Source organism: Enterococcus sp. SMC-9 (assembly GCF_021011285.1).
Classification (GTDB): Bacteria; Bacillota; Bacilli; order Lactobacillales; family Enterococcaceae; genus Enterococcus_C; species Enterococcus_C montenegrensis.
Window position 1 is genome coordinate 288,358 of sequence record NZ_JAILYE010000005.1, and the last position, 57,671, is coordinate 346,028.

The window sequence follows — 57,671 nt, forward strand, 5'->3', positions numbered from 1 at the left end:
GGTTTTAGACAAATATGGCAAGATTTTGCCAGTTGGGCCGAAGAAAATCAACGTAAAGCACTTTTAACAGTCTTAGGTCTGTTGATTGGTGTCACACTTTTTTCTGCAACTATGGTGGTGGCTGTCGCCCACATTCGACAATCTGAATATGTAGAATTAATTCATCCTACTATTAAAAGTAATAAAATCAAGTCCTTTGACTACGGAAGTGAAGACCAGGAAATAAAGTCGGCTAACGCAATTTCTGTTATGTTTGCACCACCATATGGGCAAGAATTAAACCACGTGTTGAATACGTTAAATGGTGAAAAGAAAGAAGAGTTAAACCGGACTTTTTATTATTATCCTTTAGTGTATGACACACAAAATCTAGCTCAAAAATACAAAGTTAACCCTAGTAAAGTAACCTTTATCTTCTTTGAAAAAGGGGTGGAAAAAAACCGCTTTGAAGTAAGTGAGCTGACAAATTACGACGAAGAATTTATTCCAGAATTAAATCGACTGCCGATGTGGAATATTAAAGACTTGGATGATTGATTTTACTAAATTTTCTGAAAAATTAAAATTAGTATTGACGCTTGAAAAATTCTACGGTATTCTTAACTACAACAAAAACAAAACGAGGTGAGCCATCATGAAACTATTTACTACAACCAAAGGAAATTTATTTGCATGGCAATTTTGGCGTAGATAGTTGTATTGATGGATTTTTCCATAGATACAACTTTTTAGAGAACTCTAAAACTTGTATCTATGCTGGTAATATTGAGATGATTCCGCATAGAGACAATCTCTATGCGGATTTTGTTTACAAAAGCAATTTCCGCGGGTAGAGGAAATTGCTTTTTTTCATCTCAAAACATATCTTAGGAGGAAATAATGATGAAAAACAAAGGGTTAATGTACACAGTGATTGCATTGGGAATTATCTTAGTTGGATTTTTAGGTTTTCAATTACTTCATAATTCAAAGGATAACAAAGAACAAACAGTAAATGATAAAGAAAAAGTCCTTACTGTCGGTGTTTTACAATTTGTGAGCCATCCAGCTTTAGATCAAATCTATGAGGGCGTGAAAGAAGGTTTGAAAGAAGCCGGCTATGAGGAAGGTAAAAATTTGAAAATTAATTTTCAAAATGGCCAAGCTGATCAAAGTAAATTAGATACCATGAGCAAACAGCTAGTTAGTGATCAAGCAGATGTTTTAATTGGGATTGCAACACCTGCCGCACAAGCTTTAGCAAACGCTACAACAACCATTCCTATCGTATTAGGCGCGGTTACTGATCCTAAAGGGGCTGGTTTAGTGGAAAGTAACGAAAAACCAGGGGGAAATATTACCGGCGTTTCTGATCAGCCGCCAGTTGCCTCAATTATTGAATTAGCCCATAAGCTTTTACCAGCAGGCAAAAAAGTAGGTCTTTTGTACTCTTCTTCTGAAATGAATTCAAAATTTCAAACAGGTCAAGCAGAAACGGCTGCTAAAAAACTTGGCTTAACTGTCGAACGTAAAGCTGTAACTTCAACAAATGAAGTCGCACAAGCTGTACAAGTATTGTCACAGTCTGTTGATTTTATCTTTATTCCTAATGACAATACCGTCGCCAACGCCATGGAGACAGTGACGCAAGAAGCTGATAAAAACAATATTCCCGTTTTTCCGTCAGTAGATACGATGGTAGAACAAGGTGGATTAGCGACAATCGGAATTAATCAAAAAGAGTTAGGTGTTAAAACAGGGGAAATGGCGGCGGCAATTCTAGCGGGCAAATCAAAACCACAAGATACAGCCGTGTACACCTTCACTAAAGGTGATACTATTATTAATGAAGATCAATTGGCAAAATTTAATCTGACTTTACCTGCAGATTTAAAAGATACTGCAAAACTAGTACAAACAGCTAAAGGAGATAACTAATAAAATGATCGTTTCAACAATTGGGCAAGGACTGTTATGGTCCTTGCTGGGAATTGGGATTTATTTAACTTATCGTATTTTAAATTTTCCTGATATGACAACAGAGGGAACGTTCCCTTTAGGTGGCGCTGTGTGCGTGACTGCAATTACCAGTGGAATTCATCCTATCTTGGCAACGTTTTTAGGTGTTTTAGCTGGGATGGCAGCTGGCTTTGTTACCGGAATTTTATTTACCAAAGGGAAAATACCGGTGATTTTAGCTGGGATTTTAGTTATGGCAGGGTTGAATTCAGTTATTTTATTTGTCATGCAAAGTCCCAACAAAGGGTTAAGTAATTTTCCTAGGATTCAAACTTTTTTTACTAATTTAAACCTACCTAATTATTTTGACATCGTCATTTTAGGCTTGCTTGCAGTTATTATTACAATAATTTTAGTCCTTTTTTTCATTAATACTGACTTAGGCCAAGCCTATATTGCTACTGGCGATAATGAAGTAATGGCCCGTTCATTAGGAATTAAAACCGATCGCATGAAGATTTTAGGGTTAACAATTTCTAATGGCGTAATTGCATTATCCGGAGCACTTATTTCGCAAAATGACGGGTATGCTGATGTTTCAAAGGGGACTGGGGTAATCGTTATCGGTCTGGCTTCAATTATAATTGGAGAAGTGTTATTTGGTGAATTAGCCTTTGCTGAACGGTTGATTGCAGTGGTAGTGGGCAGTATTATTTATCAAGCAATTATCACCTTAATTATTTACCTAGGCTTTGATACAACGTATTTGAAAATTTTCTCTTCTACAATCTTAGCGATTTGTTTAATGATTCCAACCCTGAAAGAAAAATTGAATTTAAAAACTGGATTGGAAAAGGAGGCATAGCCTGTGAGCGTATTAACGATAAAAAATGCTGTTAAAAAAATTAAAAATGGTGTTGCTGACGAGCGGACGATTTTAAATCATGTCAGTTTAACTTTAAATCCTGGTGATTTTGTCACAATCGTTGGTGGCAATGGGGCAGGAAAAAGTACGTTATTTAATACGGTTACTGGAACACTGCCTTTAACGAGTGGCCAAGTTTTTTTAGATGGTGAAAATGTTACTAATTTTGGTGAAGAAAAACGAGCAAAATATTTGGGACGGGTCTTTCAAGATCCTAAAATGGGCACAGCCCCGCGGATGACAGTGGCAGAAAATTTACTTTTAGCCGAGCGCAGAGGACAAAAACGGCGCCTGCGTCCCAGAAATTTAAACGAACGCAAAGAAGATTTCAAACTACTTTGCGCCAAGGTAGGTAATGGCTTAGAAGAACAGCTTGATACGCCTACGGGCCATTTATCTGGTGGACAAAGACAGGCTTTAAGCTTGTTGATGGCCACCATTGAAAGACCTGAACTTTTATTATTAGATGAACATACCGCAGCACTTGATCCGAAAACATCAAAAAATATTATGGCACTGACGAATGATTTGGTGACAGAAAATCATTTAACGTGTATGATGATTACCCATCAAATGGAAGATGCTTTAAAATATGGGAATCGCTTGTTACTTTTGAAAAAAGGAGAAATAGCAAAAGATTTAAATCAAGCAGAAAAAGGGCAACTTACATTGACTGATTTACTGCTCTTTTTCGAAGAAGATTTGTAAAAACTGATGAAAGAAACAATAGTTCTTACAAAAACTAGTTGACAGACCTAAAAAATCAATCTATACTTAACACCATCTTAATCAGTTCGGAGGACTTTTTTATGTTACAAAAAAGCAAACCACAACTGAATAATTATTACTTTAGCTATTTTAGATAGTTTGTATTCATGAAAACATGGATACAAACCAAAGCAGTTTGTATCTATGATGGCTAGGGGATTTTGGAATGACTTTAAAGCCACGTAGATCAAGAATCTATAGTGGCTATTTTTATACCATCGAAAAATGTATTTTTCGTGTCAGGTGTTCACTGTAGATTGTTGTATCTTAGGTGGGCACTTTTTTTGTACCCATAGGCTTTAAAAATTTAAGGAGTGAAAAAAATGGAAATAACTGGTTATACCCGTTTGGCAGGTCTTATTGCTAAACCAGCAAAGCATAGCATTTCACCATTAATGCACAACACCGCTTTTAAAGCCAATAATATTGATGCAGTTTATTTGTCTTTTGAGGTTGAAAAGCCACAATTACCCGCTGTAATCAAAAGTATTACGGCACTGAATATGATTGGTGCAAATGTTTCAATGCCCTATAAAATGGCCGTCATTCCTTATTTGGATGAATTAAGTGAGGCAGCCAAATTAATTGGTGCAGTTAATACAATTGTTCCTTCAGGTAATGGGCTAGTAGGACACAATACCGATGGAAATGGTTTTATGCGTAGCCTAGCAGATATCAATGTGGACATTATCAAAAAAGAAATGACCATTATTGGTGCAGGTGGGGCAGCGACAGCCATTTGTGTACAAGCTGCCTTAGATGGGGTCAAAAAAATTAATGTTTTTAATCGCCAGGATGATTTTTTTGCGACAAGTCAGGCAAAGCTAGAGACAATAGCGCAAAAAACACAATGTACGATTACTTTACGTGATTTGGCAGATACAAAAGCAGTAAATACTGCGATTTACCACAGTCATTTATTAGTAAATGCTACTGCTGTCGGCATGAAACCAAATGAAGATCAGACTGCACTTTCTGATTTTAGTGCCTTTCACGAAAATTTAGCCGTCTATGACGTCATTTATAACCCAAGGGAAACAAAATTATTACAAATTGCAAAAGAAAAAGGCTTAAAAACAGCTAATGGCTTAGGTATGTTACTGTATCAAGGTGCCTATGCATTTGAATTATGGACCGGTAAAAAAATGCCGTTAGAAATTGTTAAACCACTAGTAGAAAACAGTTAAAAGGAGCAGATAAAATGATTGTAATTATGAAGCAAGGTGCCACGAAAGAACAAGTAGAATTAGTTGTTAAAAGAATTAAAAAAGAAGGACTTGATGTAAATATCGATCAAGGAACTGAACATATTGTAATTGGCTTAAAAGGCGATGTTAGAGGGATGCAAGATGTGCCTTTTAATACTTACGAAGGTGTCGAAAAGACACTAAAAATTTCCAACACCTACAAATTAACCTCTCGGGAATTCCACCCAGGAGATACTGTTGTTGATGTAGATGGTGTTAAAATTGGTGATGGAAGTTTTGTGACAATGGCTGGACCTTGTTCCATTGAAGGCTTAGAGCAAATTCGAGAATGTGCCAAAATTGCGAAAGCTGGCGGTGCACAAATTTTACGAGGCGGCGCTTTTAAACCCCGAACTTCACCTTATGCTTTTCAAGGTTTAGAAGAAGAAGGGCTAAAATATATTCGCCAAGCGGCTGATGAATTTGACATGAAAGTTATCACCGAAGTCATGGATGAAGGCCATATTGAGATGGTGGCTGAATACAGCGACATTTTACAAATTGGCGCGCGTAATATGCAAAACTACAAATTATTGCAAGCTGTCGGTAAAACTGGCAAACCAATCGGCTTAAAACGCGGTATCGCAGGAACAATTGATGAATGGTTAAATGCGGCAGAATACATTGCGGTTCAAGATAAATCTCCTGTAATTTTTATTGAGCGCGGAATTCGCACTTACGAAACTGCCACCCGGAACACTTTTGACTTGTCTGCTGTTCCTTTGATTAAAAAACTAAGCCACTTTCCAATTATTGTTGATCCAAGCCATGGTACTGGCGTTTGGGATTTGGTTACACCAATGGCTAGAGCAGGTGTGGCAGCAGGAGCTGATGGCATGATCGTTGAAATTCATCCTGATCCAAAGAACGCTTGGTCTGATGGACAACAATCATTAAATGAAGAAAACTACATGAAGATGATGCAAGAAGTTGCTATTTTAAATGCTGCGATGGAAAAAATTAAAGAAATCGAGGGCTAGTTATGTGGGTTGATTTAAAGGAACATTCCTATGAAATCATAATAAAGCGTGGTGCATTGGAACAGTTGGGAACTTGGGTTGCTTCTTTATGGACACCACAAAAAATAGCAATTATTACCGATAGTAATGTCGCGCCTTTATATAGCCAAACGGTTATGAAGCAATTAACTCGTGTAGGTTTTTCACCCTATTTAGCCGTAGTTCCGGCCGGAGAAGCAAGTAAATCTTTAACGCAAGCTGCACAATTATACGACTTTTTAGCTGAAGCAGGATTTACCCGTAGTGATGGGATTGTGGCTTTAGGCGGTGGTGTAATTGGTGATTTAGCCGGTTTTGTTGCTTCGACATATATGCGGGGCATTCATTTTTTGCAGATTCCCACGACCTTATTAGCGCAAGTTGATTCAAGTATCGGTGGTAAAACAGGCGTCAATACGCAAAAAGCAAAAAATTTAGTTGGAACTTTTAGTCAGCCAGCAGGGGTTTTAATCGATCCAGCTGTTTTAAAGACTCTCGAAATACGCCGTGTGCGTGAGGGAATTGCAGAAATTATTAAATCGGCAGCGATTGCTGATTTAATTTTATGGGAGAAATTAAAAGCGTTAAAAGATGAAGCAGATTTATTAAATCAGGCAGAAGTTATTATCACGTCAGCACTTGAAGTAAAACGTCAAGTGGTGCAAGAAGATGAATTTGATAACGGAATGCGACTCATTTTAAATTTTGGGCATACAATCGGCCACGCAATAGAAAATACTGCCGGTTATGGCGTTATTAGCCATGGTGAAGGCGTTGCTTTAGGTATGGTGAAAATTAACAGTGTTGCTGAGGCAAAAGGGTTATCTCCAGTGGGAAGTACCGCACAACTAAAAGAGATGATTACAAAATTTCATTTACCTACCCGTCTACCAACTTGGGATGAACAAGCGTTGTATAGTGCAATTACACATGACAAAAAGGCCCGTGGAACTAATTTAAAATTAATTTTACTAAAAGAAATTGGGGAAGCAAAAATTGTTGAGGTTCCCTTAACTGAAATGAAAGATTACTTAAAGGAGGCGTTATGATGCGCTATTTAACAGCAGGAGAATCTCATGGACCCGAATTGACTGCCATTATTGAAGGTATACCAGCAGGAATGCCACTTTTAGCAGCAGATATTGATGTGGAATTAGCACGGCGTCAAGGTGGCTATGGTCGTGGTGGTCGCATGAAAATCGAAAAAGATCAGGTTCGCATTACTTCTGGTGTGCGCCATGGTAAAACATTAGGCTCACCAATTACTTTAGTCGTAAAAAATCGTGACTGGAAAAATTGGCAAACTGTTATGGCTGCAGAAGAAGTAGCTAAAAAAGATCAAAAACTCCGTCAAGTCACACACCCACGGCCGGGTCATGCTGATTTAGTTGGTGGCATGAAGTACCATCACGATGATTTGCGTAATGTTTTAGAACGTTCTTCAGCTAGAGAAACAACAATGCGGGTGGCTGTTGGAGCCGTGGCAAAAAAACTATTAAAAGAATTAGCAATTGAGGTGGCCGGCCATGTTACAGTTCTAGGTGGTATTAAAGCGAGCATTCCTGAAGAAATTAGCATTGCAGAAGTAAAGAAGCGCTCTGAGGAATCTGATGTTCGCGTAGTGGATGCAGCTGTTGAAGAAAAAATGAAACAGTTAATTGATCAGACGAAAAAAAATGGTGATACAATTGGTGGTGTTGTTGAGGTTTTAGTGGGAAATGTTCCCGCTGGTCTTGGTAGCTATGTCCAATGGGATACCAAATTAGATGCCAAACTGGCCCAAGCGATTGTCGGAATCAATGCTTTCAAAGGTGTAGAATTTGGTGTTGGTTTTGAATCAGCGAATTTACCAGGTTCTAAAGTAATGGATGAAATTATTTGGTCACAAGAAACTGGTTACCGCCGGACAACCAATCACTTAGGTGGCTTTGAAGGAGGAATGACCAACGGTGAAACGATCATCGTAAAAGGTGTGATGAAGCCCATTCCGACTTTGTATAAACCTTTAATGAGCGTTGACATCCAGACAAAAGAACCCTACAAAGCGAGTGTGGAGCGTTCAGACAGTACAGCTGTTCCTGCTGCAAGTGTCGTTTGTGAAAATGTGGTTGCGACTGTCTTAGCAAATGAAATTTTAGACAAATTTTCCAGCGATTCTTTTGAAGAATTGAAAACAGCTGTGGCCCAGTATCGCCAATACCTTAAAAACTTTTAGGAGGTCTTTTAGATGGAGCAAAAAGTTTTTATCGTAGGCTTGGGACTAATTGGCTCATCTCTTGCTTTAGCCATAAAAAAAGAACATTTAAACGTAAAAATTATTGGGTTTGACTGGCATGAAAAAACAGGCGCAATTGCCCTTAAAAAAGATATTGTTTCCGCTTTAGCAATTGACTTTGCAGCAGGTGCCAAAGAAGCTGATATTATTATCTTAGCAGTACCAGTTTTTAAAACCATTGACTATTTAGAAGAATTAGCCCAATTGCAGCTAAAAAAAGATGTAATCGTAACCGATGTCGCCAGTACAAAAGGTCAAATAATGGCAGCTGCTACAAATTTACCATTTACTTTTATTGGCGGACACCCCATGGCCGGTTCACATAAGTCTGGCGTAACAGCAGCGGACGTCAATTTATTTGAAAATGCCTACTATATTTTTACAAATCAAAACGCACCGCAAAGTAAACTGCGCTTATTAGAAGAACTATTACGGGGAACTCGGGCAAAATTTGTAGAACTAGCGCCAAAAGAACATGACCAAATTACAGCTATGCTAAGTCATTTGCCACACATCATTGCAGCAGGGTTAGTCACGCAAGGGGACATCTTTAATCAAGAACATCCTCGCGCCAAACAATTAGCCGCCGGGGGCTTTCGGGATATCACGCGAATTGCATCTTCTGATCCGATAATGTGGACAGAAATACTGTTAAGTAATAAGACTGCGATTTTACAGCAGTTGGAAAGTTGGACCGAAGAAATGAAAAAAGTTCAAAATTGGCTAGTAACTGAGGATGAGGGTGCAATTTTTACTTTTTTTAATCAGGCTAAAGATAACAGAGACCGCCTGCCAGTTCATAAAAATGGTGCGATTCCTGCCTTTTACGATTTGTTTGTCGATGTTCCGGATGCGCCCGGCGTAATTGCAGAGGTAACGGGTCTATTGGGGCATAATCAAATCAATTTAATTAATCTGAAAATTCAGGAAACTAGAGAAGATATTCACGGTATTTTGCAAATCAGTTTTCGCAATGAACAGGATTTAATGCGTGCGAAAGCCTGTATTTTGCAAAATACCAATTATCCCGCGCGAATTAAATAAGCAACTAAAAGGAGGGCATTATGGATTTATTACAAGCACAAAAAGGTTTGCAAGGAAGCATTACGGTACCGTCTGATAAGTCAATTTCTCATCGTAGTATTATGTTTGGGGCTCTCGCGACGGGCCAAACGACCATTAAAAATTTTTTGCGGGCCCAAGATTGTTTAAGTACGCTAAAGGCTTTTAAAAAATTGGGCGTTCCAATCTTCGATGATGGAAAGACAATTACGGTGACAGGCGTTGGATTCAATGGTCTAAAGGCTTGTGATAAAGCAATTGATGTGGGTAACTCTGGCACTACTATTCGTCTAATGATGGGAATTTTAGCTGGTCAAGATTTCTCTACCACTTTGTTTGGTGATGCTTCTTTAAATAGACGGCCAATGGAACGGGTAATGGCTCCTTTGCGCCAGATGGGAGCAACACTATTGGGGGATAATGGCAGTGAGTTTCCGCCAATTACAATTAATGGAACAAACAACTTACAGCCCATTCACTACCAAATGCCAGTTGCAAGCGCCCAAGTAAAATCGGCTATTCTTTTTGCAGCCCTGCAAGCTAAGGGAACTTCCACCATTGTTGAAAAGGAAATTTCCCGTAATCATACCGAAGAGATGATCCGTCAATTCGGCGGTAAAATCACCGCAAATAAAAAAGAAATAACCGTAAGTGGACCGCAAACTTTGACTGGACAAAATGTGGTTATTCCAGGAGATATTTCTTCGGCTGCCTTTTTCTTGGTTGCTGGAGCGATTACATCCGGGAGTCAATTGATACTAAAAAATGTTGGAATGAATCCAACGCGGACCGGAATTGTGGATGTTTTGACACAAATGGGCGCCCGCTTAGAAATAGAAAATTATGACGAGAAAAATCAAGCAGCGGATTTAAAAATGACAACATCGACATTGACTGCCACGATTATCGCCGGTGAAATCATTCCTCGTTTAATTGATGAACTGCCCGTGATTGCCCTGCTGGCAACACAAGCTCACGGTCAAACAATTATTAAAGATGCCCAAGAACTTAAGGTGAAAGAAACGAATCGAATTGATGCTACAGCAGAAGAATTACAGAAGATGGGGGCAGATATTACTCCGACAGCAGATGGCTTAATAATCAATGGCCCCACACCATTAAAAGGCGCTCATGTATCCAGTCGCGGCGATCACCGCATTGGGATGATGTTACAAATTGCCGCTTTAATTGCCACCGGCAAAACACAATTGGATCAACCTGAGGCGATTAATATTTCTTACCCTGAATTTTTTGACGATGTTAAAAATATAGTAGGTGAAAAAAATGAATAGTATCTTACTAATTGGCTTTATGGGCGCAGGTAAATCAACTATAGGCAGCTTATTAGCCCAAAAGTTAAATTGGCCAATGATTGATTTAGATGATTTAATTACTGAAAAAATACAAATGCCGATTAATGACTATTTTGACCAATTTGGTGAAGCTGCTTTTCGTCAAGTTGAATCAAATGTTTTAAAAGACAATCTAAGAACTAAAGCAATTATTGCCACTGGAGGCGGTATTGTGGTCAGTGCGTTAAACCGCAGTCTTTTAAAAGCACAGCCAAAGGTTATTTATTTAAAAACTGAACCACAAACGCTAGTGACACGGATTAAAAATGACACGAAAAATATTCGTCCCCTTGCAACAGAAAAAAGTGAGAGAGAGATTATTTCTTTATTAAATGGGCGTCTTACTCATTATGAAGACAGCGCCGCGATTGCCGTTGAAACCACAGAGCGATCGCCTGAAGAGATAGTTGAAGAAATTATGGAAAGGCTGGCAATGGCATGAAAATAGGTTATTTGGGTCCCGAGAGCTCATTTTCTCATCAAGCGGCACGAAAGCAATTTGCAAAAGAAAACTTAATTGCCTATGCTTCTATTCCAGCCTGTTTACAAGCAGCCCTTAAAGAAGAAATAGACTTTGCAATTGTTCCAATCGAGAATTCTTTAGAAGGAACGGTTCATGCTTCGATTGATACGTTATCTCAAAATCCTAGATTACAGGTCTTATCCGAAGTAATTTTACCAATCAAACAACAGCTATTAGCCTTAACAAAAGGGGATTTCAAAAAGATTTATTCTCATCCGCAAGCTTTAGCACAATCACAAAAATTTCTAGCGACTAATTATCCAGCGGCAGAATTAATTCCAACAGCTTCCACGACTGCTGCTTGCGATTACGTTGTCACGCATAGTGGTGAAGCAGTCGCTGCAATTGCCTCTTATGAAGCAGCAACGTTTTATGATTTGAAGGTTATTAGTTCTGATATTCAAGACAACGATTTCAATCAAACCCGTTTTTGGCTTGTGGGTACCAATCAGACCTTTAATTTTGGTACAGCAGAAAAAATGTCCTTAATTTTAACCTTACCAGCAAATCATGCGGGTGCACTGCATCAGATGTTAGCGGCATTTGGCTGGCGCCAAATTGATTTAAGTAAAATTGAATCGCGACCACTTAAAACGAGTCTAGGAGAATATTTTTTTGTAGTCGACCTGTTACTCAATTGCCCGCAGCAATTAATTGAAAATGCGTTGGAGGAAATTGAACTTCTAGGCGGTGTAGTTACTTGTTTGGGGACATATCCTGTCAAATTTGCTCACAACTAACATAATTGAAAGAAATGCTATGAAATGCTTAAGTTTTTTCATAGCATCTTTTTTTGTGACCCAGTTAGGGTAAACTTGTAGAGAAATGATTTACTTTTGGAGGTAGCCTACATGAGTCGCATGGATCGCTATAAAGAAATACACGAAGAAACCAATAAAAAAGAAAGTTTATTTGCTCGTAAACAAATAAAAGATGGTGATAGTGTCAAAAAAACAGACTATCAGCAAAATGATGCTCACCAAGAAGAGCCGCCAATGGCTGAAGCTGATCGTAAAAATAGAAGTAAAAAGTCATTGCCAAGCTTTGGTATTAAAAAAAATAAGAAAAAACCAAATCAAAATTATACGGGGATAAATACAGGCAATAATGGCAACAACAGCTACAATGAAACTGGAAATAAAAAAGAACCTCGTCAGGTTAAGCCCAAAAAAATAAAGAAATCAAAGAAAAAACATCCCGTAATCCGCTTTATCATTGGGCTTTTGCTTTTTTTACTCGTTTATAGTGGGGGCGCTTTTGCAATGGGAAAAATGTCCGCCTCTTCTGATAAAGAAATTCCCAAACAAGAAACAGAAGCATTTAATGGTTTTACCTCAGCTGATGGGGCCAATAATATTTTGCTGTTAGGTAGTGATAGCCGTAAAGGGGAGACTGCGCGGGCGGACACTATTATGGTGTTACAACTAGATGGACCAAGTAAAAAACCCAAATTGATTTCATTTATGCGGGATACATTAGTTGATATTCCAGGTGTTGGACAAAATAAAATTAATGCTTCTTATGCTTATGGGGGAGCTGATTTGGTTCGTCAAACATTAGCGCAAAATTTTGGATTGGAATGTAAATATTATGCTGTTGTTGATTTTAAATCATTTGAAAAAGTCATTGATACTCTATTTCCAGGTGGCGTAGCCATTAATGCTGAAAAAAATATGAGTACAAACTTAGAAGTGCCAATTCAAAAAGGACAACAAAACATGGATGGTTTACACCTTTTGCAATATGCACGTTTCCGGATGGACGAAGAAGGTGACTTTGGTCGGGTAAGACGCCAGCAACAAGTAATGAATGCTATTTTTAGTCAGATGAAAAATCCTTTGGCCATTGCTAAATTACCTTATGCCGCTGGTAAAGTTTTAGGTTACACTGGAACAGATTTAAAGACTAGTTTTCTTGTAAAAAATAGCTTTAGTATCCTAAAAGGAGCTAGTGGGATTGATCGTTTGACTGTGCCAGCCAAAGATACGTGGGAATACGGGAATACTGCTGAAGCTGGTAGTGTCTTAGTGGTGGATAAGGAAGCTAATAAGACAGCAATAAATAACTTTTTAGCAAAATAACTTGCCATTTTTTAAGTAAAATTTTAAGTCAAAGAGAATTGGGCAGCACAAACCAATCCTTTTTGACTTTTTCTTTTCTCAGTTTGGTTTCTTTTAAAGGGAATCTGGCAGAAACTATTTTCCTAAATCGTAGTTTATGCTATATTTGTAGAAGTAGTGAAATTTTCTTGAAACGAGGATTATAAATGAAATTAGCAGTAGTAACAGATAGTTCTGCATTTCTACCTGAAACCATCAAAAATCATCCAGATTTATATATTATTCCGGTACCTGTTATTATTGACGGCCAAATTTACAACGAAGGCATTGATATTCATGCTGACGAGTATTATGACATGTTAAATAGCAGTAAAGAATTTCCCACAACGTCACAACCTGCGTTAGGGGAAGTAATCGAGCTTTATGAAAATTTAGTAACAAAAGGTTATGATACGATTTTAAGTATTCATTTATCTGGTGGTATTTCTGGATTTGTAGCAACTCTAAATACAATTAAAGATGAAATTAAAGGTGCCAAAGTTATTCCTTATGATTCTAAGATTACGAGTATGCCTATGGGGCATATGGTTGAAAGTGCTTTACAATTAAAAGATGCTGGTAATTCTTTGACTGAAATTATCAGCCACTTGGATATCATTCGTGACAATACCTATGCTTATTTAATCGTTGATGATTTAAATAATCTTGTTCGTGGCGGTCGTTTAACCAATGGTGCTGCTTTAATTGGCGGTTTACTAAAAATAAAACCAATTTTAACGTTTAATGACGGGAAGATTGAGTTGTTCGAAAAAATTCGTTCTAGTAAAAAAGCCTTTAATCGGGCAGAAGAAGTGATTGGTCAGCGAGATCAAGAGATTAATCGTCCTGTTAAGTTATATGTCATTCACGCGAATAATTTGACTGTTGCCCAAGAAGAGAAACAAAAATTAGCTGAAAAATATCCCAATGCAGATATTGAAATCGGATATTTTGGTCCGGTTATTGGAACACATTTAGGTGAAAAAGCGATTGGAATTGCAATTTCAGCTTTATAAAAAAATTACAAGATAAAGAAGTTAGAACAAAAGGAGAAATGACTTTTGTTTTAACTTCTTTTTTTATAAGAGCAAAACACGTTAAAGTTCAGTTACTATTTTCATCAGCTGTCAGTCATTATAAATTTTAAATTGAACGCAATGCAATTGCTTTGGTTTTATTAGAAGCAGGGAGACTTATTATAATAAGTCAAAATAATTGGCAATTTATCCATCCTTTTTTATAATTTAGTAGAGTAGTATGTTAGTAAATTACTAAATGAAAACTTGCAATTTTTTTGCACACAATAATGAGGAGTGGTTACAATGGAAATTCCAACAAATTTGAAGCATAAACCTGTTTTAGTGGTAGAAAATTATGATAATGCCGATGGTAAGCAAGCGTTTGAATCGGACGCAAAAGGGCTTTCTTTGGGCTTAGCGCAATGGAATGATCGGGGGAAAGTAGATATTTCCGGGAAGGTTTGGCGCCATACAGGCGAAAAATGGTCTCGTCAATCTGAAGAGTTACCCATTAATCGTATTTTGGATTTAGCAATTTTAGTCGCACAAGCTAGTATCTATTTTCAAGATGCTTATCGCTACCCGAAATTTTATGATCCAGAAAATCCGGTTGTCGACATTGTCGGTGTACAAGGAAATCGTATGACCGTTGAAGTGGATACCAATAACCCCATGATTGACGAAGATATTAAATTGTTTCATGATACATGGCAAAAAGATGGGGAAATTTTAGGCGAGCGTTTCCGGATTTTAAAACGTTTATTAGAAGAAGCCGGATATTAAAATAAAGCAGGTGAAACTATGACAATGCCTTATGCAGTTACCAATAAGCGCGTTTTTAGTCGTTTAGAAAAACAAATGATTTGGCAAAAACCAACAAGTCATCAAACCAGTGAAATTGAATTACGCATTGCCAGCGAGATCAAAAATAACTGGGACGATACTGAAATGAAGATTATGAATGTCTTGTTAGAAGGAGATGCGGGTTCAGGAAAAACTCAACTTGCCAAGGCTTTATCCTATGATTTACAACTCCCTTATACCAAAGTAACTTGTTTTGCGGATATGGATAAGTCAGACGTTTTTGGGGCCTTACTTCCTGTCGTAGCAACAGATGACAAAACAGATGGAGAATTGCTTGAAGCGATTTATCAAACAGATAGTCTAGATGCCGTTCTAAAATTAATTGCGCAGCATTATAGTATTGATTTAGCTGCTGCAAAAATGCGTCTGGCTGCGCTTGTTAGTCGTGTGGATGCAAATGAACAAGAAGTTGTCCATTACAAATTTTATCCATCTGAAATTGTTCGGGCTGTGGAAAAGGGCTACCTATTGGAAATACAAGAACCCACAGTGATCCGGGATGCTTCTGTTTTAGTAGCCTTAAATTCAGCTTTAGAGCCAAATGGTATGCTAAATTTACCTACAGGGATTATAAAACGTCATTTGGATTGTGTTATTGTCATTACAACCAATCGCAATTATCAAGGCAATCGGCCCTTAAATGAATCCTTGCGGGATCGGATGCAACATGCAGAACGCATGGATTTACCTGAACTTGCAGTTATGGTAGAGCGGGCTGTAGCAAAAACTGGAGTCACTAATTTACCCCTACTAACAAAAATGGCTGAAATTATTCGCTTATTAGATGAAACGGCGAAAACCAATGCGATTAAAGGTGTAGCAGGGATGCGCTCATATTTTTATTGGGTGAATACTTTTAAACAAGGACAAGACGTTTTTAAAAGTCTTTATCCTAAAGTTATCTACAAACTAACAACTGAACCAAATGAAATTACATTATTGGAACAAGCGTTAGACGACAGTAGACTTCTAGTATCACTGCGCCAAGTACTTGTACCAGATGCCAGTGATGCCCTAAAAGAGATAAGAGGTCGTAAAATTTCTGCACAAGAAGCTGATATGCGCAACATCACCGAAGAAGCCCCTAGTGAAGCCGTTTTACAAAGCTATGAAGTAAAAGATGCAACAGATGCAACGGATGCCAAAAATAATGAAGCAGAATTAGAAGAATCTTCAAACAAGACAACAGAAAAACCTTCACCAGAACAGCCGCAAACAAAAGGCGAGCGAGAAGCCCATGATGGTGCAAGTGAAACAGGTAAAGAAAATACCGAAGGAATCTCAAAAGAGCAAAATGTTGATATTGAAACTTACGAGAAGGCTGAAAAAGAGTTGCGTAAAGAGTTAAACAAAAAAGCGCGTTCTGCTATGAAAGGGACAATCCACGAAAAAGAGGGACTAATTATCCAACGTCCCAAATTTACCAAAGAAGATGTCGCTAAAGCTCAAGATTTAACGCAAGAAGTGATGCCTGTCGTTACCCGTTTAACCAAGAAGATAACTGATATTTTAGAAAACGACCAAAGTGAAGTTTACGGAAAAGGGAAATATAGTGGCACGCGTTTTGATGCGAGTCGGGTGGCTTATGGTGATTATCGTACTTTTGATAAAAAAAATCCGCCCCATGAAGAACCATCATTAGCATTGGCACTACGTATTGATGAATCAGGTTCAATGTTAAAAGATGAACGGATCAAAAACGCCCGCTTGGCAGCTTTAGCTGTAGCTAGTTTTGCTGAAAAAGTGAATATCCCATTAATGATTTATGGGGATACAGCAGATTTATCCTCCCGTGAAAAAACTTCTATTTATTCTTATAAGGAGTTTTCTGATGACTATTTGTATCTTGGCGCAAAACTTGTGACGATGAAGCCCCGGCAAAACAATCGTGATGGTGTTTCTTTGCGACTATTAAGTCAAAAACTCGCAGAAGAAAATGCAACTACGAAGTTATTAATCAATATTTCTGACGGTCAACCAAAAGCTTTGCCTGATTATACAGGGACAAAAGCCAAAGAAGATATACAAGCAGTGATGACTGAATTTGAACGCCAAGGGATTATTTATTTGGCTGCAGCCATCGGAGATGATAAAGAAGCGATAAAAACAATTTACGGTAGTGAGCGCTTCTTAGATATTAGTGACCTAGAAACTTTTCCAGAAGATTTAATTCAATTGATTTCACGTTACTTATAACCATAAAATTATTATGTTAACCATTTTTCCTCTTAGTCAAAATAAAAACTTTTAAGTCTCACTTTTATGAGAAAAATGAGAAAGTTTTTGTTTGAAAGAGCTACTTTTATCCGTTAAAGTTAATAATAGACTCACTGGTCGCCCCTGCGATCGGTGTCTATTTTTTGCCATTATATAATTTGATTTACAAGAAAGGACGGAGGATATGATAAAAAAATTATTGGCCAATGTTGGTCAGTATAAAAAAGATAGTCTGTTAACACCGTTGTTTGTTGCCGGCGAAGTCGCGCTTGATGTCATCATGCCGTTAATTATGGCGATGATGATTGACCAAGGGGTAGAAAAGAGCAATAGTAGTGTTATTTTTAAATTAGGTGCTGTTTTGTTTTTATGCGCTTTAATTGCGTTAATTTTCGGCGCTTTGGGTGGTCGAACAGCTGCGATTGCTTCTGCTGGCTTCGCCCGTAATTTACGGCATAATTTGTTTAACCGGATTCAAGATTTTTCATTCTCAAATATTGATCGCTTTTCCACCTCAAGTTTGATTACGCGTCTAACAACGGATGTCACGAATGTGCAAAATGCGTATCAAATGATTATTCGCATCCTAGTGCGTAGTCCTTTAATTTTGATTTTTTCACTAATTATGGTCAGCCTCATTAATCCACAATTGATGCTTATTTATTTGGTAGTCTTACCGTTTCTAGCAATCGGCTTGGCAATTGTGATTCATTTTGCTCATCCTTTGTTTATGAAGGTTTTTCGTATTTATGACAAATTGAATAATGTTGTGCAAGAAAATTTGCAAGGCATTCGCGTGGTAAAATCTTATGTGCGAGAAGAACAACAAGAAAAAGTCTTCGATGAAGTTTCTACTGACGTCTATAAAAACTTTACCAGAGCACAACGAATCGTAGCTTTTAACAATCCGCTATTACAAATTTCAGTATATACGTGTATGCTTTTACTTTCTTGGTTTGGCGCAGAATTAATCGTTGATAAGGGAAGTTTAACGACCGGTGAGCTCGTTAGTATGTTTAACTACACCATGCAGATTTTAATGAGCTTGATGATGATGTCGATGGCTTTTGTCCAAATTTTAATTGCGCGTTCTTCTGCTGAACGTATTACTGAAGTCTTATCAGAAGAAAGTGATTTAAAAAACGAAACAACACCCTTGTTTACAGTAGCTGATGGCTCAATTACATTTGAAGATGTCTGCTTTAGTTATGCTGATGATATGGATAAATTAGCTTTAGAACATATCAACCTTTCCATAAAAACAGGGGAAGTAATTGGGCTTATTGGTGGGACAGGTAGTTCTAAATCTACATTAGTTCAATTAATCCCCCGCCTTTATGACGTTACTTATGGGGCAGTTAAAGTTGCTGGTGTCGATGTAAGAAAATATGATCTAGCTACTTTACGGGATCAAGTAAGTATGGTTTTACAAAACAATGTGTTATTTACAGGTACCATTAAAGATAATTTGCGCTGGGGCAATGAAACGGCTACAGATGAAGAATTAGTTGCAGCTTGTAAAATCGCTCAAGCAGATAGTTTCATTAACGAATTTCCCGATAAATATGACACGATGATCTCCCAAGGGGGCAATAACGTTTCTGGTGGTCAAAAGCAACGCTTAACCATTGCCCGGGCCCTACTTAAAAAACCTAAAATTCTCATTTTAGATGATTCCACAAGTGCCGTAGATACGAAGACCGATCGCGCAATCAGAGAAGGTCTAGCAAGTGCCATCCCTGGCATGACAACCATTATCATTTCCCAACGAATCAGCTCCATCCAAGATGCTGACCGCATTGTGGTTTTAGATGATGGAAAAGTCAACGGGGTTGGTACCCATGAACAGCTACTAGCAAATAATCAAATTTATCAAGAAGTTTATCAATCCCAACAGAAAGGATTTGGTGAAAGTGGAAATGAGTAAACCAACCGTGAAACGGTCAACCGGATCTAATCTGAAACGGTTGTTAACTTTAATGTTTAGCCAGTATAAAATTCAACTGGTTTTCGTTTTGATTATGATTTTACTTAGTGCCTATGCAAACGTTAAGGGCTCTTTGTTCTTACAAGTTGTTATTGACCGATATATTACGCCACTGATTGGGCAGTCTGATCCTAATTTTTCTGGACTGCTTCAAGCCATCATGCAAATGGCACTCATTTACCTGATCGGGGTAGTCGCTTCTTTAACGTATAACTTTATGATGGTCAAAATCAGTGAAGGAACGCAAAAGAAAATCCGCGATCAAATGTTTACCCATTTGGAAAGTTTGCCTATTCGTTATTTTGATGCAAATTCTGACGGCGACATTATGAGTCATTTTACAAATGATACAGATACCTTGCGCCAAATGATCTCTCAAAGTATCCCAAACTTAATGATGGCCTTTGTTACTTTTGTTTCAGTCTTTATCGCGATGTTTACAATAAGTTTGCCATTAACAGGGTTTGTTTTAATTTCTGTCTTTTTGATGTTAAATGTCATTCGCTTTATCTCGAAAAAAAGCGGCCGCTTTTTTGGCGCACAACAAAAAGACTTGGGCCAAGTTAATGGTTATATTGAAGAAATGATGCATGGTCAAAAAGTTGTTAAAATTTTCAATCACGAAAAGAAAGTAATGGAAGAATTTGACACGTTAAATGATCAACTTCAAGAAAGTGCAACTAAGGCGAATATTAATGCCAACACATTAATGCCAATTATGATGAATTTGTTAAATGTACAATACGTTTTAGTTGCGATTATTGGCGGCTTATTTGCTATTAATGGGATTTCAGGATTAACTGTCGGCATGATTGCCTCTTTCTTACAATTGAGTCGTTCTTTAAATGGTCCGATTAGCCAAATCTCACAACAAATCAATTTTGTAATTATGGCCTTAGCTGGTGCTGGTCGAATTTTTAATTTATTAGATGAAAAATCTGAACAAGATGACGGTTACGTTACGCTAGTAAATGCCAAGAAAATTGATGGTCAATTAGTAGAAACTGAAGAAAGAACGGGTCTATGGGCGTGGAAACACCCCCACAGCGATGGAAGTATCACCTACACACAATTAACAGGGGACGTTGTTTTTGAAGATGTTGATTTTGGCTACGTAGATAATAATATCGTTCTCCATGATATCAACCTATATGCTAAACCAGGGGAAAAGGTAGCCTTTGTAGGTGCTACCGGTGCTGGTAAAACCACGATTACGAATCTAATCAATCGTTTTTATGATATTCAAGATGGTAAAATTCGTTACGACGGAATTAACATTAAAAAAATTAAAAAAGATTCTTTACGTCGTTCATTAGGGATTGTATTGCAGGATACTCATTTATTCACCGGCACAATTCGTGAAAATATTCGTTTCGGTAAACTAGATGCCAGTGATACAGATGTCTTAGCTGCAGCCAAATTAGCCAATGCGGATAGCTTCATTAATCATTTGCCTGACAAATATGATACTGTAATTACTGGTGATGGCGAAGGATTATCGCAAGGACAGCGTCAATTACTTGCGATTGCTCGCGCTGCAATTGCTGATCCACCCGTCATGATTTTAGATGAAGCAACTTCTAGTATTGATACGAGAACAGAGAGTATTGTGCAGTCGGGAATGGATAAATTGATGCATGGAAGAACGGTCTTTGTTATTGCACACCGTCTTTCTACCATTCAAAATGCTGATGTAATCATGGTGTTAGACCACGGACGTATTATTGAACGTGGGAGTCACGAAGATTTATTAGCACAAAAAGGTATGTATTACCAACTTTATACCGGAAAAGTTGAATTGGATTAAGCTGAAAGGTTCTTCAAGCCTTCAGCTATAAGAACAAAAAAACGGGACAGACCATTATTAGCTGGCTGTCCTGTTTTTTTATGAAAATTTAGCAAAATTAAAAATTAACGTTTTTATTCGTAGACAGCCCGAGGACCACCAATATATTTTGGTCGGGTTCTTAGCGCAGTGACATGTGCTGCTCCAAGTGTATTAGAGCTAGGACGTACGGGAACTTGAACATGTTTGACATGCATCCCAATAGACGTGTCCCCAATATCAATACCTGCTTGCGCCACGATATGTTCTACTTCAACTGGATCAGTAAATTGATCAAAAGCTGCTACTGAACATGCACCCCCGGCATGTAATGACGGCTTAACCGAAACAATTTCAAAATGATTCGCTTTTGCTACCTTGCGTTCAACCACAAGTGCCCGATTTAAATGTTCACAGCCTTGGACTGCCAAATGGATATTTAAAGGATCTAATATTTCTTTTAGTGTACGAATAACCCATTGGCCAACTTCAGCACTAGAATTTTTACCAATTACACCACCGATAATTTCGCTAGTAGAACAGCCTAAGACAAAAATATCATCCGCTTGTAAATTAGCAGTGGCTAAGACACTTTCAACCATCGCAGTTAATTGTTTTTTTAACTCATTTTCAGTAATTTGGCTCATTTTTTTCACCTCTGATTTTATTATCACCAAAAATAAAAACATTGCAAGTAACTCTTATTAGTATCAGAAAAATCAAACAACATGGTAAAATAAAGAGTAAGGAGGGGATTACGATGGAAGAAACGGTTTTTTTCAATCTTGGGAATGCCATTGCATCCAACTTTGATACCAAAGAACTAGCCCGTACCGCCCAAATTGATCAATCAAAAGATTTGAAACGGCGGGGACTCGTTATTGCTACAGATCTTGATTCCGGGGAACATTTTCTTTTTTATGCCGATGATGTAAAAGAGGCAGATCCTACTACAAAAGAATTTAAACTTCACGATAAACTGTAGTTTTTATCTCAGTCTTTGACAAGCTTCTAGCTTCATGTTAGGCTTTACGTAGTACCATCTGGATATAAACAAAAGCGGCGGATGAATTTTATCTGGCGCTTTTTATTATGAGAAATGAGGATTCAACCATGTTACGCTTAGAAAATATTACCCAACAATTTGGCGATAAAGTTTTATATGAAGACGTATCTGTCCAAGTTAATCGCGGCGAACACGTCGGATTAATCGGCCGCAACGGAGCAGGAAAAAGCACCTTAATCAAAATTATCACCGGTGAGATTTTGCCTGATGACGGGCACGTTAATTTTCCTAAAAATTTACGTTTAGGTTATTTAGATCAATATGTTGGTGTAGATGAACACTTAAGTATTCGAAAATTTATGCAGACCGCTTTTAAGGAAGAATTTGAAAAAGAAGCGAAAATAGCAAAACTTTATGAAGACTATAGCGAAAGTTTTGATGACCGCTTATTAGAGCAGGCTGGTCGCTTGCAAAACGAGTTGGATCAAGGTTCTTTTTATCAAATGGATACCTTAATTGATGATTTAGCTACGGGACTGGGAATTAACGTATTGGGAATGGATAGTCTTTTAAAAAATTTGAGTGGCGGACAGCGTTCAAAAATTATTTTGGCCAAAATGCTGTTAGAAAAACCAGACTTGTTAATTTTGGATGAACCGACAAACCATTTAGATGATAATCATATTCAATGGTTGACACAATTTTTACAGGACTTTGATGGCACTTTTGTCGTAGTATCCCATGACCAAGTCTTTTTAGATGCGATTACCACTCATATTATTGATATTGAATTTGGCAAATTAACCAAATACACTGGAAATCTTAATCGATCATTGAAGCTAAAGGAACTCCAACAAGAAACCTATATGCGCCAATATGAAGCCCAACAAGATCACATCAAAAAAACAGAAGCCTATATTCGCAAATACAAAGCCGGTTCTCGTTCTACAATGGCCAAAAGCCGGGAAAAACAGTTAGCAAAAATTGATCGTCTCACGCCGCCAACAGATGCACCAAAACCTCATGTAACCTTTACCTATGCCCCAATTGTAACAACTTTGGCTCTAGAGACAACGGAACTTGTTATCGGCTATGAAAAACCATTGTTAGCACCAATTGATTTGACGATTCGAGCCGGGGAGAAGATCGCTTTGCGGGGATTCAACGGGATCGGTAAATCAACCCTAATTAAAACACTGTTAGGGCTTATTCCAGCCCTCAGTGGCGAATTTCACTTTCCGCAGCATACAAAGATTAATTATTTTGAGCAAGAATTAGCTTGGGAAAATCCACTAGCAACACCTTTACAGTATTTAAGTGACAAATATCCAACAATTAACAACAAAGAATTGCGACGTTACTTATCTCGTGCAGGCTTAACCAGCCAACATGTCCAAGAATCATTAAAATACTTAAGCGGTGGCGAACAAACAAAAGTTAAACTATCCGAAATGATGCTGCCAAAAAGCAACTTCTTATTTCTTGATGAACCTACCAATCACATTGATCAGGCTTCAAAAGAAAATCTCCAAGAAGCTTTAATTGCTTTTCCTGGTACGATTGTCGTCGTTTCCCATGAAGCAGAGTTTTATGAAGATTTTGTCGATCGCATAATCGAATTAGAAGGTTAAATTAAAAGCCTAAACAGGGTTAGTTCCGCTGTTTAGGCTTTTAACTTTCAAAAAAGTGGTCTTTTAGAAAAGCCACAAATTTTTTAGTGGTGTAAACACCTTGTTGCTATTTCATTTTTCCCGCGATTTTAAAACTTTGCGCTAGCATCGTGATTTTCTTCACTGCCTATCGCGATTGTGCTACAGTTAAATAAAAGGGATTTAGGCGAAAAAGGAGAAAAATTTTGCAGCTAAAATCAGAAACATCGCCCATTACAATTAAGAACATAACAAAAACAGAGTTAAAGGAGCTATGGGCGTTAAGCTACGGGCCTAAAGCAGATTTAACCTGGAAAAATTTTGATGGTCCTTATTTTAAAGACCCCATTCTTACCTGGGAAGAATATCAAAAGGGATTTGGCAAACGGCTTATAACAGATGAAAATGCCGGCGTCATTTTTTTATGGAACTGAAATGCTGGGTGTGGTAACGGCCTATTTTGAAGACGGCTCGTTAAAAAGATGGCTGGAATTTGGGATTGCGATTTATCAACCTAAAAACTAGAATAAAGGCGTTGGACAGGTAGCTGTCACTTTATGGATTAACTATTTATTTGCTCTTTATCCTAAAATTGAACGGATAGGGTATACCACCTGGTCAGGAAATGGTGCCATGATAGCATTAGGTGAAAAGCTGGGGCTGAAAAAAGAAGCGCAAATTCGAAAAGTGCGCTATTGGCAAGGTCAATATTGGGATTCTATTAAATATGGAATTTTAAGAACAGAACTTCAGTCATTGGAAAGGGTTTAAGGTTATGAGTAAACTAATTATTTTACGGGGGAATTCTGGCAGTGGCAAAAGTACAGTCGCCAAAGCATTACAACACAGCTTTCCGCAAGGAACTGTCATGAATATTGGACAAGATGAAGTAAGGCGAGATATGTTAAACATCAAAGATGATACTTCTAATTTGGCTGTTTTAGCAATTGAAACCCTCGCAATTTTTGGATGCCAACATTATCCTATCGTAATTATCGAAGGAATTTTAAGTCGAAAGAAATATGGTCACATGCTTGATAAACTGCAGGAACTTTTCGATCAGACACATTGTTATTATTTTGACCTTTCGTTTGAAACAACTGTTTCACGCCACCAACAACGAATACAAAGATTTTCTTTTTCCGAGATCAACATGGCTAACTGGTGGTTAGACAAAGATTATTTGAAATTTGAAAATGAAAAAATGATTGGTCCAGAAATGTCGCAAATTGAAATTGTTAAGCTGTTACGTGCCGATGTTTGGGAAAATTAATAAAAATTTTTTTAGGGAGCTTTAAAACCGTCAGTTCCTCTGGTTTATAATTTCGTAAGCACCGTCATTTAAATTACTCAGTTAAAATTCATCGTAAAGTCGTAGAGTATAGTTTGAAAATTAGCACTTAGCAGAGTGCTATAATTTGAGGTTGTCTTTTAGGAAGTGTGGTAAACTGGCTTTGAAGGCGATAGGAGGTGCCATAAAAATGACGGAAGATTTTTCTTTGCATTATGCCAAAAAGAACAAGAAAATCTTAATTTCTTCTATTACTGAGGGGAAAGATATAGAAGAGGAAAAGACTGCCATTTTTATGGCGGGAAGTCCTGGAGCTGGAAAAACTGAGGTAGCACAAACTTTGATGGCGTTAAATAATAATCTATGTATAATTGATGCAGATAAGTTTCGGGCTTTATTTCCTGGTTATATTGGAAATAATTCTGATGAGTTTCAAAGAGGTGCGGCTCTTTTGGTAGATGCGGCTCTCGATCTAGTTCTAAAAAAGGGGTATAGTTTTATTCTTGATGGTACTTTTGCGACTGCTAAGGTAAATCAAAACATTGAACGAGCGCTCAAAAAGAATTATAATGTTCTTGTCTATTATGTTTATCAAGATCCGTTTATCGCTTGGGATTTTACCAAAAAACGAGAAGTGGTTGAAGGCCGATTTGTTCCGAAAGAACGTTTTATCAATGCTTTTTTCCAGTCACGGAAGAACTTGCTACACGTGAAAGAAGAATTTCAAGAACGAGTTACAATCAATGTCTTGGTGAAGGATTTTCAAAATACGATTTCTGATTTTCTAATGGATATTGATAATATTACGTTGACATTACCGATTAATTACACAAAACACGGATTGGAGGAGGAGTTACTTGACTGAAAAAGAAAAAGTTGAAAAAATTATGGCAAAGTACGATCGTAACTTTTCTAAATTACAAAAGAATGCTTCTGCAAAAGAATTGAAAACAGTCTTTAAATTTGTAGCAGATGAATCCAACCGTAAGCAGCGTGAATTGATTGGCTTGGACAAAGAAAAATGAATACCTAATTAGGATAGTTAAAAAGCCAAGAAAAAATGTTCTTGGCTTTTTTTTACCTCAAGGATCTTGATTCAATACATGCTTTGTCAATAGATATGTTATGCATAAAAAGCTACTTTATTCCCAATAGCTGTTTAATTAAAAGTATGCTCTAAACAACTTTAAAGAATAAAATGGAGATGCCGACTTTAGAAGATAAGATTTAAAATACAAACACTATAAATTAAAGACCAATCTTTTTAATTCATGGCTATGACCAATTAAACGCATCTATAGTCTGATATGGTATTCTAAAAGAAAACCTTATCATTTAAAAGGAGACTTTCAATGCTAAAAAAAATTGCTAGTAATATTGGATACACACAACTTGTATACGATCGTTTCAACAAAAAACTAAAAACAAATTATACCTCGAGCCAAATTGAGGAACTTGTACAAATTATTTTGCTAGCAGCAGACACCGAAATTACCCATTTAGGGAAAAATTACTATGTCTGGCAACCAGCAAGAAAAATTCAATTAACGATTAATGCCAACAATTATCGCTTAATTACTGCCGATTCCGCTAAAAAAATTCCAGCACAAAAAAAGGCAGCCGAAAAATCACAATGGTATCAAAGAGGCGCTAAAGCAGTGCATCTCGTCTATTTGAATCGTGAGGCAAAGGAACTACCAAAACTCTTATCTGGCGAAAAAACGATGATTATTCGTGGTGCTGCTGGCAGAAAATCGCCTTTAGGGGGTAGAGCAAGAGCGGGGGAGGATATTTATTTTGTCGAAACTAACAGCAATCTAGTGGTAAATTATCGTGCTGTGATTAAAGCTGTGATTGAGTCTGAGCAGATGACTCCAGAAGAATCCGCTTCTTTTGTAGAAAAGTACGCCAATCAACTTCAACTCTCAACAAAACAAGAACAACGCTGGACTGGGAAAAAATATCTAGCGGTTTATGAAATTGCAAATTTAGAAAAAATCGATTCTTTTTACTATAAACGCAAAAAAAATATGGATGACTGGATTATTACGGAAGATATCGCTACGATTTCAGAATGAAAATTTACTAATAGCAAAATAACTTTCTTTGAGTGATCAAAAAGTTGTTTTGCTATTTTGTTATTTTTGCAAACGATTTTAGCAAAATTTTGTCTTTTAAATGAAAGTAGTATTAATTGTTGGTGAAACTGTGCTAAATTCATTATTTTAGTAGTTGAGAATTCCTTTAAAAATAACTATGATATAGAAGTTGCAATTTATTATTTAAAGGAGTTTTTTCATGAGTCAAAATCAAAAACAACTGCGGTGGTTCACCGTTGGCTTAATTGCCTTTAATATGGTTTGGGGTTTAGGAAATGTTGTAAATAACTATGCCCAACAAGGAATCTCTGTTGTTACTTCATGGATTCTTATCTTAGCACTTTATTTTATTCCATATGCTTTAATTGTCGGTCAGTTGGGCTCGACTTTTAAAAACAGCAAAGGCGGCGTTAGCTCATGGGTTGAAAATACCTCAACAAAACGCTTAGCTTATTATGCGGCCTGGACATATTGGGTCGTGCATATTCCGTATCTTGCGCAAAAACCGCAAGCAATCTTAATTGCGTTAGGTTGGGCTGTCCAAGGTAATGGAGATATGGTATCAAGCATGTCAATGACAACCATTGCACTTTTAAGTTTAGTTATTTTCTTGCTGTTTTTATATTTATCGACAAAGGGATTAACAACATTAAAAGTTATTGGCGGTTTGGCTGGTACGGCAATGTTTGTGATGTCAATTCTGTTTATCTTGCTAGCAGTAGGTGCGCCGGCTGTAAGTAAAGGTATGGAATTTGCGACCCCTGACATGGGAAATATTAAAACATACATTCCAAAATTTGACTTTTCTTATTTTACAACCATCTCCATGTTAGTTTTTGCCGTAGGGGGAGCTGAAAAAATCTCGCCTTATGTTAACCAAACTAGAAACCCTGCCAAAGAATTCCCGCGTGGTATGTTCTTATTAGCTGGTATGGTAGGGGTTTCTGCAATTTTAGGTTCTGTGGCTATGGGTATGTTGTTTGCTAGCAATAATATCCCAGCGGATTTAATGCGTAACGGGGCTTACAGCGCATTCCAACAACTAGGTAATTATTACGGTGTTGGCAACTTATTAATGATCATTTACGCATTAACCAATACAATTGGCCAAATTTCAGCGTTAGCTTTTTCAATTGATGCGCCATTACAAATCTTATTGGCGGACGCAGATCCAATGTTTGTGCCAAATTGGTTAAGAAAACGTTCAGCCAAAGGTACTTTAGTTAATGGTTACTTATTAACTGGTATTTTAGTTAGCGTCATTATCTTATTGCCAATTTTAGGAATCGGCAATACAGATGAGCTAGTGAAATGGATGACTAACCTTAACTCTGTCGTAATGCCAATGCGTTATTTATGGGTATTCTTTGCTTATATGATGTTAAATAAAGCTTGGAAGAAGTATCAATCCGAATATAAATTCTTAAAAAATCCAAAACTTGGCTTTATCGCGGGTACCTGGTGTTTTGCCTTCACAGCTTTTGCTTGTGTCTTAGGAATGGTTCCAAAATTGGATTACGCAACAAATCCAAAAGCTTGGTGGTTCCAGTTAATGACAAATGTCTTAACACCGATCGTTTTAATTTTATTGGGCATGATTTTACCAGCAATTGCCCGTAGAGATAAAAATAAAACAGCACTGCCTGAATTAAAAGAAGTTTAAAAACAAAACCTGCTGACTATTTAGATAGTTAGCAGGTTTTTTAGTCTACAAATCGATTATAGTGTATTCAAAGCCAATTGCGTTGACAAACTTTAAGACATCTTTAGTTGATAGGAAAATTGTCTTCGTATTGACGTTTGGATGAAAACTCATTTTCTTTTTGTCCAAAATTTCTGCATCAAAAAATACTTGAACATTTTTTTTGGTATTATTTAATAAACCAAACACCGAAACCACACCTGGAGGGAGTTGTAATTGCTCCATTAGGCTATCAGCAGAAGCCATTTTGATCCGATTAGCGCCTACAATCTCTTTAAACTTATCCATATCTAAACGTTTTTCATCGTCCATAATCAGTAAATAATAGGCAGTTTTCTTTTTATTCGTTAGAAACATTGATTTTGTACGGACACCTTCAATTCCAGTAATAAAGCTGTCGGCCTCCGCAGTTGTCAAAGCAGGAGGGTGTTCCACTATTTCAAAAGGGATCGCCAAAGCTTTAAGCGTTTCTTCAACTTGCAAAGACAAATTCATTTTATCCCATCCTTTCACCTTACCAGTACTATTAAACTTGATTTTAGCACAAATAATCAATTAAATGGTGCGACAATTGCGAAGATAAAAAGTATGAGGGGGGGGGCTATAATTAAAAAAAGAATTAACAAAGCCACTTAAAATTTAGGTTTTAATACGTTGGAATTTTCAGCTTGGGCATGTTGGGCATAATGATAATTTGCGTTATATTTATGAAATTTCATCTTGAAGCGTCTAACAAAGTTTTCTTTATAGAAATAGCTAAGCAGCAGGCACAGTTGCCTCTAAGCGAGTTTAACAGTGTACCTAGCAAGATTTATCGAGTACAAATAGAGACATTACGTAGCAATCAAAATACCAAACAAAACTAGTTGACCCACGATGATTACAATCACGCATTTAGTAGAAATGTATCCCCATGGTGTGAAATCAATCACATGTGACTATGAAAACGAATTTTTAAATCAATTTGAAACTGGACTTATCGAGGAAATATTCAATCGTAAAATATATTATGTATGTTTTAATTCGTGTGTGCTGCAGGAACGCGGATCTGACCTGACGAAAATCACAACGGATTACTTAGCAAATATTTTCCAAAACCGTCTGATTTTAAAAATATTTCGCAAAATAAAATTGATCAAGCTGTGCAAAGGATGAAAATTTAAAGTTACGAAAAATTTTTAAATAGAAATCTCCTCAGTACAAACTTAATTTCGAGTACTCGGAAGCTTTCTAGAAACAATCAAAATAATTTTACCGCGAACAATATTATACAATCATAAAAAATAAACATGGATTAATAGACCTAATCATGGGTAATCATTATTTGATTATGATAGCTAAGGCAGATGTTGCGCTTAATTCTAACATGTAATTTTGAACATTAACTCCTGGATAGCAAAATAAAGCGCAACAAACCTCCACAAACTTATATTGATGCTCGTTATTTAATATGATACGATGTGCCTGCATACGGTAGGTAATACGATTTGATTATGAACACAGATATGATAGCCTTGTATCGGCTGAGCTGACTTGTCTTAAGTTAGCTCCTAGTTGGAAGCGGATCTCATATCTGTGAAGGTTCATTGTCAAATCATTCGTTGCCGTAGTAATTAATAGAGCAAGGGAGCTAGTTTGATACATGGTATATAAGCATTTAACCGCTGAAGAGCGCGGGAAAATTGAAGCCTATCTTGACGAAGGATTACGACCAGCTGAAATAGCACGTAGATTAGATCGCCATCGTTCAACAATCACTCGGGAGATTCAACGGGGGACTGAAGCTAGAAAAGCCAACAGTATCGCACGGTTGCCTTATCAAGCTTCAAGTGCACAAAATATTGCTAAATTGCGGAAAAAGAACTGTGGAGTTACTAAAAAAGCCACGATTCACAATATAAAAACTATTTTAAAATATCTGAATCTAAAATATTCTCCAGAACAAATTGCACATTCCGTTAAAAGCGTAAAGGTATGTACATCCACGATCTATAACTGGATTTACTCAAAAACCATTGATTTCAACATCAAAAAGCTTAGGAGACATGGAAAAAGATATAAAGTAAAGTCATCTGGATCGAAGATTCGCATTGATCGAGCTTTCTTTGAAAATAGAACCATTGATTTGCGCCCAGAAGCTGTTCAGCTTCGTACAGAATTTGGTCATTGGGAAGCTGATACAGTAGTTTCAAAACGTGGCATATCAACCTGTCTAGCAACTTTTATCGAAAGAAAGACACGACAATACGTAGCGATTAAACTCCCTAATAAAACAGGTCACGCTATGATGGCAGCAATTAAAAAACTAATAGAAATGTATCCTCAAGGGGTAAAATCTATTACTTGTGATCGAGGAACTGAATTTGTAAATCAATTTCAAGTCGGGCTTATTGAAGACACCTTCGGGTGCAACATTTACTATGCAAATCCGTATGCACCTCATGAACGTGGTTCTAACGAAAATCATAATGGATTACTTAGAGAATATTTCCCTAAACCGTTTAATTTTAAGACTGTCTCGCAGCGCATCGTCGATGACGCTGTAGAAAGCTTAAATACTCGACCAAGAAAAATTCTAAAGTGGAAAACACCAGCTCAAAAGTTTAAACTAGAATACGCGAGAATTACATGATATTTTCAAGAGGATATTTCATTTGTTATAAAAATGTTTTTACGAACAATTACAATTTTTTGAGTTTTATATAATTATAAAGCTAAGCGAAAGACGAACGATGTTTATCTAATAACAGTGAATAGTTGCACTTAATCTTAACATTCGCCTTTGAACATTAACTTCGTATAATATATATTATGTAAACTAAAATATAAAACTAATCCAATTTACTGATTATATTGCTGCTTTTGCACTTCCCTGCCTAATTTTTAAGGCTGCATTTAAAAACTGTTAAATGCAGCTGCGCGAAATAACTTACTATAAAGAAATTTTTTGATCTGATACTGTCTCGCGAATTTTAAAGTGCACTGTTAATTTCAAACTGAATTTTTTATCTCAAATAAAATCTTAAGCTGAAATACTCAAAATGATTACGTGGGATTCATTTACCTGATATGAACAATCATTTTGATTTAATGATCAAACTTCAAACGTTTCCCTGTTGCCTTTTTTAACATGGTCGTTATTGGGATTGCGATTAATGCGCCAAATGTGCTTTGGAATAGATTGCTTGGAATCGAGGCAATCGCAGCCCCAAGTCCATAAAGTAATCCTGTAGTTAAAGCGTAACCCACAACCATAATGATGACGCCCAAAACTAATCCTAATGACTTTAAAATTTTCTTTTGTTGGAAAAAATAACCAAATACTAATCCTTGTACGCCATGAATAAGTAGTGAAAACAAAATCCATTGTGGATAGCCCGCTAATAAATCGATAAATCCACCACTGATAGCACCGACAAAAAGTCCCGCTGTTGGACCTAATAATAACCCTGTAATCGCAATGCCGGCATCACACAGGGTTATAATGCCATTTGTACCCGGAATTGGAATTATAACAAGTAAAGAAACTGCACTTGTTAAAGCTGCTAAGACAGCATATAGTGTTAATTTTTTTATTTGCATTGTTTCCCCTCTCCTTTAACTTTAAGCTGTAAGATTATTTGATTTAATAATCGATTCTTCAAAATAAACACTACCAAATTCTGCTGTCACCATCACGCCGGCTTGTATGCTTTTGTAAACATAACCTTTTGCATCACTTACGGCTTTTTCTAGCTTATCTTTAGTTAGACCAGCTGTAATTGCAGCAGATAGACTACAACCGGCACCATTAATTGTAATGGCCTTAATTTTTCGTGCCTGATATTCTACTATTTTCGTTTCTGATAGTGCTAATAAATCAATAGCACACTCTCCTGCAAGTCGCCCGCCGCCTTTTATTAAGACAGCTGTTTTATACTCTTTTTGTAGCAGGATAGCTACCTCTTTCATTTCCTGCAAGCTGTTAATTTTTCTTTTGCTCAATGTTTCGGCTTCAGTTAAATTAGGTGTGATTAAAGTGGCCAAAGGAGCCAATTCACCACGAATTCCTGCTAAAATCTCTTTTTCAATCGCTGAATTTCCCTCTTTAAAAACTAAAACAGGATCTAAGATAATGGGGATATTGGGATGCTTTTGCAAAAATTCCTTAATCAAAGGAATAAATTCGGGATTTGCAATTAACCCAATTTTAATTCCACTAAAATTTACCTGCTCGATACTTTTTAATTGGGCTAAGAATACTTCTTTTGTAACGGGATGAATTGCTAAATTATTGTCAACAAGCGTGACAATAGAAGTTAAAACTGATATACCAAAAGTGTGATAATCACCGAATGTTTTTAAGTCCGTTTGTATCCCACCGCCGGCAAAAGGATCTGACCCACCAATCGTTAACACTATTTTTGTCATCCTCTTATCCCCCTTTGTGATTAAAAGTCTAGCAAACTTCCAGTGGGTTGCCCACAACCAATTGGCATGTTTTCAAACCAACCATTTGCAAAAAAATACCACAGCAATTAAATTGAGTAGTGTAACTTAGATTGCTTATTGAATTTCTCCTTCTGAAGGATTATTAGCAGAAAATTTTTATTTTATAAGAAGAAATTATTTGCTTGTTATTACTTCTGCAGTAAAAAAGTTTTCTTTTTTTGATAGTTGCATCACAAGTACTTTTGCATTTGCAATTCACGTAAAAAAACCTCATCTTAGTTCTTTTAAGAACACTAAAATGAGGTTTTTGTATTATTCTTCGGTTTCTTCTAAATTAGTCGTTAATGCTTCTGTTTTTTTCAAGAGATAAATTTTACGAATATTAATAATCAATGTCTTAATTACCGCATAGACAGGAATGCAAATCAACATCCCCATGATACCAGAAACTCTACCAGCACCCAATAAAACTAAGATAATAGTAATAGGATGCACATTTAATGATTTCCCAAATAAAAGCGGTTTAATCAGATTCCCATCGAGTTGCTGGATAACTAGAATAGATAATGCCATGTACAAGGCTTGCCACGGTGAAATAAACAGCCCCACAATCACAGCAGGTACAGCGCCGATAAACGGACCGACATAAGGAATTATATTGGTGATACCGCAAATCAGGGCTAATAATAATGAATAGGGCTGCCCGAAAATTGTCATGGCAATAAAACTCATAATTCCAATAATAAATGCATCTAATACTGTACTGCTAATATAAGCAGACAACGTATCATTTAACTCTCGAACCGTTTGTCGTAGTTCAGTGCGAATTGTCCGCGGAAAAAAATTCGATAGCGCATCTAAGAAACGATGACCATCTTTAAACATAAACAGCAAAATAAAAGGTACCGTAAACAAGAGAACAAAAAATTTCGTTAAAATAGAAAAAATAGAAGATAAACTGGAAGTCACATTCACAATAATAAAATTAATAATGCGATTAATCGTAATATTGGCCGAATCCAGCTGTTGTTCTAAATTAAAATTTTTGAATTCATCTTGTTTAGCTAGTCCATCTAACCACTTAACTAATTCATCAGCATAAGTAGGTAATTGTTGTGTTAATTGGACTGTCTGCTCAATCAACTGGGGAATGACATTCATTGCTGTTAAAACAATAATGATGACTACGACTAAAAATGAAAGTAAAAAACCTAAGACTCGGGACAATCCACGCTTTTGTAAGAAGTTGACGATTGGGTCAAACATATAATATAAAAATCCTGCAATAAATACGGGTAATAAAACGGCCCCTACCATTTCAAAAACAGGTTTAAAAACTTCTGGCATTTGCCATAAAAAATAAACACCTATAATAACTAAGACCAATTCTGCGGTCCAATAAAACAATTTTGAATTTTTAAACGATTGCATAGCAAAACTCCTAATCCACTTAATAACTCTATTTTAGCATAACAATTTCTGAAATCGTTTTTTCAAGTGAAGATAATGTTAAAAATTTCGATTTTTTGCAAAAAGAGTTACGGATTGCAAAAAATCGAAATTTTTTTTGAACTTTAGATTCTAAGATCTTTCAACGCCTTTTTCCCATCAGCTTGGAAACATTTAGCTAATTTACTGATTTTAAAGTAGCTAGCTAGTGCGTGAGATCCTTTTGGTAAAGGTTCAACCAGCGATCAAAAATGTCTTTTTCTTCGCTGATTTTATGGTATCCGAATTTTTCATATAGACCTAAATGTTGCGTTGCGATAAATGTATGTCTAAATCCTAAAGAACGCGCTTTTTCCTCTGCTTTTGCAACAAGTTTTTGGCTAATTCGGTGTCCGCGATATTTTTCAGCCACAAAGACGACGCCAATAAAGGGCGTTAACGCTGTTTGTTTTAATATGTCTTTTTTTAACAGCGCGCAAAAACCGACCAATTCTTCTTTTTGCCAACAAACCAAGACATTTTCCCAATCAGTTAAAGCGTGATTTTTCATTTGCTCTGCTAAGTGGGCCCCAGCTGGCCAAGGGACTTTTTCAATCGACAAAATGGCCTTATCCCACATCGCTGTCTTTGCTACCCAAGTATATTTCATTGTTATCATCTCCTGGGTTAAGAATAGCATAAAGTAAAATATTTTTATGCTTTTTGCGCCTACTTTACACCAAACAAAAAGCAGTCAGAATAAGCTGGCTGCTTTTTGTGTAGGAAATATTATTAATCTTTTTTACCGGCTAAACCAGCAAAAATAGTTTCTAAATTTTCCTTCATCATATTGTAGTAGCTATCCCCAGGATTACCAGGAGTTGCAATTGAATCAGTAAAAATTTCCCCGTAAATTGGTATCTTGCTATCTTTTGAAACGCTTTGCATCGGTTTTTTATTAACAGAACTTTCTACAAAAAGCGCCTTTACCTGCGAAGCTTTCAATTTCTCAACTAACGAGGTAATTTGATCTGGTGTCCCTTCTTCTTCTGTATTGATTTCCCAAATATAAGCAGAAGGAATGCCGTATGCTTTAGAGAAATATTTAAAACAGCCTTCACTGGTTACAATTAATTTTTGATCGGTAGCAATACTAGCAAATTGTTTCTTTGCCACTTTATCTAAAGCGGATAATTTTTCTTCATACTTTGTTAAGTTTTCCGCATAGATCGCTTTGTTAGCAGGATCTTTTTGACTTAATGTTTTCGCGATATTTCTAGCATATAAAATTCCATTTTCGATATTTAACCAAGCATGAGGATCTTCTTTACCATGACCATCCCCTTCAAGATAAATCACCGCAACACCGTCACTTACTGCAAAGTAATCTTCATTTGGCTTTTTCTGTCCATTGGCCATTAGCTTGGTAAACCAGCCGTTACCACCTGTTTCAAGGTTCAAGCCGTTATAAAAAATGACATCTGCATCCTGAGTTTTACGAACATCCTTGGCTAAAGGTTCATATTCATGGGGATCTTTTCCTACAGGGACGATGCTGTGGAGTGCCACTTTGTCGCCGGCTACTTCTTTTACCATATCGGCAATAATCGAATTTGTCGCTACTACCGAAATTTTTTCTTCACTGCCATTTACTTTTGGTGTACTAAAATGCTGATAGCTAAAAATACCAATACCAAAAACTGCAAGAGCAGCAATGGCCGTGTAAACTTTTTGTTTCGTTTTTGTTTGTTCAGCTTTTTTAGGGGATATGAAAAAGCCGATTAAAAACATTGTCGCTGCTGTTAATACAATTGAAGAACCAGCAGCAATATTAAAACTATACCCTATGAAAAGTCCGATAACAGAAGCTAAGCCCCCTAGTGTTCCGGAAAGTAAAATCATATATTTTAATCGCTTAGTAAATAAATAGGCTGTTGCTGCTGGTGTAATCAGCAGCGCCACCACTAAAATCGTTCCTACACTTTGCATTGCAGTAACAGAGACCAATGTTAACATTAACATCAATAAGTAGTGGTACACATTTACTTTCATTCCAAAGGCTTTGGCCATCATGGGATCAAAAGAGGTCAACAATAAGGGACGGTAAAAAATAATAAGTAATAGTAACACCAAAGCAGAAATTCCAATGGTAATCCATTTGTCACTATCTTGAACTGCAAGAACGTTCCCAAATAAAATATGGAATAAATCTGTGGAACTGTTCGCAACACCAATTAGAATCACACCTAAAGCTAAAAACGAGCTGAAGGTAATCCCAATGGCAGTATCACTTTTGACCGTACTATTATTGGCGATATATGTGATAACCAAGCTTGCTAAAATACCGAAAACAGCCGCACCAATAAAGAAGTTTATCCCTAAAATATACGATAACGCAACTCCTGGTAAGACCGCATGAGAAATTGCATCCCCCATTAGTGACATTCCACGTAAAATAATGAAACATCCAATTGCACCGGCTACAATCCCAATCACAATTGACGTAATTAAAGCGTTTTGTAAAAAATGGTATTCTGTTAAACCGTTAATAAAATGCGTAATCACGTAAAATCACCTCCAATAAGTATTGCATCCCCATAGGCTTCTTTTAAATAATGGGGGGTAAAAACTTCTTGGACTGTTCCGTAGGCAATCTTTTGTTGTCTTAATAGTAAAATTTCGTCAAAATATACTGAAACTTTACTTAAGTCATGGTGAACGATAAAAATAGTCTTTCCATTTTCTTTTAACTTACGCAACAAGCCCATAATAATTTGTTCACTCGTGGCATCAATGCCAACAAAAGGTTCATCCAAGAAAATCAAACTTGCATCTTGTACTAATGTGCGTGCAAGCAAGACACGTTGAAATTGACCGCCAGACAGTTCACCAATTTGACGTTTGGCAAAATCTTGCATATCCACCGCTTTTAGGGCATCCATAACTTTTCCCCAATACTTTTTCATACTAGCCCATGGTTTTAAATGCGGGTAGACACCTAACGAGACTACTTCTGCTACTGTAATTGGAAAGGTATAATCAATTGCACTTTTTTGTTCAACGTAGGCGACTTCTTGCTGATTTTTTTGTAAGGGTTCCCCTTTATAAGTGACTGAGCCAGTTGCAGGAATTAATCCTAAAGCCGCTTTTAAAAAAGTGGATTTACCCGCTCCGTTGGGTCCTAAAAGACCCACGATAGTTGGTTGTGTAACTTCAAAACTAACATGATCGACAGCAATTTGTTGACTATATGCTGCCGTTATATTTTCAAAACGAATCATTTCATTCACCTCATCATTTTATATTTTTAGGTATACCTAAATAATAATACTTTAGATTAGTATACCCAAACTTTTATTTTTCGGCAAGCCTAACTTTTGTACAAGATAAAAAAAATACACAGTTTCTAAACTGTGCACTTTTTATTTATAAGGATAATATAAAATTTTCACATGGATAAGTCTTTTTAAAGCTGGCATATCCATATGTAACTTCACAAACTATTTTTTCGGAAAATATAAATTTTGAAATCTGAAAAATGAAATATCTTAATCTTATTACGCAATAACGAAAGAAGTTTGCAAAAAATGTTCATCCCTTTGTTTTTGTCTCAAAAAAACGACTCATCAATTCTAAATGGTGCATCACGCAAGCTTTGCGTAGGACACCCATTCCGGGAAATTTTCCTTTTGCGTAACTTTGTTTCAAAATTTCCAACCCTAAGGTATCGTTACTTAAAAACGCCGGAAATTGGCTAACCTCTGCCATCACCGCCATAAAACGCGTCGCAAAATCAGGTAATTCTTCGGCGGGGGAAACAAAATGATGAATTCTTAATTGTTCTTGTTCAGCAAAATAAACCAAATGTAACACGATTTCTTTTGTCGGGTAGTTTTGCTCATAGTAAAGTCGACTATCAATTGAAAAGTCGCTAAAGCCTACAAACCCTCTTTTTTGATACGTTAGATGACTGAGAGTAAAAACTTCATCAGGTATTTCCCGATAGGAACTAGCTCTTAAGCGTAAAAAATTATCTTCTAAAACTATTTTTGGTCCTTTTACATGTTGCAACAGACGAAATTCTAAAGGTGCAATTGTAGGTATCTCAAAAGTAGGAAAGTCAGCATCTTGTAGTACCGCTGCGCTTTGCGCAATCAAAAGTGGATACTCTGTCACACTTTTTACAGGTTCCGTTATAATGTGCGTCTTAAGACCTTTTAACTGCTGTAATTTTTCTTGCCCCGCTAATGTTAAAAAATCACCTGCTTGCGGGTTGTCAATGAGGAAATAAGGTTGATTGACGTTGTTAAATTGTAGCAGCAATTTTCCTAAAGCAGGATTATCTTTGACTGGCTCAATAACAGGCTGAATAACCGGGCTTAATTTACCGGCTTCACTGAGTTGGCGTAAAGCTAACAGGTCAAATTGTTTACCGCGAAAATAAGGATAATACATTACTACTCCTCCAATAGACGTTGCTCAAGAGTGAAATAAGCGGCCCGCGTTGCTTCTAATTCTTCCTTTAGTGCTTCTACTGCTTGGTTTTGTGTTTCTGCAATAAAACGATCATAATAATTAACCGCACCGCTAAAAATATCGTAATCTTTTTCCCGTCTTTTTAACTCTTTATACAGTTGGTCGGTGCTAAACACCCGTAACCCACGTTCGGTTTGTTTGGCTTTATTCACTTCCCTTGCTTGAGAAGTAATCAAGTGATACAAGAGTTCATTTTCATTTACTTGTAAAAGTTGGCGCTGCGCTTTTTTTACCGTTTCAAAATATCCCGGCACGCCATACTCCAAATCACTTAGATATGGGTGAAAGAGAAGTACGCCCACATGCGGTGGAATCTCTTCTTTGACTTTTTCGTACAAAGACGGAGGTAAAACAAAATAATTTAAGTGACCAACAAAAGACAACTTTGCGGTACTTTTAAAATCAGCCTTACTCACTTTTAACTCATAACAACGCCATTCAAAAGTTTGATCCGGTAAAATTTTGCAAGATAAAGTATCCACGATCCCTTTATCATCTGGCATAACAACTTCCTCAATTACTACATCACCTTTTTGGCGACAATGAAAATATAAAGCTTCCTCCATGGCTAAAGTTAGTGCTGTCTTCATAACATCCCTCATTTAATCAGTTGTCCAACTGCCAAAATTTATTTATTTAAAATAAACATAAAAGAGTTGGTGATAACAACAGTATAGAACGTTTGTTCGCAAATGTGAAGTTAATTAGACCACAAATAGTTAATATCTGCCAAAATACCTTTTGCATCCTCTAGTCCACTAAAAGGTAAAGCAATTGTTTCTACCTTCGTGGTTAGTAAAACCGCAACACTTTCTTTTGCTAAACTAGCTTGAACTTCACTTGGGGCATAAAAATCATGGGTAAACTCACCCAATGATACATTGGGGGTTACCAGATATAAACCTTTTTGACTGATTAGGCTAAAGCGGGCATCCGTTGTTTCATTTAACAAAAATGTCATTAGCTCTTCTTCACTCATAATTTCATCTGCATAAGCTTGTAATAAAAGAAATTGTTGGGTCTTTTTAAAAACTGTAAAAAATGGATTCATAATTTTACTCCTGACGTAAATTGATTTTGTAATCTCTTAAAAAACTCCTATTAAAAGTGTTCTTTTTCAAGAACTCTTTTCCAAACTCATCGATTAACCCATGAAATTCTTGTGCCTCTGCTAAGGTGAAATCATTCAAGTTAACCAGTTTTTTTAAAGCTTGATAGTTATGTAGTTGTGGTGTTCCCAACTGTGTAAAAAGACGTCTGGCATAACTATCTGCGACAAAAACAGGCAGATCAAAAACATACAGTAATAACACATCGGCTGTCTCTGGACCAATCCCGTGTAAAGTGAGCAATTGATCTCTTAAATTTTCACCATAATAGCTACGCACTTTAAAAAAATCGCCATCAAAAGCTAGCAACCAGGTAAAAATTTCGTGAATAGCCTGACTTTTATTTTTGAAAAAGCCACTGGGACGAATCAATGCTTGTAACTGTGCCACAGATAAATTCGCAATTTGGAAACTAGAAAAATCCGTTACCATTTTCAAATTTTCTAGTGAAATTGCTGCATTTTGCCAGTTGGTGTTTTGAACAAGAATAGCTCCTAATATAATTTCTTCTTTTGAATCAGCTGGCCACCAGCCTTGAGGCCCCATCTTTTGGAACATTTTCTGATATAATGCATATACCTGTTGTTTCAAACTATCACCTCTTCTTCATTATAGCGCAATTACTTATGAATGTATGAAACTGAGGTTAGGAGGTTTTTGTGATGTGTGGTCGTTATCTTTTTGATTTAAAGACAACGGAATTATTAAAATATTATCAACAACTACAACAATTAGGGAAAATCGGTGAGGTTGCTCCTAGCGAAAATGTTGTAACCCTTGCTCCTGGTAAAGACGGAAAAATCCGCTTGGGACTTACACGTTGGGGATTTACGACAACCAAAAATAAAAGTCGTATTATTAACGCCCGTAGTGAAACAGTAACAGAAAAACCACTTTTTGCTGAAAGCTTTTATCAGCGTCGCTGTGTTTTTCCAATGACAGGATTCTTTGAATGGGATCATGACAAAAATAAAATTCTATTTACCCCTACCGATGAAAAAGAAATTTATGTTGGTGGCTTTTATCGCCAACACAATGACGAGTTGGAATCTGTTATTATGACGACGAGTCCCAACGAAACTGTTGCTAAAATTCATGATCGGATGCCGTTAATCATTGAAAAAAAAGCTATTCGCACCTGGTTAACTGACGATAATTTTGCCAATAGCTACCGTAAACAACAATTAGAACCCAAATTGACCCTAAAAAAAAGTATGCCAGAAAAATAATGGCATACTTTTTTAGGTTATAAGTTTACATATTCTAATTATACGAAACTTATTGTTACCCAATTAAAACTGATTCTTCCGGATATTTGAAATGTTGTTCTTGCTGTCTTGCTTTTGCAATTAATGAGAATAATACTGTCATAATTCCCACCCTGCCAATAAACATCAAGGCTATAATAATTACTTTGCCTACCATGCTAAGTTCAGGGGTTAATCCCATCGTTAAACCGACTGTCCCAAAAGCTGAGACAACTTCAAAAACAATATACTCTAGTCCCAAACCATCAACATCGGGAATTTTTTCTGTGACTGATAAAATCATCGTCGCAAAAATGCAAAGTGATAATGTAATAAAAAATAGCGTTAAAGCTCTAAAAATAGCACCAGCTGGAATCGTTCGGCCGCTAAATTCCGCCTGATTGCGTCCTTTTAGGATGCTCTTCATCTGAATGAGCAACACACCAAAAGTTGTGGTCTTTAAACCACCAGCAGTGGAACCTGATGTGCCACCGATGTACATTAAAACAATGGTTAGAATTAAACCGGCATGGCTCATCTCAAAGTAATTGACCGAGTAATAACCTGCTGTTCGTGGTGTTACTGCCATAAACATGGTATTAAATAGACGTTGCAACCAATTTCCTACTACTAAGCTTTCACCGTTATGTTCGGTTAGATAAAATCCCAAAGTGCCCAACAAAAGAAGACTACCTGTCATGATCAGAGCAATTTTAGAGTGGATGGACAGACGCTTGCGCTGGCGATATTGCATAATATCGTACCAGACTAAAAAGCCTAGTCCGCCTGCGATGATTAAAATCATCACCACAAAAAGAAGCCAAATATCTTGTTGGTCACCTGCTAAACTATCACCCAATAAGTCAAAACCAGCATTACAAAAACTCGAAACAGAATGAAAAATACTAAACCAACTTCCTTTTGCCCAACCATAACGCGGTATAAAGGAAAAACTCAGAGCCAAAGCGCCGAGACCTTGAATAATGACAGAAGTTAATAAAATGTAGCGCATCAAATTGACGCCGCCATTCATTTGCTCCAAATTAAGTGAGTCTTTTAATAGCATTCGGGTGCGTAAATTGATTTTCTTTTTAGCAATCATAAAAAAGAATACCGGTAACGACATAAAACCTAAACCGCCTGTTTCAATCATGATTAAAATAATAAATTGACCAAAAGTTGTCCAGTGTTCTGCAGTATTAACTGTTGTTAAGCCGGTAACACAAGTTGCCGATGTTGCAGTAAATAAGGCATCAATAAAGGGCGTAACTACGCCTTGACGACTAGAAATAGGCAACATCAATAATAAAGCTCCGCCAAAAATTACCGCGGCAAAACCTAATGATATTAGCTGCGGTGTTGCTAAGGGAGCTTTTTTACATCGTTTCAAGAAACTTACCTCCAATTACACGTTCTAGGATAATTTAAGTTAAAGCAATGAAATGCTTACCATAGATTGTACCAGATAATAAAAAAATCCGGGGAAAAATTCGCAATGATTTCTCCCGGATTTTTTAAAGCAAAATTTTGTTACATATTACGGTTCATATTTTTTATTTTAATCATCCGCGTTACTTCAGAACGCTCATTTTCTTCCAACTTCATTTTGATGTAATAAATTGTCTCTTCCAACTCTGGAATCGTCATATACTCTAATGCGTTCACTCGGCGTCTTGTTTTTTCAATTTCACCAGCCATCAATTGACACGTTTTTTCCACCTCGGTTAAAGCTAACAACTTCGGTAACACGGTCGTAAATCGAGCAATGGCATTATCTAAAGGAACATTAGAATTCAGATAGCCATATTCTAATGGTGCCTCAAAAAGATCCTCATCGTAATGGAAATTCAAAACAGGAACTTCCACACTCATAATATTCTTTTGATCCATTTCCAGTTCTACTCTGGTAGCGGGCAAAATGAACAATTCTTCAATAAACGCTTCATTTAAAGTTGCATTAGCAAGGCGAAAAGCGCGCATGGCGCTTTCCATCAACCCTTCTACTTCCTGGCGTAAATGATTGTTTTCTTTGACCATCAAAATAAAGCGGCGCATTAATTCATCTTGTTTATCTTTTAGTAATTTATGTCCCCGTTTGGCCGTTGTCAGCTGCTTTTGCAAGCGCGCCAACTCCATTCGAGTCGGATTAACATTTAAACGCGCCATCTAAACTACCCCTTTTCTGGCAAGTACTTTTCAATCATATCATCTTTAATTCGTTTTAATTCAGTTTTTGGCAAAATACTTAATAATTGCCAACCTAAATCAAGGGTTTCGGTAATCGAGCGATTCGTTTCATAACCTTGGTTAACGTATTCAGTTTCAAAACGTTCAGCAAACTGGGCATATATTTTATCAACTTCAGATAAAGCAGAATCCCCTAAAACAACCGCCAATTCTTTCGCTTGTTTTCCTTGAGCGTAGGCTGAGAATAGTTGGTTCATGGTCGCAGCATGGTCTTCTCTAGTTTTACCTGGGCCGGTTCCTTTATCTTTAAGTCGCGATAAAGAAGGTAAGACGTCAATTGGTGGTTTGATCCCACTCTTATACAAATCTCGAGATAAAATGATTTGTCCTTCTGTAATATAGCCAGTTAAATCGGGAATTGGATGTGTTTTATCATCTTCTGGCATAGTTAAAATTGGTATCTGCGTGACAGAACCTTTTAACCCTTTAATCCGACCTGCTCGCTCGTATAACGTTGCTAAGTTGGTATATAAATATCCTGGATAACCTCGTCGGCCTGGAACTTCTCGCCGCGCTGCTGAAATTTCTCGTAATGCTTCACAATAATTTGTCATGTCTGTCATGATAACTAAAACGTGCATTCCTTTTTCATAAGCCAAATACTCGGCAGCAGTTAATGCCATACGTGGTGTCGCAATCCGCTCAATCGCAGGGTCGTTAGCCAAGTTCATAAAGACTACCGAACGGTCGATTGCGCCGGTTTTACGAAAGTCTTCCATGAAATATTCCGCTTCTTCAAAAGTAATCCCAATACCAGCAAAAACAACAGCAAAATCATCATCGGTATTTAATACTGCTGCTTGTCTGGCGATTTGTGCAGCTAGTTCTTTATGAGGTAAACCTGAACCAGAAAATACGGGTAGCTTTTGACCTCTGACCAGTGTATTCAGGTGATCGATGGATGAAATACCGGTCTGAATAAATTCATCTGGATAATCTCGTGCCATTGGATTAATTACTTCACCGTTAATATCCAACATTTTTTCAGGCAAAATTTCAGGCCCATTGTCTTTTGGTCGTCCTAACCCGTCAAATGTTCGACCAATCATATCTAGTGATACGCCCAACTGTAAAGGATGACCTAAAAAACGTACTGCTGAATCTTTAAGATTGATACCGCCAGTACCTTCAAAAATTTGAACCAAGGCCTTATCTTCTGAGATTTCTAAAACTTGACCTTTGCGCATCTCTCCTGTTTGTAAACGTACTTCGATTAATTCTTCGTACTTCACACCGGCAACTTTATCAACAGCCATTAAGGGGCCAACAACTTCGCCAATCGTTTTATATTCTTTAATCACGATTCATGCCCCCTTCTTGGATAATCGTTTTAATTGTTTCTTTAATTTCTTGCGATAAATCTGTAATTTTATTGATTTCGTTTTCTGGCACGTATTTCATACGGGCAATTTTATCGCGCAGTAAGATAGTGCCTGACATGATTTCTGACAAGTAAGATCCTAATTCTAAGGCTTTTTCTGCTTCATCCCCAAAAGCGATAATATTAGAAAGCATCTGATATTGTTTTTCTCTTGAAGTGAAAGTATCAACATCATCAAAAGCATTTTGCTGTAGGTAATCCTCACGAATGGATTTGGTTACTTCTAGTAACAGCTGATCTTTTTCAGATAGAGAGTCAATTCCGACTAAGCGCACGATTTCTTGTAATTCTGATTCTTTTTGTAGCTGACGCATGGCTTTGGTTACAAGTTCTGACCAAGGAACTTGTAATTCTTGGTCTAAGTAATTGCCAACTTCTGTGTCATATAAAGAATAGCTTTTAAGCCAGTCTATTGACGGAAAGTGTCGTTTTTGTGCCAAAGTAGAATCTAAGCCCCAGAATACTTTTACGACGCGTAGTGTGTTTTGGGTCACCGGTTCTGAAACATCCCCACCAGAAGGAGAGACGGCACTAATAGCTGTAATACTGCCTTGGCGACCTTCTTGTCCTAAGGCAATTACTTTGCCAGCTCGTTCATAGTACTCAGCTAAACGTGAACCTAAATAAGCAGGATACCCTTCATCTCCAGGCATTTCTTCTAGCCGACCAGACATTTCTCTTAGCGCTTCGGCCCAACGAGAGGTAGAATCTGCCATAATGGCCACAGAGTAGCCCATATCACGGAAGTATTCGGCAATTGTAATACCGGTATAAATTGAAGCTTCTCGGGCTGCCACTGGCATATTTGATGTATTTGCAATTAAAATTGTGCGTTCCATCAAAGATTCCCCAGTATTGGGATCAATTAACTCTGGAAATTCATTCATAACGTCCGTCATTTCATTACCCCGCTCACCACAACCGACGTAAACAACTAAATCTACATCTGCCCATTTGGCAATTTGGTGTTGAACGACGGTTTTCCCCGCCCCAAAAGGACCAGGAACTGCCGCAGCGCCACCTTTGGTTACAGGGAAAAAAGTATCAATTACACGTTGTCCGGTAATCATTGGGGCTTGGGGATTCATTTTTTCTTTCACAGGCCGTGCACGACGCACCGGCCATTTTTGCAACATGGTGAATTCTTTATCACCTGTTTTAGTATCTAAGACATAAATAACTTCATCTAAAGTAAACATACCCGATTTAATCTCTTTTATCGTACCAGAAACGCCATTTGGTACCATAATTTTATGGGTAATAATTTTTGTTTCCGCCACTGTCCCGACAATATCTCCCGCAGAGACATTAGTTCCAACGGCTACATTGGCTTGAAAGTCCCATTTTTTCTCGTGATCCAATGCCGGTAGTTGAACACCCCGCGTCAAAAAATTACTTTTTGTTTGGGCCATAAAAACATCCAACGGTCGTTGAATGCCGTCAAACATTTGGGAAATAATCCCGGGTCCTAATTCAACAGATAAAGCTTCACCCGTAGAACGAACGGGTTCTCCAGGTCCAATACCAGCAGTCTCTTCATAAACCTGAATTGAAGCAACATCGCCTCGCATTTCGATAATTTCGCCAACAACTCCAAGACTACCTACAAAACAAATATCTTGGATGCTGGCTTCACTCATATTTTCGGCCATTACTAAGGGACCGGATACTTTGATTATCTTGCCAACTTGCACTATCTTTAGCTCCTTTACAAAATGTTTTGTCCGACTGCTTTTTCAACATTGTCTTGAATCATTTGGCGGCCAATACCTAACGTACCGTCATGATTTGGAATCAAAACTACGGACAGTTTAGGATTTGATTTATGCCGATTGATTTCTTCTGCAATTTCTTTGCCGCAAGCTTCGGTTAAATAGATAACACCATAACCTTCTGATGCCATTTGTAAAAAAGCTTGCAAAACAGCCTCTTTCTTCGTGTCTGAGAAGACGGTGAACCCAAACAGTTTAAACGGCAATACGGATTCCTTATCTCCAATTACACCAATTTTATATGTCATAGGTTATTCGCATCCTCTCTTTAATTTGTTCGTTTGTAAAGCCACTTTTCTTACCCGTAACAATCAGTCGTAGATTTTTTGTTTCGATTTCTTTGGCGTTTAGATACGCTAATAGCGGTAACGGTCCAAAAGCTTCCGTTTGGGCGGATGCGAACATTTCTGTCAGCCGATTATCCTTAATTGTATCTAATTTGGCAAAATCAATTTTTTCACCACTAATCGCAGGTGCCAAAAGATCCCCATACTCGCTTGCCAAAAGATACTCTTTTAGAGCTGAAATATCTAATTTGGCAAAGTCCAAATACGTTTCTTTTGAAATACTACCAGAACTTGACAACACGGCCGTTAAAAAGGCTTGACTCCGTTTTTGTAAAAGACAGCGTAAAGCGGTTATGATGTTAGTTAAATCAATGAAAGTAATGATTTCTTTTAACAATTCAGGATAACCTAGTTCCTCGCCTAAACGTCTTTGTTCTTTTAAAAAGCGACGATCGTAAATAACATCGATTCCTTGCAAAATTGCAGATTCTGCCAAGTACTCCCGCACTTCATTGATACTTTTTAAAATTGAGGGTGGCAATACAGCGGATTTGCCCGTTTCAATGGCGTGTTTTAGCTCATCTAGTTCATAAAAGCCATCTGGTAAATATAAATAGTCGTAATTTTCGCCAATATAATGCGCTTTTGTTAAAACTTTTAAATTATGCAAAGTAAAGCGCATCGTAAAGATAAAAATAACCTCTGGTACGGGTGCTCTTTCAACTAGTTCACGGTAGCTTGCTAGTAATTCTTGATTTAAAACAGCATCAAAATTATTGGGGAAATCCGTTGTTAAATATTTACCATAGACCGTAGCATTTAATAGTTCTTTTATTTTTGGTAAATCTGAAGATATCAATTGCTCATAAAAGCTAGGAGCTAAAATTTCTGTTTCTTTCAAGCGAACATAAGGATTTAGTTGATGATATAAATCTTGTTTCATAAACGCGCTCCTTGTCATAAAGCCAACCTCTTTTAAAAGGTTCGACTTTTTATCCTTCAAACAACATTTGTGAAATACTGTTGCTATTTGATGTTTTGATTTCATTTAGTAAGTCTCGGTACAAAAAGTTATACTGCACGCCTTTGTCATCGACGACAAAACCGTATGAATCTGCCGTAATTTCTTCTCCATAAACCAACTCATAGTCCAATTTTTCATTCATTTGCTCTAACCATTTTTCCGGGTAGCTTGATTTTGGCATTTTGTTTGCTGGTTTGAAAATAACTTTTTTCCCTTTTTCAAAAGGAAGCTGTTGTAAACAAGCGGCAGCGAAATCTTGGAGGGCGTCATTTTGCCAAGCTTGCATTTTGGCATAGGCTTCCTCAAAGACTTGACTTAGATAATTCTGTTTTGCCAACAGCGTTTCTTGCTTTACTTCCATCTGTTGCCGGGCATGAAGTTGTTTATATTTTACGTTTTGATTTTTTTCTAATTGTGCGGTTAATTTTTCGTCTTCAGCTTCAATCAAAGCTTTTCGCCTCAGAAAATCATCATCAATTTGCGCCTGTTGTTCTGCTTTATAGGCTGCACGTTTTGTTGCTGCAGCTTCATCTATTTGTTCAATAATTTTTGTAATGGCGTCCATTTTTCTACCTCCTTTTACTATTGGAAACTAGATGCTACCTAAAAGTAGAAATGAGATAACGAAACCTAAAATGGCATACATTTCAACCATTACCGCAAACATAACCCCTTTAAAGAAGTGTTCTGGTTTTTTTGCTAAAATTTGAATACCAGCAGCAGCAACTTTACCTTGGGCTATCCCTGAAAATAGGCCGGTAAACGCAACTGGTAAAGAAGCCATTAAATAGGCCATGCCCGTTACAATTGACATATCAGCAGATAAACTACCATAAATCATAAACGCAATAACAAATCCATACAAACCTTGAGTACCTGGTAATAATTGCAAGATTAACGCTTGTCCAAATTTTTCTGGTTGGCTCGTCGTTAACGCCGCAGCGGCTTCACCGGTCAGACCTACCCCTTTAGATGATCCAATCCCTGAAAAAATTGTTGCAATCCCCATTCCGATAATCGCAAAAATCATACCACCTTGGTTGTTAATTAAAAAGTCGATCATTTGTTCTTTCCTCCATTTTCTTCTTTAAAGTTGACATATTTTTCTGTCGGCTTAAACGTTTTAAAAGCACGTCCACCGCCGTTGTAAAATTTTCCAAAAAACTCGACATACTGTAACCGTGCCGCATGAACATAAGCACTAAGCAAAGATAAGAAAATATTTAACCCCTGCAAAGCAATGATTAAAACGGCACCAGCACTAAAGCGCGCCACAGGGGGCATATACCCCACTAACATGTTAAAAGCAGCGGCAATACTCCCCCCAGAAATCCCTAAGGCCATTAAGCGACTATAACTAACGAAATCGCCAATATAACTGGTAACGCCATAAAGTTCATACAATCCCATGAAAAAGCCGCCCACTTTTGATTTTCCGGTTACAGCCGGAATTAAAAGAACACAGATTGCACCGATTACTGCGACGACAATTCCTAAAATAAAGATTGCTTCAGATGCGAGTACCAATTTCCCAGCTGCAGCAATGATAATCCCAGCCAAAATTGCTTGCCAAGAAAACCCTTGATTCACAGCTTGTACATAATCTTTTTTCTTAATGTTTTCTTTAGCAGCTAAGAACAGGCCGGTAAACAATTGAATTCCACCAAAAACCATTGAGATACCAAAAATCGCCATGAAATCTTTTGAAGGAGACAAGAGATAAAATGGTAATTCTGCCCCAAAGCAGCTGCCATAGATGAGCCCCCAAATAATCGTCGAAACTGATAAATATTGGAACAATTTCATAAAGCGCGCGACGCCTTTACTTAAGGTAACTCTTTTTAATGCCACGGTTGTGACTAAAAGCATTAAAAGGCCATAGCCTAAATCTGCCACCATCATGCCAAAAAAGACGAAGTAAAATGGTGCCAACCACGGTGTAGGATCAATTTCTTGATATTGTGGCAGACTATACATCTCAGTTAACATTTCAAAAGGCTGAACCACGGCTGCATTTTTCAACTTGGTGGGAGTTTTTAACGTTTCTATTTCTGCTGCTGTTGGTTTTGCGTAGGTATAGTAAATTTCATGATTCAAAAAGTGTTTGGCTAACTGCATTTCAAACTGTTGGCAATCACTATCTGCGATCCAACCGGATAATACGACGAGATTATCAGATTTTACTAAACCTGCTTTAACGATTTCTCGTTCTTTTTTAGCTAAAATGACTTCTTCAGCTAATTGTAAAGAAGCAATTTCTTTTTTTCGTTGTCCAATTTCTGCCACCAAAGCTTTTTCTTGTTTAGCAAGAGTTGCCAATTGTGTTTTAGCGGCTTGTAGGACTTGCTTTGGTAATTTGTTATATGGGTTTACTTCCTCTTTGACCCCATACTTTTGTAATAATTCTTGCACATTTTTTGCTTCATATTTTAAATAGATCAAAGCAAAACCTGTCATTTGTTTTTCAGTAAAGATATTTTCGACATAAAGATTGTCATTATCTTTTACTTCACTTAAAAAATCCAACCACGATTTATCTTCTAAAGTTCCTAACAACATTTGGGTACTGGCAGTTTCATCAGCCGTATATGCATCAAGACTTTGCCATAATGTTCCCCATTGTTCTTTTTCTAAATTAACTTTTTTAGCTTCTTGCATTTCAGACCAGCGATTTTGTAAATCAGCTAACTGGTCTAATTGTTTGCGTAATTTAGTTTCATCAAACTCATTTTCCAAAGCAAAAAAATCCAGCGTCTTGCGTTTTAACTCCACTGTTTTTTCTTTTGCATTCCCATGATTTCTGACAAAGCGCAAAGCTGTTTCAATTTGCTGTAATAATTTTTCGTATTTTTGCATACCTTCGTGGGAAATCTGTAACCCAGCGGGAAAGTAATAGTCAATCCAGGTTTTATTCTCTTCATCTGATACTAAATCTGTAATTTCAACAGTTTGTAGTCCCTGAAGAAGTTGGAGTAGCTCCTCTTGATGGGATTTTTCTAAAATTAAGGAAATCTTTTTTACTGCTTCAACTGCCATAAATCTCCTGCACCCTTTCTATAATGAAAGTGGCGACTTTTTCATGACGCTCTTTGTAAAGCGCAGTAAATGTCGCTTTTTCTTGTTTAGCAGCGGCTAAAAGTTCCTCTTTCTCACTTTTTAGTGCTGTTTCTGAAATTTTTTCTGCTGCTTCAAGTTGTTGCTGTCGGCTTGCTTTAAGACCATCTTTAAGTAATTGCAATTGTGCTTCTTTTTTTTCAGCATATTCTTGCAACTCTTTTTGTAAGTCATTTTGTAAATCTTCGTTTTTCATTTCTGCTGCTTTAATCTTATCTAAAGCTTCCTTCAATTGATTTCCTCCTTTGCTGCGAATAAGAAAAGCTTTCAGTCAGCTGTCAAAAGTTCAACTTTTAAGTCTTTCATTAAAATTTTTGCTTAGTATTTCTATCAATACTTCACTACAATACAAAAAGCGTAATTTTAAAAAACTAGACACGACTGCCCTAATCGTAATGATAACTCGTCATTTGCTAATAAAAAAAACGTACTTCAACTATATTGAAGTACGTTTAAAAAAAGCACTTCAAAAATGCTCTTCTCACCCCTTGAAGAACGCGATCCTTGAAGTCTTTGACTCAACCATTACAAAATATGGAAAAATATTACTCATTCATGATAACAAACCCCAATAAAAAAAGCTATGACTTCACAAAAAAATCATAACTTTTCTTGGTGTAAAAGACTGACATAACCGGTTTTTCCAGCTTATTATTTCTGTAAAAAAATATTTTTTTACTTTTTAACCTTGACGAATTAAATAATCAAAAGCCCCTAACGCAGCGGTTGCACCTGATCCCATAGCAATGATGATTTGCTTATACCGGCTGTCTGTGCAATCACCAGCGGCAAAAATTCCAGCAACATTTGTCCTGCCGTCAGCGGCGGTAATGATTTCACCGCGTTCATTTAAATTAACTGACGTACTTTCTAACCACTTTGTATTTGGTTGTAAGCCAATCAAAATGAAGGCGCCGGCTACGGCAAGGCTTTCTTTTTCACCAGTTTCACGTTTGCGATATGTTAAGCCTGCGACTTTATCATCTCCGTCAATGCTCATTGTCTCAGCGTTCAAGATAACCGTAACGTTGTGAAGTTCGCCTAGTCGTTCTTGTAAAATTTTATCTGCCTTTAATTCCGATAAAAATTCTAAAACATAGACATGATGACAAATACCAGCTAGATCAATAGCCGCTTCAATACCGGAATTTCCACCACCAACAACGGCGACATCTTTTCCAGCAAATAGTGGACCATCACAATGGGGACAATACGCTACTCCTTTATTTTTGAATTTAGCTTCGCCAGGAATATTCAGGTTACGCCAATGTGCGCCTGTAGCTAAAACCACCGCTTTACTTTGAAGGGTTGCGCCATTTTCTAAATTAAGGGTTACGAGGTCATCTTTTTGAATACTTGTGGCAATTTGCCCATCAATCAAATCAACATCGTATTCTTCAACATGTTGCTTTACTTCGGCCATAAATTTAGGACCTTTTGTTTTTGGCGTTCCAATAATATTTTCAATCGTTAAAGTTTCTAATACTTGTCCGCCAAATTCATTGGCCAATAAGCCTGTCCGAATCCCTTTTCGCGCCGCATAAATTGCGGCACTGGCCCCAGCAGGACCACCTCCGACAACTAAAACATCAAAAGGATCCCTTGCTTTGAAGTCAACCTTTTGGGTCGTTGGGATTTTCTTTAACAATTGTGCAAGTGTTGCTCTACCACTTGAAAATTCCTCGCCATTTAAAAAGACCGTAGGAACAGCTAAAATATTTTTTGTCTCTACTTCTTCTTTAAATGTCCCCCCTTCAATCATAGTGTGACTGATATTAGGATTTAAAACAGCCATGATATTTAACGCTTGAACAACATCAGGACAGTTTTGACACGTTAAACTAATAAAGGTTTCAAAATGTAGCGTTTCGGTAATTCCTTCAATTTGCTGATAATCTGCTTCGTCAATTTTTGGTGCCCGTCCGCTAACTTGTAAAACCGCTAAAATAAATGAAGCAAATTCGTGGCCTAAAGGTAAACCGGCAAAAGTAATTCCACTTGTTTGATCTGGTTGGTCAACGGTAAATTGAGGCTTTCGCAAACCTGCGACTTCTTCAAAACTTAAAAGATCTGATAATGCTGTAACTTCTACTAAGAATTCTTTCATTTTATTAGAATTTTCATCGCTACCAAGGCTAGCATTAAATACAACAGGCCCTTCTAGCATGGTCAAATACTGTTTTAACTGTTGGATGGTGTTGTTATCTAACAATTTTTTCGCTCCTTTAAGTAAAAACCGCCAAACTTACATAAGTAAACAGCACTGAGGCTGCACTTAAAGAAGTTGACGGTAATATTTTTAGCAACTAAAGTCTAATCACAGCTGCAATTAGACTAGTTTAAATTTTACCCACTAAATCAAAACTTGGCGTCAGTGTTTCGCCACTTTCCTTCCATTTAGCCGGACAAACTTCACCTGGATGTGTACGCACATATTGGGCTGCACGAATCTTGTCTACTAACGTACTTGCGTCACGTCCAATCCCGTCAGCGTTAATTTCTACAGCTTGAACAATGCCATCTGGGTCGATAATAAACGTACCACGTTGCGCTAATCCTTCCGCTTCATCTAAAACGTCGAACATTTCAGCAATTTTATGACTAGGGTCGCCAATCATATAGTATTTGATTTTACCAATGGCTTCTGATGTTTCATGCCATGCTTTATGGGTAAAGTGGGTATCTGTGGAGCAAGAGTAAACTTCCACATCTAAGGACTGCAATGTTTCATATTGGTCTTGCAGATCTTCTAATTCTGTTGGACAGACAAACGTAAAGTCAGCAGGATAAAAACATAAAACACTCCACTTTCCTTTAAAGTTTTCCGTTGAAACACTAACAAATTCACTATTATGATATGCTTGCGCGCTGAATTCAGCCACTTCTTTTCCAATCATTGACATCATCTTACCTCCGCTAATTTATTGAGAATATATTTATCTAATTGAAAACTATTCCCTAGTAAAAACCATTTATCAAGAAAATAGTAATTATCAATTTATAATTACTATAATCTAAAAACGAATCAATGTGAACCTTTTCCCGTAAAAAAAATCATTATTTTTTTTAATTCTGATAATAAGTGTTTATTTATACTCCCTTTTGTGAATAGTGGTACTATATAAAAGAAGGGATTGATAATCATGGCATTAACAATTAAACAAGCAGAAGATTATTTGACAAATCACGTATCTGGTATCACCGTAATGGATGTTACAGTGGAGTATCCTGATCAAAAAGAAGTTCTTTATATCGAAGGTGAAAAAGATTACTTCTTCTTTATCAGCGCAGATGATACTTATCGCTTTACCGATGGTCAAAAAAATGAAAAAGCTTTTTCTCATGAAGATTCAGAAAATCCTATGACCGAAGAAGAATTCTTAGATAAAATGGTAAGAGTCATTTTATCAGAAGAATAAAATAAAGACCCAGGTTCAATACGAATCTGGGTCTTTATTTATAAAAGAATAACCATAGGCTAAATTATTAGGTCAAAGAAGTAATTTTCTCAACCCCAGTGGGTTTACCCTAAAAAAAGGGTGTGTGAAATTTGTCTTCACACACCTGGAGGTAAAAGAAATGGACTTTCTTATAGCTCTATTTTAACAAAAAAGACAAGGCCAGTCTAATCATATACTAATTTATCTCTCATTATACTGATAATAGCCGTTACTTTTCTTCACTACGTAATTTTTTTCTTGCCAAACCCCTAACTGCATGCTTTGGGCAGACTTTTGTGCTGCCAAAAGCTCATTAACATAGCTATCACCACCGACATTGACATAACGTACAATACCTAGACCTGCCTTTAACAACGCTGTTTGCAACATTTCATCTTTAACATAGACATAGGCTAAATAGCGTCCATAACTATCTTTTATTTCACCCTTGTCAAAAACGATACGAATATCCCCATTTGCTAACTTATCTTTGGTAAAAGCACTCGCTTCTTTACCAAAGGGTTGCACTGCTAGATTAGGTTTAACACTTTCTGGTGTATCGACCATCAATAGCCGTAATTTATATTCTTTGTCATGAACATAAAATGCAAAAGTATCGCCATCGACATTGCGGATACGCAAGACTGTGATTTTCTCTAGTCGGGGCGGATTGTCTAAATCAACAGCTTCAATTGCGACATGTTTGGTTGTTGTCGTCGTATTGTGGGGAACATCTGCTTGGGATTGTTTTTTTTCTGTATTAGGAAGAATACCTGTGACTTGCAAGAAAAAAAGTAGCAAGACAATCAAAATACTCCCTAAGCTGATTTTCTTTTTCATCTTTTCACCTTTAAAAATTAATATTAACAAAAAATTTTACATGGCTCACTTCGTTAAAAAATTCAATTTCCAACAGTTGTGCCTTATTTTTTCTTTGTTCTTTTTGCTGAATGCTTTTTTATTATGCCTTACTTTTATCTTTTGAACAAATGAAATGAAATTTCTAAAAATTTATGCAATTTAGTGTTGAAATTTTCAGAATATTCCAGTATGATACTGTTTGTTCTTTAAAAATACGGCTATTGTTATTTTACATAGCTTTTAAGATAGGTGAAATAATGGAAAATAAACTACAAAAAAAGATGCATTCTCGCCATGTGACCATGTTGGCATTGGGAGGTGCAATTGGAGCCGGCTTGTTCAAAGGAAGTGGCGAAGCGATTAATTTAGCCGGACCTTCTGTTATTCTGGCTTTCTTTTTGGGCGGATTGTTATTATTTAGTATTATGAATGCGGTGGGTACTTTAGCGGTGAACAACAGTCACGCGCAAAGTTTATCTGGTGTCGTTGCACCTTATATCGGTTCTTTTTCGGCCTACTTTACCGATTGGCTTTATTGGACGATGTGGATGATTAATATCGTTGCAGAAGCAGTAGCCGCTGCGAGCTTCATGCAGTTATGGTTTCCCAATGTTCCTGCTTGGATTTTTATATTAATTATTTCTTTACTCACGACTATGATTAATTTTTTATCTGTTAAGATATTTGCGGAAACCGAATTTTGGTTAACGATGGGAAAGATCAGTGTCGTTGTTTTACTGATTATCTTTGCTAGTTACCTTGTTTTAGGTCGGATTTTCCATGATGGTTTAGTACCTACGATGAGTTCATTAACGAGTCATGGTGGCTTTTTCCCCCATAAAGTGCAAGGTTTATTAAATTCTTTGCTATTAGTAGTTTATTCTTACGGTGGAACTGAACTGGTCATCATTGCAATGGGAGAAACCGCAGATCCCGCTAAATCTATTCCCAAAGCGATTCGCAGTGTGCTATTTCGCATTATCGCTTTTTATATCGTCCCCATGTTTTTACTGCTTATTATTTATCCATGGCAAACATTAGCCAACTCAGATGCGAGTCCCTTTGTTTTGATTTTTGAAAAAATGCAAATTCCGTTTGCTGCCGATCTTGTTAATTTAGTAATCGTTTTTGCTTTGTTTTCTTCAATCAACTCTGGTATTTATGCATCATCACGAATTTTGCATTTACAACTTTCTAAAACAAAAAAATTCAGTAAATATATGCGTTTAAATAAACATGGTGTGCCCAATCGAGCTGTCATGTTTTCAACTGGAATGCTTTATATTGGCGTTTTATTATCTTATTTATTTGGTGAATCACTCTTTACTTATTTAGTGGGTTCTCTTTCTTATACTGTGCTTTTAATTTGGCTAATGTTGTGTTTAGCATACTTTAGCTATTTGCAAAAAAATAGCACTTCTTTATTTAAAAAGACAGTAAATATTGTAACCTTAGTAAGTTTAACCGCGATTTTTATCGCAATTTTAACGACTAGTAATTTAGTAGTTACCGAAGTGACGATTGTTTTATATGGTTTAATCGTCCTCTCTTACTTTTTACAAAAACGTACTGCTGCTAATGCAGCTGCACTCGATTAGTTTTTTAAATAAAAAACCCAAGAACAAAGCGAAATTTTCTTTTATTCAAAGAAAAAATGCTTTTGTTCTTGGGTTTTTACTATCCTCGTACCAATAGTGGGACTAAAAAAGCATAGCTGGTAAAGAAATCTAATAAAGAACGTCGCCGTTTATTCGAATCAATAAATAGCGCTGTCTTCTCATTATCATCTGGATAAATTGCAACCTTCTGATCTTGATCTAATAAAACCTCATAGTGATTGGCTGCCGTCTTTTCAAAATCAAAATCCTCATTCTCCATGGTAATGATAAAGATTTCATCTAAAACACTTGTAGCCATTTGATAGTCGGTTTCCAATTTAACATGTAGT

The 57,671-nt window shown here is 36.9% G+C and carries 57 protein-coding genes (2 of these 57 only partly in view); 31 read left to right on the plus strand and 26 right to left on the minus strand.

The window, feature by feature from the left end:
* The 18 genes from K4422_RS09640 to K4422_RS09725 form a co-directional block, all read left to right on the plus strand.
* On the plus strand, positions 1–537 hold the 3' portion of the coding sequence (locus K4422_RS09640) for a hypothetical protein (protein ID WP_206902816.1). The gene continues 39 nt to the left of window position 1, outside the view; the window shows 537 of its 576 coding nt (coding positions 40–576); its start codon lies off the left edge, out of view; its stop codon occupies positions 535–537.
* 345 nt (positions 538–882) lie between these two features.
* On the plus strand, positions 883–1,917 hold the full coding sequence (trpX, locus tag K4422_RS09645) for a tryptophan ABC transporter substrate-binding protein (protein ID WP_230711010.1): 1,035 nt from the start codon (positions 883–885) through the stop codon (positions 1,915–1,917).
* Between the two features lie 4 nt (positions 1,918–1,921).
* Positions 1,922–2,803, plus strand: a complete 882-nt coding sequence (locus K4422_RS09650) for an ABC transporter permease (RefSeq protein ID WP_230710898.1) — start codon at positions 1,922–1,924, stop codon at positions 2,801–2,803.
* Positions 2,804–2,806: 3 nt separating this feature from the next.
* The gene (locus K4422_RS09655) at positions 2,807–3,571 is read left to right on the plus strand and encodes an ABC transporter ATP-binding protein (protein WP_230710900.1); all 765 of its coding nucleotides are present in this window, start codon (positions 2,807–2,809) and stop codon (positions 3,569–3,571) included.
* A 383-nt stretch (positions 3,572–3,954) separates the two neighbouring features.
* Entirely contained in the window at positions 3,955–4,818 is an 864-nt protein-coding gene (aroE, locus tag K4422_RS09660) for a shikimate dehydrogenase (protein WP_230710902.1), read from the plus strand.
* A gap of 14 nt (positions 4,819–4,832) precedes the next feature.
* Positions 4,833–5,858 (plus strand): 3-deoxy-7-phosphoheptulonate synthase, encoded by a 1,026-nt coding sequence (gene aroF, locus K4422_RS09665; protein WP_230710904.1) that lies wholly within the window; start codon positions 4,833–4,835, stop codon positions 5,856–5,858.
* A gap of 2 nt (positions 5,859–5,860) precedes the next feature.
* Positions 5,861–6,925: a 3-dehydroquinate synthase gene (gene aroB, locus K4422_RS09670; RefSeq protein ID WP_230710906.1), complete on the plus strand. Its 1,065-nt coding sequence runs from the start codon at positions 5,861–5,863 to the stop codon at positions 6,923–6,925.
* On the plus strand, positions 6,925–8,091 hold the full coding sequence (aroC, locus tag K4422_RS09675) for a chorismate synthase (RefSeq protein WP_230710908.1): 1,167 nt from the start codon (positions 6,925–6,927) through the stop codon (positions 8,089–8,091). The genes aroB and aroC overlap by 1 nt, the downstream gene beginning before the upstream one ends.
* A 12-nt stretch (positions 8,092–8,103) precedes the next feature.
* On the plus strand, positions 8,104–9,195 hold the full coding sequence (locus tag K4422_RS09680) for a prephenate dehydrogenase (protein ID WP_230710910.1): 1,092 nt from the start codon (positions 8,104–8,106) through the stop codon (positions 9,193–9,195).
* Positions 9,196–9,215: 20 nt separating this feature from the next.
* Positions 9,216–10,505 (plus strand): 3-phosphoshikimate 1-carboxyvinyltransferase, encoded by a 1,290-nt coding sequence (gene aroA, locus K4422_RS09685; RefSeq protein WP_230710912.1) that lies wholly within the window; start codon positions 9,216–9,218, stop codon positions 10,503–10,505.
* On the plus strand, positions 10,498–11,007 hold the full coding sequence (locus tag K4422_RS09690; protein WP_230710914.1) for a shikimate kinase: 510 nt from the start codon (positions 10,498–10,500) through the stop codon (positions 11,005–11,007). The genes aroA and K4422_RS09690 overlap by 8 nt, the downstream gene beginning before the upstream one ends.
* Positions 11,004–11,828, plus strand: a complete 825-nt coding sequence (gene pheA, locus K4422_RS09695; protein WP_230710916.1) for a prephenate dehydratase — start codon at positions 11,004–11,006, stop codon at positions 11,826–11,828. Before K4422_RS09690 ends, pheA begins: the two co-directional genes overlap by 4 nt.
* A 111-nt stretch (positions 11,829–11,939) precedes the next feature.
* The gene (locus tag K4422_RS09700) at positions 11,940–13,169 is read left to right on the plus strand and encodes an LCP family protein (RefSeq protein WP_230710918.1); all 1,230 of its coding nucleotides are present in this window, start codon (positions 11,940–11,942) and stop codon (positions 13,167–13,169) included.
* Between the two features lie 185 nt (positions 13,170–13,354).
* The gene (locus tag K4422_RS09705) at positions 13,355–14,203 is read left to right on the plus strand and encodes a DegV family protein (RefSeq protein ID WP_206902829.1); all 849 of its coding nucleotides are present in this window, start codon (positions 13,355–13,357) and stop codon (positions 14,201–14,203) included.
* Positions 14,204–14,509: 306 nt separating this feature from the next.
* A complete protein-coding gene (locus K4422_RS09710) occupies positions 14,510–14,989 on the plus strand; it encodes a DUF6530 family protein (protein ID WP_206902830.1) in 480 nt (159 codons plus the stop codon).
* Positions 14,990–15,007: 18 nt separating this feature from the next.
* Complete coding sequence (locus tag K4422_RS09715) at positions 15,008–17,266, plus strand: AAA family ATPase (protein WP_230710920.1); 2,259 nt, start codon at positions 15,008–15,010, stop codon at positions 17,264–17,266.
* A gap of 205 nt (positions 17,267–17,471) precedes the next feature.
* Entirely contained in the window at positions 17,472–19,214 is a 1,743-nt protein-coding gene (locus K4422_RS09720; protein ID WP_206902831.1) for an ABC transporter ATP-binding protein, read from the plus strand.
* Positions 19,207–21,081 carry an ABC transporter ATP-binding protein gene (locus K4422_RS09725; protein WP_230710929.1) on the plus strand — a complete coding sequence of 625 codons (1,875 nt, stop codon included), beginning with the start codon at positions 19,207–19,209 and terminating at the stop codon, positions 21,079–21,081. Before K4422_RS09720 ends, K4422_RS09725 begins: the two co-directional genes overlap by 8 nt.
* Positions 21,082–21,194: 113 nt before the next feature.
* On the opposite strand, the gene K4422_RS09730 is transcribed toward K4422_RS09725, so the two are convergent.
* The gene (locus K4422_RS09730; RefSeq protein WP_206902884.1) at positions 21,195–21,746 is read right to left on the minus strand and encodes a TIGR01440 family protein; all 552 of its coding nucleotides are present in this window, start codon (positions 21,744–21,746) and stop codon (positions 21,195–21,197) included.
* Positions 21,747–21,859: 113 nt separating this feature from the next.
* On the opposite strand from K4422_RS09730, the gene K4422_RS09735 reads away from it, so the two are divergent.
* The 9 genes from K4422_RS09735 to K4422_RS09770 all read left to right on the plus strand — a co-directional run bounded on the left by K4422_RS09735 (position 21,860) and on the right by K4422_RS09770 (position 28,807).
* Positions 21,860–22,084: a hypothetical protein gene (locus tag K4422_RS09735; RefSeq protein ID WP_230710930.1), complete on the plus strand. Its 225-nt coding sequence runs from the start codon at positions 21,860–21,862 to the stop codon at positions 22,082–22,084.
* Between the two features lie 128 nt (positions 22,085–22,212).
* Positions 22,213–23,736, plus strand: a complete 1,524-nt coding sequence (locus tag K4422_RS09740; RefSeq protein ID WP_230710932.1) for an ABC-F family ATP-binding cassette domain-containing protein — start codon at positions 22,213–22,215, stop codon at positions 23,734–23,736.
* 417 nt (positions 23,737–24,153) lie between these two features.
* Positions 24,154–24,279, plus strand: coding sequence for a hypothetical protein (locus K4422_RS13580; RefSeq protein ID WP_268991024.1), 126 nt, complete (start codon positions 24,154–24,156; stop codon positions 24,277–24,279).
* Positions 24,280–24,387: 108 nt separating this feature from the next.
* Positions 24,388–24,525 carry a GNAT family N-acetyltransferase gene (locus tag K4422_RS09745; RefSeq protein WP_230710934.1) on the plus strand — a complete coding sequence of 46 codons (138 nt, stop codon included), beginning with the start codon at positions 24,388–24,390 and terminating at the stop codon, positions 24,523–24,525.
* A gap of 4 nt (positions 24,526–24,529) precedes the next feature.
* The gene (locus K4422_RS09750; protein WP_230710936.1) at positions 24,530–25,027 is read left to right on the plus strand and encodes an AAA family ATPase; all 498 of its coding nucleotides are present in this window, start codon (positions 24,530–24,532) and stop codon (positions 25,025–25,027) included.
* Between the two features lie 208 nt (positions 25,028–25,235).
* Positions 25,236–25,910 (plus strand): zeta toxin family protein, encoded by a 675-nt coding sequence (locus K4422_RS09755; protein WP_230710938.1) that lies wholly within the window; start codon positions 25,236–25,238, stop codon positions 25,908–25,910.
* Positions 25,903–26,070 carry a hypothetical protein gene (locus K4422_RS09760; RefSeq protein WP_206902838.1) on the plus strand — a complete coding sequence of 56 codons (168 nt, stop codon included), beginning with the start codon at positions 25,903–25,905 and terminating at the stop codon, positions 26,068–26,070. The genes K4422_RS09755 and K4422_RS09760 overlap by 8 nt, the downstream gene beginning before the upstream one ends.
* Positions 26,071–26,397: 327 nt before the next feature.
* Complete coding sequence (locus K4422_RS09765; RefSeq protein WP_230710940.1) at positions 26,398–27,123, plus strand: DUF3781 domain-containing protein; 726 nt, start codon at positions 26,398–26,400, stop codon at positions 27,121–27,123.
* Positions 27,124–27,343: 220 nt separating this feature from the next.
* A complete protein-coding gene (locus K4422_RS09770; RefSeq protein ID WP_230710943.1) occupies positions 27,344–28,807 on the plus strand; it encodes an APC family permease in 1,464 nt (487 codons plus the stop codon).
* Positions 28,808–28,852: 45 nt separating this feature from the next.
* On the opposite strand, the gene K4422_RS09775 is transcribed toward K4422_RS09770, so the two are convergent.
* Entirely contained in the window at positions 28,853–29,341 is a 489-nt protein-coding gene (locus tag K4422_RS09775; protein ID WP_230710945.1) for a prolyl-tRNA synthetase associated domain-containing protein, read from the minus strand.
* Positions 29,342–30,488: 1,147 nt separating this feature from the next.
* Here K4422_RS09775 and K4422_RS09780 point away from each other — a divergent pair.
* Entirely contained in the window at positions 30,489–31,478 is a 990-nt protein-coding gene (locus K4422_RS09780; RefSeq protein WP_002287934.1) for an IS30 family transposase, read from the plus strand.
* Positions 31,479–31,933: 455 nt separating this feature from the next.
* Here the strand turns inward: K4422_RS09780 and K4422_RS09785 are convergent, their stop codons facing one another.
* From K4422_RS09785 to K4422_RS09835, 10 genes are all read right to left on the minus strand, one after another.
* Complete coding sequence (locus K4422_RS09785) at positions 31,934–32,428, minus strand: ECF transporter S component (protein WP_230710947.1); 495 nt, start codon at positions 32,426–32,428, stop codon at positions 31,934–31,936.
* Between the two features lie 21 nt (positions 32,429–32,449).
* The gene (locus tag K4422_RS09790; RefSeq protein ID WP_230710954.1) at positions 32,450–33,256 is read right to left on the minus strand and encodes a hydroxymethylpyrimidine/phosphomethylpyrimidine kinase; all 807 of its coding nucleotides are present in this window, start codon (positions 33,254–33,256) and stop codon (positions 32,450–32,452) included.
* 333 nt (positions 33,257–33,589) lie between these two features.
* Entirely contained in the window at positions 33,590–34,708 is a 1,119-nt protein-coding gene (locus K4422_RS09795) for an AI-2E family transporter (protein ID WP_230710962.1), read from the minus strand.
* A gap of 223 nt (positions 34,709–34,931) precedes the next feature.
* Positions 34,932–35,375, minus strand: coding sequence for a GNAT family N-acetyltransferase (locus K4422_RS09800; RefSeq protein ID WP_230710964.1), 444 nt, complete (start codon positions 35,373–35,375; stop codon positions 34,932–34,934).
* Between the two features lie 122 nt (positions 35,376–35,497).
* Complete coding sequence (locus K4422_RS13635) at positions 35,498–37,270, minus strand: metal ABC transporter permease subunit (RefSeq protein WP_329957731.1); 1,773 nt, start codon at positions 37,268–37,270, stop codon at positions 35,498–35,500.
* Positions 37,267–37,986, minus strand: coding sequence for a metal ABC transporter ATP-binding protein (locus tag K4422_RS09815; protein ID WP_206902852.1), 720 nt, complete (start codon positions 37,984–37,986; stop codon positions 37,267–37,269). Before K4422_RS09815 ends, K4422_RS13635 begins: the two co-directional genes overlap by 4 nt.
* Positions 37,987–38,296: 310 nt before the next feature.
* Positions 38,297–39,160 carry a sce7725 family protein gene (locus K4422_RS09820; RefSeq protein ID WP_230710966.1) on the minus strand — a complete coding sequence of 288 codons (864 nt, stop codon included), beginning with the start codon at positions 39,158–39,160 and terminating at the stop codon, positions 38,297–38,299.
* Positions 39,161–39,162: 2 nt separating this feature from the next.
* Positions 39,163–39,831, minus strand: coding sequence for a hypothetical protein (locus K4422_RS09825; RefSeq protein ID WP_230710968.1), 669 nt, complete (start codon positions 39,829–39,831; stop codon positions 39,163–39,165).
* Positions 39,832–39,941: 110 nt separating this feature from the next.
* On the minus strand, positions 39,942–40,292 hold the full coding sequence (locus K4422_RS09830) for a hypothetical protein (RefSeq protein WP_230710970.1): 351 nt from the start codon (positions 40,290–40,292) through the stop codon (positions 39,942–39,944).
* 4 nt (positions 40,293–40,296) lie between these two features.
* Positions 40,297–40,941, minus strand: a complete 645-nt coding sequence (locus K4422_RS09835; protein WP_230710972.1) for an endonuclease III domain-containing protein — start codon at positions 40,939–40,941, stop codon at positions 40,297–40,299.
* A gap of 71 nt (positions 40,942–41,012) precedes the next feature.
* Here K4422_RS09835 and K4422_RS09840 point away from each other — a divergent pair, with 71 nt between their 5' ends.
* Positions 41,013–41,579: an SOS response-associated peptidase gene (locus K4422_RS09840; RefSeq protein ID WP_230710974.1), complete on the plus strand. Its 567-nt coding sequence runs from the start codon at positions 41,013–41,015 to the stop codon at positions 41,577–41,579.
* A gap of 55 nt (positions 41,580–41,634) precedes the next feature.
* On the opposite strand, the gene K4422_RS09845 is transcribed toward K4422_RS09840, so the two are convergent.
* From K4422_RS09845 to ahpC, 12 genes are all read right to left on the minus strand, one after another.
* Positions 41,635–42,987 (minus strand): TrkH family potassium uptake protein, encoded by a 1,353-nt coding sequence (locus tag K4422_RS09845; RefSeq protein ID WP_230710976.1) that lies wholly within the window; start codon positions 42,985–42,987, stop codon positions 41,635–41,637.
* Between the two features lie 140 nt (positions 42,988–43,127).
* Positions 43,128–43,763: a V-type ATP synthase subunit D gene (locus K4422_RS09850; RefSeq protein WP_206902858.1), complete on the minus strand. Its 636-nt coding sequence runs from the start codon at positions 43,761–43,763 to the stop codon at positions 43,128–43,130.
* A 5-nt stretch (positions 43,764–43,768) separates the two neighbouring features.
* Positions 43,769–45,145, minus strand: a complete 1,377-nt coding sequence (locus tag K4422_RS09855; RefSeq protein ID WP_206902859.1) for a V-type ATP synthase subunit B — start codon at positions 45,143–45,145, stop codon at positions 43,769–43,771.
* The gene (locus K4422_RS09860; protein ID WP_230710978.1) at positions 45,138–46,919 is read right to left on the minus strand and encodes a V-type ATP synthase subunit A; all 1,782 of its coding nucleotides are present in this window, start codon (positions 46,917–46,919) and stop codon (positions 45,138–45,140) included. Before K4422_RS09860 ends, K4422_RS09855 begins: the two co-directional genes overlap by 8 nt.
* Positions 46,920–46,933: 14 nt before the next feature.
* Positions 46,934–47,245, minus strand: coding sequence for a V-type ATP synthase subunit F (locus K4422_RS09865; protein WP_206902861.1), 312 nt, complete (start codon positions 47,243–47,245; stop codon positions 46,934–46,936).
* Positions 47,235–48,227 carry a V-type ATPase subunit gene (locus K4422_RS09870; RefSeq protein WP_206902862.1) on the minus strand — a complete coding sequence of 331 codons (993 nt, stop codon included), beginning with the start codon at positions 48,225–48,227 and terminating at the stop codon, positions 47,235–47,237. The genes K4422_RS09865 and K4422_RS09870 overlap by 11 nt, the downstream gene beginning before the upstream one ends.
* 49 nt (positions 48,228–48,276) lie before the next feature.
* On the minus strand, positions 48,277–48,873 hold the full coding sequence (locus K4422_RS09875; protein WP_230710980.1) for a hypothetical protein: 597 nt from the start codon (positions 48,871–48,873) through the stop codon (positions 48,277–48,279).
* A 27-nt stretch (positions 48,874–48,900) separates the two neighbouring features.
* Positions 48,901–49,371, minus strand: a complete 471-nt coding sequence (locus tag K4422_RS09880) for a V-type ATP synthase subunit K (protein WP_206902864.1) — start codon at positions 49,369–49,371, stop codon at positions 48,901–48,903.
* Positions 49,368–51,344: a V-type ATP synthase subunit I gene (locus K4422_RS09885; protein WP_230710982.1), complete on the minus strand. Its 1,977-nt coding sequence runs from the start codon at positions 51,342–51,344 to the stop codon at positions 49,368–49,370. Before K4422_RS09885 ends, K4422_RS09880 begins: the two co-directional genes overlap by 4 nt.
* The gene (locus tag K4422_RS09890) at positions 51,334–51,654 is read right to left on the minus strand and encodes a hypothetical protein (protein ID WP_230710984.1); all 321 of its coding nucleotides are present in this window, start codon (positions 51,652–51,654) and stop codon (positions 51,334–51,336) included. Before K4422_RS09890 ends, K4422_RS09885 begins: the two co-directional genes overlap by 11 nt.
* A 450-nt stretch (positions 51,655–52,104) precedes the next feature.
* Positions 52,105–53,634, minus strand: coding sequence for an alkyl hydroperoxide reductase subunit F (gene ahpF, locus K4422_RS09895; protein WP_268991026.1), 1,530 nt, complete (start codon positions 53,632–53,634; stop codon positions 52,105–52,107).
* A 127-nt stretch (positions 53,635–53,761) separates the two neighbouring features.
* A complete protein-coding gene (ahpC, locus tag K4422_RS09900; protein WP_206902868.1) occupies positions 53,762–54,325 on the minus strand; it encodes an alkyl hydroperoxide reductase subunit C in 564 nt (187 codons plus the stop codon).
* A gap of 240 nt (positions 54,326–54,565) precedes the next feature.
* Here ahpC and K4422_RS09905 point away from each other — a divergent pair, with 240 nt between their 5' ends.
* On the plus strand, positions 54,566–54,841 hold the full coding sequence (locus K4422_RS09905; protein WP_206902869.1) for a hypothetical protein: 276 nt from the start codon (positions 54,566–54,568) through the stop codon (positions 54,839–54,841).
* A gap of 222 nt (positions 54,842–55,063) precedes the next feature.
* Here the strand turns inward: K4422_RS09905 and K4422_RS09910 are convergent, their stop codons facing one another.
* On the minus strand, positions 55,064–55,702 hold the full coding sequence (locus K4422_RS09910; protein WP_230710986.1) for a thermonuclease family protein: 639 nt from the start codon (positions 55,700–55,702) through the stop codon (positions 55,064–55,066).
* Between the two features lie 278 nt (positions 55,703–55,980).
* Between K4422_RS09910 and K4422_RS09915 the strand changes: the two genes are divergently transcribed.
* The gene (locus K4422_RS09915) at positions 55,981–57,321 is read left to right on the plus strand and encodes an amino acid permease (RefSeq protein WP_206902871.1); all 1,341 of its coding nucleotides are present in this window, start codon (positions 55,981–55,983) and stop codon (positions 57,319–57,321) included.
* 79 nt (positions 57,322–57,400) lie between these two features.
* On the opposite strand, the gene K4422_RS09920 is transcribed toward K4422_RS09915, so the two are convergent.
* Positions 57,401–57,671, minus strand: partial view of a hypothetical protein gene (locus K4422_RS09920; RefSeq protein ID WP_230710988.1) — the final stretch only. The gene runs 722 nt beyond the window's last position; 271 of the gene's 993 nt are visible here — the last part of the coding sequence; the start codon falls outside the window, past its right edge; its stop codon occupies positions 57,401–57,403.

Excerpts from the sequence above, each read along its gene's own strand:
- K4422_RS09720 (WP_206902831.1), top strand. The coding sequence starts at position 17,472 with ATGATAAAAAAATTATTGGCCAATGTTGGTCAGTATAAAAAAGATAGT.
- aroE (WP_230710902.1), top strand. The coding sequence starts at position 3,955 with ATGGAAATAACTGGTTATACCCGTTTGGCAGGTCTTATTGCTAAACCA.
- K4422_RS09740 (WP_230710932.1), top strand. The coding sequence starts at position 22,213 with ATGTTACGCTTAGAAAATATTACCCAACAATTTGGCGATAAAGTTTTA.
- K4422_RS09880 (WP_206902864.1), bottom strand. The coding sequence starts at position 49,371 with ATGATCGACTTTTTAATTAACAACCAAGGTGGTATGATTTTTGCGATT.
- K4422_RS09725 (WP_230710929.1), top strand. The coding sequence starts at position 19,207 with ATGAGTAAACCAACCGTGAAACGGTCAACCGGATCTAATCTGAAACGG.
- K4422_RS09715 (WP_230710920.1), top strand. The coding sequence starts at position 15,008 with ATGACAATGCCTTATGCAGTTACCAATAAGCGCGTTTTTAGTCGTTTA.
- aroC (WP_230710908.1), top strand. The coding sequence starts at position 6,925 with ATGCGCTATTTAACAGCAGGAGAATCTCATGGACCCGAATTGACTGCC.
- K4422_RS09775 (WP_230710945.1), bottom strand. The coding sequence starts at position 29,341 with ATGAATTTGTCTTTGCAAGTTGAAGAAACGCTTAAAGCTTTGGCGATC.
- aroF (WP_230710904.1), top strand. The coding sequence starts at position 4,833 with ATGATTGTAATTATGAAGCAAGGTGCCACGAAAGAACAAGTAGAATTA.
- K4422_RS09705 (WP_206902829.1), top strand. The coding sequence starts at position 13,355 with ATGAAATTAGCAGTAGTAACAGATAGTTCTGCATTTCTACCTGAAACC.
- K4422_RS09850 (WP_206902858.1), bottom strand. The coding sequence starts at position 43,763 with ATGGCGCGTTTAAATGTTAATCCGACTCGAATGGAGTTGGCGCGCTTG.
- K4422_RS09910 (WP_230710986.1), bottom strand. The coding sequence starts at position 55,702 with ATGAAAAAGAAAATCAGCTTAGGGAGTATTTTGATTGTCTTGCTACTT.
- K4422_RS09650 (WP_230710898.1), top strand. The coding sequence starts at position 1,922 with ATGATCGTTTCAACAATTGGGCAAGGACTGTTATGGTCCTTGCTGGGA.
- K4422_RS09680 (WP_230710910.1), top strand. The coding sequence starts at position 8,104 with ATGGAGCAAAAAGTTTTTATCGTAGGCTTGGGACTAATTGGCTCATCT.
- ahpC (WP_206902868.1), bottom strand. The coding sequence starts at position 54,325 with ATGTCAATGATTGGAAAAGAAGTGGCTGAATTCAGCGCGCAAGCATAT.
- K4422_RS09710 (WP_206902830.1), top strand. The coding sequence starts at position 14,510 with ATGGAAATTCCAACAAATTTGAAGCATAAACCTGTTTTAGTGGTAGAA.
- K4422_RS09875 (WP_230710980.1), bottom strand. The coding sequence starts at position 48,873 with ATGGACGCCATTACAAAAATTATTGAACAAATAGATGAAGCTGCAGCA.
- K4422_RS09765 (WP_230710940.1), top strand. The coding sequence starts at position 26,398 with ATGCTAAAAAAAATTGCTAGTAATATTGGATACACACAACTTGTATAC.
- K4422_RS09770 (WP_230710943.1), top strand. The coding sequence starts at position 27,344 with ATGAGTCAAAATCAAAAACAACTGCGGTGGTTCACCGTTGGCTTAATT.
- aroB (WP_230710906.1), top strand. The coding sequence starts at position 5,861 with ATGTGGGTTGATTTAAAGGAACATTCCTATGAAATCATAATAAAGCGT.
- K4422_RS09795 (WP_230710962.1), bottom strand. The coding sequence starts at position 34,708 with ATGCAATCGTTTAAAAATTCAAAATTGTTTTATTGGACCGCAGAATTG.
- K4422_RS09865 (WP_206902861.1), bottom strand. The coding sequence starts at position 47,245 with ATGACATATAAAATTGGTGTAATTGGAGATAAGGAATCCGTATTGCCG.
- K4422_RS13580 (WP_268991024.1), top strand. The coding sequence starts at position 24,154 with ATGAAAATGCCGGCGTCATTTTTTTATGGAACTGAAATGCTGGGTGTG.
- K4422_RS09785 (WP_230710947.1), bottom strand. The coding sequence starts at position 32,428 with ATGCAAATAAAAAAATTAACACTATATGCTGTCTTAGCAGCTTTAACA.
- pheA (WP_230710916.1), top strand. The coding sequence starts at position 11,004 with ATGAAAATAGGTTATTTGGGTCCCGAGAGCTCATTTTCTCATCAAGCG.
- K4422_RS09820 (WP_230710966.1), bottom strand. The coding sequence starts at position 39,160 with ATGTATTATCCTTATTTTCGCGGTAAACAATTTGACCTGTTAGCTTTA.
- K4422_RS09730 (WP_206902884.1), bottom strand. The coding sequence starts at position 21,746 with ATGAGCCAAATTACTGAAAATGAGTTAAAAAAACAATTAACTGCGATG.
- K4422_RS09690 (WP_230710914.1), top strand. The coding sequence starts at position 10,498 with ATGAATAGTATCTTACTAATTGGCTTTATGGGCGCAGGTAAATCAACT.
- K4422_RS09840 (WP_230710974.1), top strand. The coding sequence starts at position 41,013 with ATGTGTGGTCGTTATCTTTTTGATTTAAAGACAACGGAATTATTAAAA.
- K4422_RS09815 (WP_206902852.1), bottom strand. The coding sequence starts at position 37,986 with ATGATTCGTTTTGAAAATATAACGGCAGCATATAGTCAACAAATTGCT.
- K4422_RS09780 (WP_002287934.1), top strand. The coding sequence starts at position 30,489 with ATGGTATATAAGCATTTAACCGCTGAAGAGCGCGGGAAAATTGAAGCC.
- K4422_RS09825 (WP_230710968.1), bottom strand. The coding sequence starts at position 39,831 with ATGAAGACAGCACTAACTTTAGCCATGGAGGAAGCTTTATATTTTCAT.
- K4422_RS09745 (WP_230710934.1), top strand. The coding sequence starts at position 24,388 with ATGATAGCATTAGGTGAAAAGCTGGGGCTGAAAAAAGAAGCGCAAATT.
- K4422_RS09735 (WP_230710930.1), top strand. The coding sequence starts at position 21,860 with ATGGAAGAAACGGTTTTTTTCAATCTTGGGAATGCCATTGCATCCAAC.
- K4422_RS09885 (WP_230710982.1), bottom strand. The coding sequence starts at position 51,344 with ATGGCAGTTGAAGCAGTAAAAAAGATTTCCTTAATTTTAGAAAAATCC.
- K4422_RS09800 (WP_230710964.1), bottom strand. The coding sequence starts at position 35,375 with ATGAAATATACTTGGGTAGCAAAGACAGCGATGTGGGATAAGGCCATT.
- K4422_RS09905 (WP_206902869.1), top strand. The coding sequence starts at position 54,566 with ATGGCATTAACAATTAAACAAGCAGAAGATTATTTGACAAATCACGTA.
- K4422_RS09870 (WP_206902862.1), bottom strand. The coding sequence starts at position 48,227 with ATGAAACAAGATTTATATCATCAACTAAATCCTTATGTTCGCTTGAAA.
- aroA (WP_230710912.1), top strand. The coding sequence starts at position 9,216 with ATGGATTTATTACAAGCACAAAAAGGTTTGCAAGGAAGCATTACGGTA.
- K4422_RS09830 (WP_230710970.1), bottom strand. The coding sequence starts at position 40,292 with ATGAATCCATTTTTTACAGTTTTTAAAAAGACCCAACAATTTCTTTTA.
- trpX (WP_230711010.1), top strand. The coding sequence starts at position 883 with ATGAAAAACAAAGGGTTAATGTACACAGTGATTGCATTGGGAATTATC.
- K4422_RS09700 (WP_230710918.1), top strand. The coding sequence starts at position 11,940 with ATGAGTCGCATGGATCGCTATAAAGAAATACACGAAGAAACCAATAAA.
- K4422_RS09750 (WP_230710936.1), top strand. The coding sequence starts at position 24,530 with ATGAGTAAACTAATTATTTTACGGGGGAATTCTGGCAGTGGCAAAAGT.
- K4422_RS09790 (WP_230710954.1), bottom strand. The coding sequence starts at position 33,256 with ATGACAAAAATAGTGTTAACGATTGGTGGGTCAGATCCTTTTGCCGGC.
- K4422_RS09755 (WP_230710938.1), top strand. The coding sequence starts at position 25,236 with ATGACGGAAGATTTTTCTTTGCATTATGCCAAAAAGAACAAGAAAATC.
- K4422_RS09915 (WP_206902871.1), top strand. The coding sequence starts at position 55,981 with ATGGAAAATAAACTACAAAAAAAGATGCATTCTCGCCATGTGACCATG.